The organism is Streptomyces sp. B6B3 (genome assembly GCF_039871525.1).
In the GTDB taxonomy this organism is placed as follows: Bacteria; Actinomycetota; Actinomycetes; order Streptomycetales; family Streptomycetaceae; genus Streptomyces.
Genome location: NZ_JBDPLU010000011.1, coordinates 224,079 through 265,364, shown reverse-complemented (window position 1 = coordinate 265,364; position 41,286 = coordinate 224,079). Strand labels below are relative to the sequence as shown.

Sequence of the window (41,286 nt, the reverse complement as noted above, 5' to 3'; positions counted from 1 at the left end):
TTGGGTTTGTGCCGGTGGTCATGGCGGGAGGGAAACGCCCGGTTACATTCCGAACCCGGAAGCTAAGCCTCCCAGCGCCGATGGTACTGCATGGGGGACCGTGTGGGAGAGTAGGTCACCGCCGGACAATTCGTTGCAGAGAAATGGGCCCTGACGAGGAGTGATCCTCGTCAGGGCCCATTTCGCATGAGCTAACGTGGCCCCCATGAGCGGTACGTCATGGTTGATGTGGGACGACGCGATGACCGGATACGACTTCGGCGCCGGTCATCCGATGGATCCGGTGCGGCTCCGGCTCACCCGCGAGCTGGTCGCCGCGTTCGGGCTCGACCGGCGGATCGAGGTGACCGCCGCGGAACCGGCCGACACCGCAACCCTGCTGCGCGTCCACCACCCCGACTACGTCGAGGCCGTGCGCCAGGCCTCCCAACAGCCCGCCGGCGCCGACCAGGCGCGCGGCCTCGGGACCCCCGACACCCCCGCCTTCGCCGGCATGCACGAGGTGTCCGCGCTCATCGCCGGACAGTCCGTCGCCGCCGCCGCGGCCATCTGGCGCGGCACCATCCGGCACGGCGTCAACTTCGCCGGCGGCCTCCACCACGCCATGCCGGGCGCCGCATCCGGCTTCTGCGTCTACAACGACGCCTCGCTCGCCATCGCCACCCTGCTGGAACTCGGCGCGGAACGCGTCGCCTACCTCGACCTCGACGTGCACCACGGCGACGGCGTCCAGGCCGCGTTCTGGGACGACCCCCGGGTCCTCACCATCTCCCTCCACGAACACCCCCGCACCCTCTTCCCCGGCACCGGATGGCCCGAGGAGACCGGCGGCCCCGGCGCCGCCACCGGCCGCGCCGTCAACGTCGCGCTCCCCGCCGGCACCGGAGACGCAGCCTGGCTTCGAGCCCTGCACTCCGTCGTCCCCGACCTGCTCGCCGACTTCCGTCCCCAGGTCCTGGTCACCCAACACGGCGCCGACACCCACTTCGAGGACCCCCTCGCCCACCTCGCGCTCAGCGTGGACGCCCAGCGCGCCGCCGCCGTCAGCTGCCACGACTGGGCACACCAACACGCCGACGGCCGCTGGTTGGCGCTCGGCGGAGGCGGATACGCCGTCGTCGAGGTCGTCCCCCGCACCTGGACCCACCTCGTCGCCATCGCCGCCCACGCCCCCATCGCACCCGCGACACCCGTACCAGAGGAGTTCGGCGGGTCCGTCTACGCGCTGACCCGCCGACCCGCCCCGGCCCGCATGACAGACGGGAGCACGCCAGAATGGCAGGATTGGGTCGCTGGCTACGATCCGGCAGACGCCGTCGACCAGGCCATCCTGGCCACCCGACGGGCCGTCTACCCTGCCCACGGGCTGTTTCCCTGAGCCCCAGGGCCCCCCGGGCCACCCGTGCCCCCCTGCCCTCCTACGTCACCTGCTCCGCCCCCGACATGGCGCCGCTCCGCCCCGGCTCCCCCCACGGTGGTGCCGATCTATCGACATAACGACCCGATTTCCTCTACGCATCCGCGGCGCCCAGGAACCAGAACGAGACACCTGCGCGCGGCCCGCCCGAGCCGTTTCACCGTTCGCTTACGGACGTTCACCTTGTCTGCGGGCCGGGTCACTTGACGCCCCGTCGGGCTCGTGTGCCGGTTCGCCTGCGGTGACGCGGAATGCTCGCTTCGGGGCCGCGGTACAGCTTTGCGACCCAGGTCAAATGGGTATGCAGACGGAGCGCATACCAATGCGGGTGACTCCCGCGGTGTCCGTCGAGCCGCCGGCGAGGAAGTTCCGGAGGCGGGACCCGCCCGCCGCGGCCGTGCGGACGCTCGGTGAGCGAGAGGGCACGTGGCGCAAACGCGGTATGTGCTCAAACGGGGATCTCTGTCACGCTAAATGGCCGGTTGTAGTAAAAGACCGGTTGAGGCACCTCTTCCCCACTCGCATCACCCGCCCCTAATCTGGGGAGGAGCGCACATGCGAGAGGGAGTCACCGGAGGGGAAGCCGGTGTCCGACATGTGCGGAAGGTCAGGTGTGGCATGGCAGCTGGTGAAAGGCTTCTGAGCGAGGCCAAGTTCCTGACCGTGGCGGAGGTCGCCGCGGTGATGCGAGTGTCCAAGATGACCGTGTACCGCTTGGTGCACGCAGGCCATCTGCCCGCGATCCGGGTCGGAAGGTCGTTCCGGGTTCCGGAACAGGCGGTCCACGAGTACCTCCGAGAGTCCTTCGTGGGAGTGGAGAGCGCGTAGCCGGCCCGGCGTTGGATCGAAGCCCTCGGGGACCCCTCGATTAACCGGTATCACTCGGTGAACGGTAGGCTGACCGCATGTAGGTCGTGTGGGCTCGGACGCCCCGCACCGAGTGATCGAAGTGAGCGAGGGTAGTCGTGGGCTCTGTCATCAAGAAGCGGCGTAAGCGGATGGCGAAGAAGAAGCACCGCAAGCTGCTGAAGCGCACGCGCGTCCAGCGCCGTAACAAGAAGTGAGCGAGCGGCGTTGAGCGGCCCTCCCGTCCGCACGACGGGAGGGCCGACGCAACGGACAGTCGTGGGCAAGATCGTCCTCGTCACCGGTGCCGCCCGTCAACTCAACGGGCGGTTCGCCCGGCACCTCCGGCGGGACCCGGGGGTGGACCGGGTCATCGCCGTGGACAGCGCTGAGCCGATCCATCCGCTCGGTGACGCCGAGTTCGTGCGTGCCGACGTGCGTCGGCCGGCCATCGCCACCGTCCTCGCCGAGCATGCGGTGGACACCGTGGTGCACCTCGACATCCAGGACGCTCCCGCGTCCGCGGCGGGCGGCGGGCGGGCGGCGGTCAAGGAAGTCAACGTGCTCGGCACGCTGCAACTCCTGGGCGCCTGCCAGCGGATTCCCTCGTTGCGCCGGATCATCGTGAAGTCCAGCACCCGCATCTACGGGGGTGGCGGCGCCGATCCGGCGGTCTTCGACGAGGACGCGCCGCCGGCCCTGCCCGCGGGCGGAGGCTTCGCGCGGGACGTCGCCGAGATCGAGGAGTACGTGCGCGGCTTCGCCCGGCGCCGTCCGGACGTGGCGGTCACCGTGCTGCGCTTCGCCGACGTCCTCGGGCCGCTCGGCGAGTCCCAGCTCGCGGGCTACTTCCGGCTGCCGGTGCTGCCCACCCTCCTCGGCTACGACCCGCGGCTGCAGTTCGTGCACGAGGACGACGTGCTCGACGTGCTGTCCCGGGCCGTCGTCGACCCCGACCGGCCGGGCGGGCTGACCGCCGGGACCTTCAACGTGGCGGGCGACGGCGTGCTGATGCTGTCCCAGGCCGCGCGGCGGATCGGCCGGGTCACCCTGCCGCTCCTGCCGCCGCTGGCGCCCTGGGTCGGCTCCGGGCTGCGCGCGTTCGGCGTGGCCGGGATATCCGCCGAGCAGTTCCGCTCACTGGTGCGCGGCCGGGTGGTGCGGACCGACCGGTTGCGCGAGGCGATGGGCGGCCCGCTCGAGTACACCACGGCGGAGGCGTTCGCCGACTTCGCCGCCACCCACGGCCCTCCGGTGCGGCCGCAGGCCGCCGTCGCGCGGGCCGTCGAGCGGATCGAGGAGGTGCTGCGCGATGGGTGACGCGAAGGTCATCCCGTTCGACCCGCACGGCAACGGCCACGGCGGGCGTAGGGCACCGGGCTCGGGCGCGGTGCCCGGGCAGCGCGGCGGCGCGAGCGGCGGACCGGCGGGCGAGCCCACCGACCCCGAGGGACCGCGGGCCGAGTCGGCCGAGCAGACGGAGCAGGCCGAGCAGACGGGATCCGGCGGGTTCGACCAGGCGCTGGCGCGCGCGGCCGACTTCGTGCGACGCCGGCTGACCGGCGAGTACGAGGTGGACGACTTCGGATACGACCCGGAGCTCACCGACGAGGTGTTGCTGGCGCTGCTGCGCCCGATATACGAGCGGTACTTCCGGGTCGAGGTCCGCGGTCTGGAGCACGTGCCCGACAGCGGCGGCGCGCTGATCGTCGCGAACCATTCGGGCACGCTGCCCTGGGACGGGCTGATGCTCCAGGTCGCCGTCCGCGACCAGCACCCCGCCGACCGGCACCTGCGGCTGCTCGCGGCCGACCTGGTGTTCCGGCTCCCGGTGATCAGCGAGCTCGCCAGGAAGGCGGGCCACACCCTGGCCTGCGGCGAGGACGCCCTGGAGCTGCTGAAGCGCGGGGAGCTGGTCGGGGTCATGCCGGAGGGCTTCAAGGGCATCGGCAAGCCCTTCTCCGAGCGGTACAAGCTGCAGCGCTTCGGCCGCGGCGGCTTCGTGGCGACGGCGCTGCGGGCCCGGGTGCCGATCGTGCCGTGCTCGATCGTGGGCGCCGAGGAGATCCACCCCATGATCGGCAACTCCAGGACGTTGGCCCGCCTCTTGGGGCTGCCGTACTTCCCGCTGACGCCCACCTTCCCCTGGCTGGGTGCGCTGGGCGCGGTGCCGCTGCCGACGAAGTGGACCATCCAGTTCGGCGAGCCGATCGACACCGGGGACCAGCCGCCGGAGGCGGCCGAGGATCCGATGCTGATGTTCCAGCTCACCGACCAGGTGCGCGAGACGATCCAGCACACGCTCTACGAGCTGCTGGTGTCCCGACGCTCGGTGTTCTTCTAGGACGCTTCAGCCAGCGGCCCGGCCCAGGTCTGGACCGGGCCGGGCCGGGAACTCACTGTCCTTCGCCCTGGACGTCGAGGCCGAGGCCGGGGAGCAGGTCCTCGACCAGCGGAGGGATGGTCACCTCGGGTTCGGTGAGCCCGCCGGAGGAGGGGCTCGTCTCCTCCGCGCTGGGGCTGCTCCCCGCCTCGCCCGTGCCCGACTCGGGATCGAGCAGCCCCGAGCCCTCCAGCAGGCCCTCGCTCTCTCCCGTCGGCTCCGGGCTCGCGGTGCTGCCGCTCGACCCGGTGCTGGCCGGCGCCGAACTGGGCTCGGCGGACGGCGTCGGCGTCGCCCCAGCGTCCCGGCTGGCCGACTCCTCGTGCGAAGGAGCCTCGTCCGACGTGCTGGCGGTGGTCTCCGGCTCCGTCGGCAGCAGCGGCTGGATCGGCGCGATCTCCTCGTCTATGGCGTCGAAGACCCCGCTGACATCGGCGCTGATATCCCGCAGCTCCGGTGGCAGCTGCTGGCGCAACTGTGCCCAGGTGCCCCGATGGTCCTCGGTGAAGTCGGAGAGCGACCGCATCGGGTCGAGCGAGCCCTCCGCCTCGTATGCCTGGGAGAGCAGTCGGTGGGCCTCGGCGGCGTCGTCCCGCATGCTCGTCAGGGCGTGGCGCACCTCGTCGAGCTGCTCCTGGTCGAGCGTGCCGGCCCGGCCGCGCTCCATCAGGCGCAGCGCCTCGTGCAACCGGGTGGCGGCATGGTCCAGATACACCCGGCCGCGGTCCACGTCCCCGCTGGCGAAGTCCAGCTGGAGATCCTCCATGCCGCGCTTCAGGCCGTAGAGCGTGTCGCCCGGCAGCGCGTCGGAGCTGGCGGCGGCCACCCCGCCGAGCGCGCCGGCGGCGACGCCCATGGTCAGCCCGCCCGCCGCGAGGCCCTTGGTCAGCCGGGTCCTGGGCCGCAGCCGGGCCAGCACGCCGACCGGCGCCGCGCGGTGCGCGCCGCGGCCGGAACCGCGGCGCCGCTGCTCCGGCACCACGTCGGTGGCGGGGCAGGGAGCGGTCTCGACCTCGGCGAGCAGTCTGGCCCGCTGCGCCGCTCTGGTCTCGGCGCTCAGCGACGGCCTGGGCAGGGCCGTCAGCTGGTGCACCACGGCCAGCAGGGCGTCCTGCTCGGGTGCGTCTCCTGGCCCCTCGCGCCGGGCCCCCGAGGCGTCGCCCGCCTCCTCGTCGCCGAGCCGTGACTCATCGAGCGGTGACTCGTCGAGGACCTGGGCGAAGGCGTTGGCCCGCCGGTTGGCCGGAACAGATCCGATCACGGGCGGCACCTCCTCTCGTCAGCACGATCGACTCCCTACAACGACGGATGGTTTCGAGACCCCACTCAAACTCACCCGGACGGGTGAGTTGTGCGCGGCGGGGCTCGGTCGTGGAGAGCCTGCGAACCGGACAACGAGCGGGCGGGCACTCGGGTTACGGCTGGCAGATAATGTGACTGATTGCCGTCGAGCCCTCACGGGATGTTCCCAACCGGGCTCGTGCGCATGGCTACGGCACCGGTCCCGTCATCGCGCGTCGTCGGGCAGCAGGCGCGCCAGGGTGCGCACCGCCCGGTACTGGAGGGTCTTGATGGCGCCCTCGTTCTTCCCCATGACCCGCGCGGTCTCGGCGACCGAGAGGCCCTGCAGGAAGCGCAGGGTGACGCACTCCTGCTGCTGTGGGTTCAGCTTGCGCACCGCCTCCAGCAGGGCCGAGTTCGCCAGCGACTCGAGCACCGACTCCTCGGGGCTGCGCTCCACCTCGTTGGCGTCGAGCATCTCGCCGGTGGTGACCTCCAGGCGGAAGCGGCTCGACTTGAAGTGGTCGGCCACCAGGTTCCTGGCGATGGTGACCAGCCAGGCGCCGAAGTCCCGGCCCTGCCAGGTGAAGGTGCCGATGCGGCGCAGGGCACGGAGGAACGTCTCGCTGGTGAGGTCCTCGGCGGTGGCCCGTCCGCCGACGCGGTAGTAGATGTAGCGGTAGACCGTGTCCGAGTAGTGGTCGTAGAGGCAGCCGAAGGCCTCCGTCTCACCACTCTGCGCCCGCTCGACGAGGTCCATCATCCGGCGGCTGTCGCTTCCGGCGGCGGACCGTGGGGTGGAGGCGCCGGCGGCGCCCCCGGTCCCCTGAGGGCCTGGGTGATGCCCCCAGGACGCGGTGCGTCTGCCCACGGCGGCAGTGCTGTCGGCCAGCGCGTAGGCGGGGCCTGGCGGAACGGGTGTGGCGAGGGTAGGCGTGGCGTACGCGGTGGGGACGAGGGCGCGCAACCGGTCGACGACCGTGGTGCGCAGCGTAGCCAGGCCCGAGGCGTCAACCCCGACGTGTGGGTACACGGGACTCCCAGAGGCAGAGCTTCCAGCACGTGCAGTGCGGGTCCGCCTCCCGTCACCTGGATGGGGACGCGTGGGGACCGGTTCGCGTCTGAGGAGAATAACGCTTCGTACTGGCGGTGCTACGCCTAGTTGCGGAAATCGCCGATTCGGTTTGTTTCGTTACGGGTTGTGTCCGACGCGCCAGACTTACGCCACCGTCAAACTGATCGCCCAATGATCAGATTTGCTCATCTGAAGTGGGAATTTGATCGACCGGTCGATCGATGGAAGGCAACCCGGCGCCGGCGTGTTGCGGCGCGCCCACGGTGGGGTAAGAGAGGTGAATCGCCCGCCCGACCGGCCCTCGCTGGGCGTGTCGGGCCTTGCGAACGCGGCCCGGCGGATGCTCAGCGGCGGCGGCGCTGCAGCGCGAGCGCGGCCGCGGCTCCGCCCACCAGGGCCCCGGCGCCGGCCGCCGCCGGCACGCCGACCCGGGCGGCCTTGCGCCCGGTGCGGTAGTCCCGCAGCCGCCAGCCCTGCCGCCGCGCGTGGGCGCGGAGCCGGCTGTCGGGATTGATCGCGTACGGGTACCCGACGAGCGAGAGCATCGGGATGTCGTTGGCCGAATCGCTGTAGGCGGCGCACCGGGACAGGTCGAGGTCCTCGGACTCGGCCAGCGCCCGGACGGCCACCGCCTTCGCCTCCCCGTGCAGGATCTCGCCGACCAGCCGGCCGGTGTAGACGCCTTCCACGGACTCCGTGACCGTGCCGAGGGCGCCGGTCAGGCCCAGCCGCCTGGCGATGATGGTGGCGGTCTCCACGGGCGCGGCGGTCACCAGCCAGACCCGCTGGCCGGCGTCCAGATGGGCCTGGGCCAGCGCACGGGTGCCGGACCAGATCCGGTCCGCCAGGTACTCGTCGTAGATCTCCTCGCCCATGATGGTCAGCTCGGCGACCCGGTGCCCGCGGATGATGGACAGCGCGCTGTCCTGCACGTCCCGCATGTGCCCCGCGTGCTCGGCGCCGGCCAGCCGGAAGTACGCCTGCTGCCAGGCGAACCTCAGCAACTCCCGCTTGCGGAAGAACTTCCGCTTGTACAGGCCGCGCCCGAAGTGGAAGAGCGCCGCCCCCTGCATCACGGTGTTGTCCAGGTCGAAGAACGCCGCCGCGCGGGCGTCGCCGACGGTGGGGAACTCCGGTTCCGCGGCGCGCAGTGCCGCCTCGGCCGACGCCTGTCCGGCCAGCTCGCTCCGGTCTCTGGCGACGCGCCGGCGCAGCGACATCCGGGCCAGGCGGGAGGGCGTCTCTTCTGCACGCGCGGCGGAACTCGTCGCGCCGTTCTGCTCGGGGACACCGGGGCTGTCCATGGTGTGAGGATAACCAGCCCGTCGCCAAGCACCGGTTGCGCGGGAATGTCACAGGGATGGCCGTGCGCGGCACAATGGGCGCCATGAGTCTCCTCGCGCGCCGCTCCCGCCCCAGGAACCCGGCCGAGCGGCTGGTCACGCTCGTCGGTCGTCCCGGCTGCCACCTGTGCGACGACGCCAGAGCGGTCGTCGCCGAGGTGTGCGGGGAACTGGGCACGCCCTGGGAGGAGAAGGACATCACCCAGGACGCCGAGTTGCACCGACGGTACTGGGAGCAGATACCGGTCGTGTTGGTGGACGGGGCGCAGCACGACTTCTGGCGCGTGGACCCGGGACGGTTGCGCCGGGCATTGGGAGCTTGACCCGGTTTGGACTAGGATTCGAGGTCGTTTTTCCGCGCGGGTATATATACGTGAGGAGCGTTGCCGGGTGCAGCCGCTGGCGTATGTGGCACCGGTCACTTTGGCCGGACAAAGCGGACACCATCTTTGTGCACGCGTTCACAAAGGCATAGCCTGGGCCCGACGGAGTGGTCCCGGTGCACGCTTCAGGCCCCTCGGGCCTGCGAGGTGCCCCCAGACGCCGAACCTGGCGCCCGACCGCTCTCCGTATGGCCCGACCGGCAGGAGCACTGTGGCAACTGGCCGAAACCACCGACCGGCGACCCGTAGCCGAGGGATTCCCGAGGCGACGGTCGCTCGGCTCCCGCTGTATCTGCGCGCCCTCACCGCGCTTTCCGAGCGCTCGGTCCCCACGGTGTCCTCCGAGGAACTGGCCAGCGCGGCCGGGGTCAACTCGGCGAAGCTGCGGAAGGATTTCTCCTACCTCGGCAGCTACGGCACACGCGGTGTCGGCTACGACGTCGAATACCTCGTCTACCAGATCTCCCGGGAGTTGGGTCTCACCCAGGACTGGCCGGTGGTCATCGTCGGAATCGGTAACCTCGGCGCGGCGTTGGCCAACTACGGCGGCTTCGCCTCGCGCGGCTTCCGGGTCGCGGCGCTGATCGACGCCGACCCGACGATGACCGGCAAGCAGGTCGCCGGCATCGCCGTGCAGCACGTCGACGACCTGGAGGCGATCATCGAGACGGGCGGGGTTTCCATCGGCGTCATCACCACCCCGGGCGGGGCGGCCCAGCAGGTGTGCGACCGGCTGGTGGCCGCCGGGATCACCTCCATCCTGAACTTCGCGCCGACCGTGCTGTCCGTCCCCGAGGGGGTGGACGTGCGCAAGGTCGACCTCTCCATCGAGCTGCAGATCCTCGCCTTCCACGAACAGCGCAAGGCCGCCGAGGACCTCTCCCGCGGCGTGCGTCGCGGCGCACGCGGCGCGGCCCGTGGTACGGGCGCCCCGCGTGCGGAGCGCGCGCCCCGGGCCACCCGCGCCACGGCGGTGTCCCGGGTGGCGGAGCCGGGCGTCGAGCCCGCCCCGCCGGCGTCGGCGACCACGGCCACCACCGGCACCGGCACGTCGACCAAGGCGGCCGTGAAACGCGGCGGCGGGCGCGGCGAGCACGAGGGACCCGACGGGGAGATTCCGGCGGTGATGCCGGCATGACCCTGCTGGTAGTCGGCGTCAGCCACCGCAGCGCCCCGGTCAGTCTGCTGGAGCGCGCGGCGCTCGCCCCGGACACCCGGGTGGCGCTGCTGCGCGATCTGGTGGGCCGCGAGTCCGTGCTGTCGGCGGCCGTACTGTCCACCTGCAACCGCATCGAGATCTACGCCGACGTGGACGGCTTCCACGCCGGCCTGGCGGAGCTGTCCGCGCTGCTGTCCCGGCACAGCACGGTGCGCCGCGAGGAGCTCGCCCCCTACCTGTACGCGCACTGCGAGGACCGGGCGGTGCAGCACCTGTTCTCGGTGGCCTGCGGCCTGGACTCGATGGTGGTCGGCGAGGGGCAGATCCTCGGTCAGATCAAGGGCGCGCTGGCGGTCGCCCAGGACGAGCGGACCGCGGGACCGCTGCTGAACGAGCTGTTCCAGCGGGCGCTGCGGGTCGGTAAGCGGGCGCACAGCGAGACGGACATCGACCGGGCGGGGCAGTCGCTGGTCACCTTCGGCCTGCGGCAGCTGGTCGGCGAGACCGCCGGCACCGCGGACGTGCTGCGGTCGTGGCTGAAGGGCCGGCGCGCGCTGGTGATCGGTGCCGGCTCGATGTCCGCGCTGGCCGCCACCACCCTGGCCAGGGCGGGCGTGGCCGAACTGGTGATCGCGAACCGGACGCTGGAGCGTGCCGAGCGGCTCGCCACCAGCCTGGACTCCGACACCGGGCCACGGGCCCGCGCCGTCCCCATCAACGCCATCTCCATCGCCGCCGAGCTCGCGCTCGCCGATCTCGTCATCTCCTGCACCGGCGCCTCGGGCCTGGTGCTGACCGCCGACGCGGTCGCCCACGCGACGCGCCTGCCGCGCGGCGCGAACCGCCTGCCGGCGACCGGCGCGAACCGCCTGCCGGCGACCGGCGCGGACCGCCTGCCGGCGCCGGAGCCCGGCGCCGCCGCGTTCGCCGAGACGCCCGCCGCCCCGGCGAGCGAGATCGCATCCGCGGGTCCGACGGGCCTCGTGCCGCGGGCCGGGCGCGTCGGTACCGCCGGCGCGTCGGTGCCGACGGACCGCGAGGGCCTGGCCGCGGGGCCCGGTCAGGCCGACGCGAACCGGTCGCACGCGTCCGCCGCCCGGCAAGCGGGGCCGCTGGCGATCCTGGACCTGGCGATGCCCAGGGACGTGGACGCCGAGGTGCACCGGCTGCCGGGAGTGCGGCTGGTGGACATCGAGTCGCTCGCCGAGGCGTCGGCGGACGCGCCCATGGCGGCCGACGTGGACGCCGTCCGGCAGATCGTCGCCGACGAGGTGGCCGCGTTCGAGGCGGAGCGGCAGGCCGCGCAGATCACCCCCACCGTGGTGGCGCTGCGCTCCATGGCCGCCGACGTGGTGGCCAGCGAGCTGGCCAGGCTGCACGGCCGGCTGCCGGGTCTGGACGACCGGCAGCGCGCCGAGATCACCCGCACCGTGCGGCGGGTCGTCGACAAGTTGCTGCACGCGCCGACCGTGCGGGTCAAGGAGCTCGCCGGCGAGCCCGGCGGCGCCGACTACGCGGCCGCGCTGCGGGAGCTGTTCGCGCTGGACGCGCAGCGCGGCGCGCGCGAGCTGCGCGAGCACACCGCGGGCGTCACCGGCGCCCCGCAGGAACAGGAGCGCTCATGAACGCCCCCCGGCCCCTGCGGCTCGGCACCCGGCGCAGCCAGCTCGCCCTGGCGCAGTCGGGCGGCGTCGCCGAGCGGGTCAGAAAGCTGACGGGCCAGCCCGTCGAACTGGTGGAGATCACCACCTACGGCGACGTGTCCCGCGAGTCGCTGGCCAGCATCGGCGGCACCGGGGTCTTCGTCTCCGCGCTGCGCGACGCGCTGCTGCGCGACGAGATCGACTTCGCGGTGCACTCGCTCAAGGACCTGCCGACCGCGCAGCCCACCGAGCTGGCGTTGGCCGCCGTGCCCCCGCGCGCCGACCCGCGGGACGCGCTGGTCGCCCGCGACGGGCTGACGTTCGAGGGGCTGGCCGTGGCCGGCCGCGGCCGGGCCCGTGTCGGCACCGGTTCGCCGCGCCGGATGGCGCAGCTCAACGCCTGGGCCAGGGCGCTGGGGTGCCAGATCGACGCGGTCCCGATCCGGGGCAACGTCGACACCCGCATCGGGTACGTGCGCTCCGGCGAACTGGACGCGGTGGTGCTGGCCACCGCGGGCCTGCACCGCATCGGCCGGGAGGCGGAGATCACCGAACGCCTGCCGCCCGACCTCGTCCTGCCCGCCCCCGGCCAGGGGGCGTTGGCGGTGGAGTGCGCCGCGGTACACGCGGACCTCGCCGCCCGGCTCGCCGAGCTCGACGATCCGCACACCCGGGTCGCCGTGACCGCCGAGCGAACCCTGCTCAACGCCCTGGAGGCCGGGTGCAGCGCTCCTGTCGGAGCGTTCGCCGACCTGCTGGACGTCGGGCAGGGTGTCACCGAAATGCGCCTGCGGGGCGTCGTCGGCACCACCGACGGCTCCACGCTGGTGCAGCTGTCCACCACCGGCACCGTACCGGCGTCCGTCGACGAGGCGGTGGCCCAAGCCGAACGGCTGGGTCGCGAACTCGCCGACGAGATGCTCGCCAAGGGCGCGGCCGGTCTGATGGGGGAGCGAGCACAGTGAGCCCCACCACCGCACGAACGACGCGCGCGCCGCGCGCCCAGCCATCTCCCTCCCCCGCCGTCCACGGTCACGTCACCTTCCTCGGGGCCGGGCCCGGCGATCCGGGACTGCTGACCCTGCGCGCCGTCGAGGCCCTGTCCCGCGCCGAGGTGCTGGTCGCGGACCACGACGCGTACGAGGTCGTGCGCGCGCATCTGCAACCGGGCGCCGAGACCCCGTTGCAGGGCCGGGTCCAGGCGGACCAGGACGCCGGCACCGACACTGAGGCCGTCGCGGAGACCGGCGGCCAGCCGGGGCACGCCGAGGCGGCCACCGGGGAGGCCGACCCCACGACGGACACCGACACCCCCACCGATACCCCCACCGATACCGACACGCGGACCACCGCCCCCCAGCTCACCGACGTCACCGGTACCGCAGCCAGCGACGCAGCAGATCTTGTCATGCGGGCCGCGCGCAGCGGCAAGCGGGTCGTGCGTGCGGTCGCCGGCGACCCGGGCATGGACACCGACGCCACCGCCGACATGCTGGCCCTGGCCGCCGAGGGCATCACCTTCGAGGTGGTGCCCGGCATCGCCACGGCGCTCGGCGTCGCCGCGTACGCCGGGGTGCCGCTGCGCGACCCGGAGGGCGGCGACGTCCGGTTCGTCGACGCCGGCACCGCGGACGACCGGTGTTGGACCGAGGTCGGCGCCAGCGACGCCACCGTGGTGGTCAGCGCCACCCTGGAGACGGTCGCGCTCGCCGCGACCCGGCTGATCGGGGCCGGCCGCAAGCCGGACACCCCGCTGTCGGTCACGGTGGCCGGCACCACCACCCGGCAGCGCACCTGGACCGCGACGCTCGGCACCGTCGAGCGGACCCTGAAGGCCGCGAAGGTGCTGCCGCCGGCCGAGGGCGGCCGGCCGGTGATAGCGGTCGTCGGCGAGCGCAGCGCGCCGGCGCAGCGGGAGCGGCTCGCGTGGTTCGAGTCCAAGCCGCTGTTCGGCTGGAAGGTGCTGGTGCCGCGCACCAAGGAGCAGGCCGCGTCGCTCTCCGAGCAGCTGCGGTCCTACGGCGCGGTGCCCAGCGAGGTGCCGACCATCGCGGTCGAGCCGCCGCGCACCCCGCAGCAGATGGACCGGGCGGTCAAGGGCCTGGTCACCGGCAGGTACGAGTGGGTCGCCTTCACCTCGGTGAACGCGGTCCGGGCGATCCGCGAGAAGTTCGAGGAGTACGGCCTGGACGCCCGCGCGTTCGCCGGCATCAAGGTGGCCGCGGTGGGCGAGCAGACCGCGGGCGCGCTGTTGGACTTCGGCGTCCGCCCCGACCTGGTGCCGAGCGGCGAGCAGTCGGCCGCCGGGCTGCTGGAGGACTGGCCGCCGTACGATCCGGTCTTCGACCCGATCGACCGGGTGTTCCTGCCGCGCGCCGACATCGCCACCGAGACGCTGGTGGCCGGGCTCGTCGAGCTGGGCTGGGAGGTGGACGACGTGACCGCGTACCGCACGGTGCGCGCGTCGCCGCCGCCGGCCTCGACCCGGGAGGCGATCAAGGGCGGCGGTTTCGACGCGGTGCTCTTCACGTCCTCCTCCACCGTGCGGAACCTCGTCGGCATCGCCGGCAAGCCGCACCAGGTGACCGTGATCGCCTGTATCGGTCCGGCCACGGCGAAGACCGCCGAGGAGCACGGGCTGCGGGTGGACGTGCTGGCCCCCGAGCCGTCCGTGCACCGGCTGGCCGAGGCGCTGGCCGAGTACGGGGCGCGGCGCCGGGACTCGGCCCTGGAGGCTGGTGAGGCGCTCAAGCGGCCGAGCGAGAAGCGATCCCAGCGCAGGAGGGCGCGCACGTCGTGAACGACGCCAACGCCGGGTTCCCCGGTGCTTTTCCGACCGTCCGGCCGCGCCGGTTGCGCACGACTCCGGCGATGCGCCGGATGGTCGCCGAGCACCGGCTGCACCCGGCGGACCTGATCCTGCCCGCGTTCGTGCGCGAGGGCATCGACCAGCCGGTGCCCATCGGGTCGATGCCCGGCGTGGTGCAGCACAGCAGGGACTCGTTGCGGAAGGCGGCGGCCGAGGCGGCGGCGGCCGGGGTCGCCGGCATCATGCTCTTCGGGGTGCCGGAGGAGGCGAAGAAGGACGCGGTCGGCTCCCCTGGCACCGATCCGGACGGCATCCTCCAGCAGGCGCTGCGGGACGTCCGCGCCGAGGTGGGCGACGACCTCGTGGTGATGTCCGACCTGTGCCTGGACGAGGTCGTCGACCACGGGCACTGCGGCGTGCTGGACGCGGCGGGCCGGGTGGACAACGACGCGACGCTGGCCCGTTACGCCGAGATGGCCGTGGTGCAGGCCGAGGCCGGCGCCCACGTGCTCGGCCCGAGCGGGATGATGGACGGCCAGGTCGGGTACGTGCGCCGGGCGCTGGACGCGGCCGGGCACCGGGACGTGGCGCTGCTCGCCTACACCGCCAAGTACGCCTCGGCGTTCTACGGCCCGTTCCGCGAGGCGGTCAACTCCTCGCTCAAGGGCGACCGGAAGACGTACCAGCAGGACCCGGCCAACGGGCGGGAGGCGCTGCGCGAGCTGGAGCTCGACCTCGCCGAGGGCGCCGACATGGTGATGGTCAAGCCGGGACTGCCGTACCTGGACGTGCTGTGCCGGGTCGCCGACGCGGTCACCGTGCCGGTGGCGGCGTACCAGATCTCCGGCGAGTACGCGATGGTCGAGGCCGCCGCGGAGCGCGGCTGGCTGGACCGGGACCGGACGATCGACGAGACGCTGACGGCGTTCAAGAGGGCCGGCGCCGACATGATCCTGACCTACTGGGCGACCGAGGTCGCGCAGCGGTACGGCAGAGCCTGAGAGCAGGGGGAGACACAGATGAGTTCGCCTGTCGCCGTCGTGACGGGAGCCAGTAGCGGCATCGGGGCGGCCACCGCGCGGTGGCTCGCCGGCGCCGGCTACCGGGTGCTGCTGGCCGCCCGCCGGGCCGACCGGATCGAGGCGCTGGCCGAGGAGCTGACACGGGCCGGCCAGGAGGCCGAGGCGCACGTCCTGGACGTCACCGACCGGGCCGCCGTGGACGCCTTCGCCGCCGGCCTCGACCGCTGCGACGCGCTCGTCAACAACGCCGGCGGCGCGCTCGGCCTGGAGACCGTCGCGGACGCCGATCCGGCCAACTGGCGGACGATGTACGAGGTCAACGTCGTGGGCGTGCTGAACGTGACGCAGGCGCTGCTGCCGGCCCTGGTCGACTCGGGCGCCGGCACCGTGGTCGTCGTCTCGTCCACCGCCGGGCACGCCACCTACGAGGGCGGCGGCGGGTACGTCGCGGCCAAGCACGGCGCGCACGTGCTCGCGGAGACGCTGCGCCTGGAACTGCTGGGCCAGCCCGTGCGGGTCATCGAGATCGCGCCCGGCATGGTGCACACCGAGGAGTTCTCGCTGACCCGCTTCGGGGGCGACGCGGAGCGCGCGGCCAAGGTGTACGAGGGCGTTCCCGATCCGCTGACCGCCGACGACGTGGCGGAGACCATCACCTGGGCGATCACCCGCCCGCCGCACGTCAACGTGGACCTGCTGGTGGTGCGTCCGCGCGCCCAGGCGTCCAACACCAGGGTGTACCGCACCAGCTGAGGGCGGCCTGCCGGCGGTCTGCCGGCGGTCTGACGCCGGACGAACGAGGGCCCGCCCCGGGCCGCGGAGTGCCGCGGTCCGGGGCGGGCGCGTTGTGTCGTTCGGCCGTTCGGCCGTTCGGTCGTGCCGTCCTGGTCGGTCAGCCGACGTGCAGCAGCGAACCGGTCGTCGAGCCTCCGGGGTTGCTGACCGTGTTCGGCAGCGCCGCGGCCTGGAGGGCGGCGAGCACCTCCGACGGGGTCGCCGTCGGGTCGGTGGCCAGGTAGAGGGCGCCGGCCCCCGCCACGTGCGGGGCCGCCATGGACGTTCCCGAGATCGTGTTGCTGGCGGTGTCGCTGGTGTTCCACGCCGAGGCGATGCTGCTGCCCGGGGCGTAGAGGTCCACCAGCGAGCCGATGTTGGTGAAGCTGGACCGGGAGTCGGTGCTGGTGCTGGACGCCACGGTGATCGCCTCGGGGACCCGGGCGGGGGAGTAGCGGCTGGCGTTGGCGCCGTAGTTGTTGCCGGCCGCGACGGCGTAGGCGACGCCGGAGGCGATGGACTCGCTGACCGCCGCGTCGAGCACGCTGTCCGCGCCGCCGCCCAGGCTCATGTTGGCGATCGCGGGCCCGTCGGCGTTCGCGGTCACCCAGTCGATGCCGGCCACCACGGTCTCGGTGGTGCCGTAGCCCGTGTCGTCCAGCACCTTCACCGAGACGATGTCGGCGCTCTTGGCGACGCCGTAGGTGGCGCCCGCGGCCGTGCCGGCCACGTGCGTGCCGTGGCCGTAGCCGTCGCTGCCGTCGCCGCCGAAGGCGTCGAACCCGAACGAGGCCCGGCCCTCGAAGTCGACGTGGCCGTAGCGGATCCCGGTGTCCAGGACGTAGATCGTGACGCCCTCGCCGGCCTGGTCGGGGTAGGTGTAGGAGTCGTCGAGCGGCAGGCTCGGCTGGTCGATGCGGTCGAGGCCCCAGGAGGGCGGGTCGTTCTGGGTCTCGGCCACGCGCACCACCTGGTTCTGCACCACCTCGCGGACGGCGGGGTCGGCGGCCAGGGCCAGTGCTTCCTCCTCACTGGCCTCGACGGCGTAGCCGTTGAGCGCGTGGTGGTAGGTGCTGGTGATCTCCGCGTCGTAGGACTCGGCCAGGGTCTCGGCCCGGGCGGACCCGGCGCGGAGCGCGGAGTCCTCGAGGATCACGAGGTAGCTGTCGTCGACCGTGCCGGGCGCGCCGGCGTTGGCTATCAGGTCGGTGACGTCGTGGTGGTCGGTCCCGCCGGCTTCGGCGGTCGCGGGCAGGAAGAGGCTGATGCCGAGGGTCAGTGCCGCGGCGGTGGCCGCGGCCCTGGCCCGCGTGGAACGCATCGCTGCCATGGAGGGGTCCTCCTCATGGGTGGTGCACCGATGTGGGGTCGCGCAGTTCCTTGAGGTGGTGCCTGAGGTGGTGCCTGAAGACACAGAGCAGAGATGATCCGGACATGACATTCCGGCCGGCGCACGTGCCGACCGGTGCCCGACGGATGACGAACCGTCGATGCGTCATCATTCGCTCACCTGAGCGGCTCGGCAAGGGCACGTGGGGAAGGAGATCGGCCCGTCACGAGAACGTCATGTGCCCTTCGTGCAGGCACAGCTGCACGAAAGTAAGCGAAACAGACCGATGCCCGCCGGCGGTTGACCACCGGCGGGCACTCGTGGCGTCAGAGCCGCTCGGGCGTGTGGATGCCGAGCAGCGACATGCCGAGGCGCAGCGTCCGGGCCGTCAGCTCGCACAGGAAGAGGCGGTTCGCCACCGTGGCCGGGTCCTCGGCGGCCAGCACCGGGCAGTTCTCGTAGAACGCGGAGTACTGCGTGGCCAGGGTGTAGAGGTACCCGGCGAGCTTGTGCGGCTCGTACGTCTCGGCGACCGCGTCCAGCGTCTCGGCGAAGGAGTCCAGGTGCAGGCCCAGCGCCCGCTCCGCCGGGGCCAGCGGCAGCTCCGGATGCGCCGACGCCCGCGCCGTGTCCCCGGCCCGCCGCAGGATGGACTGGATCCGGGCGTACGCGTACTGCAGGTAGACGCTGGTGTCGCCGCTGAGCGAGACCATCCGGTCCAGGTCGAAGACGTAGTCCCGGGAGCGGGAGGTGGACAGGTCGGCGTACTTCACCGCGCCGATGCCGACCTGCTCGGCCCGCTCGGCGACCTCCGCCGCGCTCAGCCGGTCGTCCCGGTCCTTCTCCCGCACCACCTCGGCGGCCCGCTCCACCGCCTCGTCCAGCAGACTGGCGAGCCGCACCACCTCGCCCGACCGGGTCTTGAACGGCCGGCCGTCCTTGCCGAGCACGGTGCCGAACGGCAGGTGGTGCGCCACCCCTTCGGGCAACCAGCCGGCCCGCCCGGCCGTCTCGAACACCATCCTGAAGTGCAGCGCCTGCCGCGCGTCCACCACGTACAGCATGGTCTCCGCGCCCAGGGTGCCGACCCGCTGCCGGACCGCGGCCAGGTCGGTCGCCGCGTATCCGAAGCCGCCGTCGGCCTTCCGCACGATCAGCGGTACCTGCTCGCCGTCCGCGCCGCGCACGTCGTCGAAGAACACGCACAGCGCGCCCGCCGAGCGGACCGCGACCCCGGAGGACTCCAGCTCCTCGGCGAGCGTGGCCAGGTCGTCGTTGTACGCGCTCTCGCCGACCAGGTCGTCGTCGGTCAGCAGCACGTCCATCCGCCGGTAGATCGCGTTGAAGTAGATCTTCGACTCGTCGACGATCCGCTGCCACAGCGCCAGGGTCTCGGGGTCGCCGCTCTGCAGCTCCACCACCCGCGCCCTGGCCCGCTCCTTGAACTCCGGGTCGGCGTCGAAGACCTGCCGGGAGGCCCGGTAGAGGTGGTTCAGCCGGGACATCGCGGCGTCGCCGCCCTCGCCGCCCTCGTGGTCCAGCTCGTGCGGGTGCTCCAGCAGGTACTGGATGAGCATGCCGAACTGGGTGCCCCAGTCGCCCACGTGGTTCCGCCGGATGACGTGCTCGCCCCGGAACCCCAGGATGCGGGCCAGCGCGTCGCCGATCACCGTGGACCGCAGGTGGCCGACGTGCATCTCCTTGGCGACGTTCGGCTGCGAGTACTCGACGATCATGGTCCTCGGGTGCTCCACCAGCGGCACGCCGAGCCGCTCGTCCGCGGCCCGCGCGGCCAGCGTGCTGATGATGGCCCGGTCGGTCAGCGTGATGTTGAGGAAGCCGGGGCCCGAGACCTCGATCTCCTCGATCACGTCGCCGTTGTTCACCCGCTCCACCACCTGGCCGGCGAGCTCCCGCGGATTGCCCTTGAGCCGCTTGGCCAGCGCCAGCATCCCGTTGGCCTGGAGGTCGGCCCGGTCGCTGGGTCGCAGCAGCGGGTCCGCGTCGGCGGCCTCGGGCCGGGCGGCGGCCAGGGCGTCGGCGAGGCGCTGGTGGACTGCGGTGGTCAGCGAGGAAACCGGGCTCATGCGGGCAGTATCCCACGCGACTCTGACGGCCCCGCAGGGCTTTTCCGCCCGCCCGAGGCCCGCGGTCCGTCGGCAGGCCGGTGTCGGACCCCGCGGCTAACGTGTGCCACATGTCGGATCCCGGGCCGCTGCGCGACGGTCACCCCGAGGAGGCCGGTCTCGACCCGGCCGAGGTGGCGCGGCTGCTGCCCACCGCGTCCGCGTTCCTGCCGGGCGGCACGCAGCCCTGCGCGTACGCCGGCTTCGTGCTGCTCGTCGCGCGGCACGGCGTCGTCGTCGAGTACGCCGCCGGCGGCGACGCCGTGCGCTGGGGCGAGCGCGACGGGTCGGTGGTGGAGCTGCCGCCGGCGGACCGCGTGCCCGTGACGCCCGACACCGTCTTCGACCTGGCCTCGCTCACCAAGCCCTACACGGCCCTGGTGCTGACGCGGCTGGCCGAGCTCGGTCAGCTGGACCTCGACGCGCCCGTCCGCCGCTATCTCGGCGGCTTCCCCGACCACCCGGGATTCACGGTGCGTTCGCTGCTGACCCACTCCAGCGGCCTGCCGGCGGACCTCGACCTCGCCCCGTTCCCCGACGACGCGGGGCGGCTCGCGGCGATAGCCGGCCAGCCGCTCGCCTCGCCCGGCAGCTACGAGTACTCCGATCTCGGCATGATCGTGGCCGGCGCGGTCGCGGAGCGGGCCACCGGCGCCCGGCTGCACGAGCTGCTCGCCGCGCTCGTCACCGGGCCGCTGGGTCTCACCGACACCGGATTCCGCCCGCCGCCCGAGCTGCGGCCCCGGATCGCGGCCACCGAGCACCAGCCGTGGACCGGCCGCGGCGTCGTGCACGGCACGGTGCACGACGAGAAGGCGCACTATCTGGGCGGCGTCTCCGGTCACGCCGGCCTCTTCGGCACCGCCAGGGAGGTCGCCGTGCTGGGTCAACTGATGCTGAACGGCGGCGCGTACGGGGGCGTGCGGGTGCTCGGCGAGGAGTGGACGCGCGCGATGCTCACCGACCACGGCGCCGGCCGCGGCCTCGGCTGGCAGCTGAACGAGCGGGACCAGATGGGCGCGCTCGCCTCGTCGACCGCGTTCGGGCACGGCGGCTTCACCGGCACCCGGCTGCTGGCCGACACCCGCACCGGCGTGCTGCTGGTGCTGCTGGCCAACCGGGTGCACCCCAGCCGGGACCGAGCCGCCGCCGGCCCGGAGCGGCACGCGGCGACCCGCGCGGTCGCCGGGGTGCTGGCCCGGGCGCTGCGCCCACCGGCCGGCCGAGCGGTGCCCGTCGGGTGCGAGAATGACTGTCAGGGGGCGCCCCGACGCGTCCCCGGCCAGCCGAGCACTCGTACAGGCTCTCGCACAGAAGGCACCGAAACAGTGGCTCAGACCACCCAGGAGACCGACTGGGTCTCCCGACTCGCGGACGAGGTCATCGCCGAGGCGGAGCGCCGCGCGCCGGGCAAACGAGTGGTCTGCGCCTCGGGCCTCAGCCCCTCCGGGCCGATCCACCTGGGGAACCTGCGGGAGATCATGGTTCCGCATCTGGTCGCGGACGAGATCAGGCGGCGCGGCATCGACTGCGTGCACCTGCTCTCCTGGGACGACTACGACCGGTTCCGCAAGGTCCCGGCGGGCGTGGACCCGTCGTGGAGCGAGCACATCGGCAAGCCGCTGACCTCGGTGCCCGCGCCGCCCGGCAGCCCGTACGCGACCTGGGCCGAGCATTTCAAGGCGCCGATGATCGCGGCGATGGACGAGATGGGCATCGAGGTCCACGCCATCAGCCAGACCGAGCAGTACACGTCGGGCGCCTACCGCGAGCAGGTGCTGTTCGCGATGCGCGAGCGGCGCCGGATCGACGCGGTGCTGGGTCGCTACCGCACCAAGCAGGACCAGGCCGGGGCGGCGGCGGAGGAGGGCGCGGAGGACGCCGACGCGCGCACCGCGCTGGAGGGTTCCGGCGCCGCCGCCGAGGACGACGGCAGCGGCACCGACGACTCCGGGTACTACCCGTACAAGCCGTACTGCGCGGTCTGCGAACGCGACCTCACCACCGTCACCGCGTACGACGACGAGACCACCGAGCTGACGTACACCTGCGCCTGCGGCCACGGCGAGACGGTGAAGCTCTCCGAGTTCGACCGCGGCAAGCTGGTCTGGAAGGTGGACTGGCCGATGCGCTGGGCCTACGAGGGCGTGGTCTTCGAGCCCTCGGGCGTCGACCACCACTCGCCGGGCTCGTCCTGGGTGGTGGGCGGCCAGCTGGTGTCGGAGATCTTCGGCGGCAAGCAGCCCATCGGCCCGATGTACGCCTTCGTCGGCATCAGCGGCATGGCGAAGATGTCCAGTTCCAAGGGCGGGGTGCCGATCGCCGTCGACGCGCTGGAGCTGATGGAGGCGCCGCTGCTGCGGTGGCTGTACGCCCGGCGCCGGCCGAACCAGTCGTTCAAGATCGCCTTCGACGTCGAGATCCAGCGCACCTACGACGAATGGGACGCGCTGGTGCGGAAGGTGGCGGGCGGCACGGCGCAGCCGGCCGACGCCGCCGCCCACGCCCGCGCCGTGCGCACCGCGAGCGGTTCGCTGCCGACGACGCCGCGCCCGTTGCCGTACCGGATGCTGGCCTCGGTGCTGGACATCACCACCGGCGACGAGGAGCAGACGCTGCGGATCCTGCGCGAGGTGGACCCGGCCGACCCGATCACCTCGCTGGACGAGACGCGCCCGCGCCTCGACCGGGCGGCGCGCTGGGTGGAGACCCAGATGCCGGCCGAGCAGCGCACCCGGGTCCGGCGGGAGCCGGACGAGGAGCTGCTGGCCGGGCTGGACGACACGCAGCGGGCGTCGCTGCGGCTGCTGGTCGAGCGGCTGGGCGAGCACTGGTCGCTGGACGGGCTGACGACGCTGGTGTACGGCGTGCCCAAGCTCCAGGCCGGGCTGCCGATGGAGGCGAAGCCGACGCCGGAGCTGAAGGTGACGCAGCGCGGTTTCTTCGCGCTGCTCTACCGGCTGCTCGTCGGCCGGGACACCGGACCGCGGCTGCCCACCCTCCTCCTCGCCGTCGGCGAGGACCGGGCGCGGCACCTGCTGACGCCGCCTCAGTAGCCGGTGACGCCCATCTCGGCCTGGTAGCGCTCGCGGAGGCTGCGTTGGTGGGCGCGGAGGTGCGCCTCGTTCAGCAGCGCGCCGTCGGCGTCCGTCACGCCGAAGCGCTCGTGCAGGACCCGGGCCAGCTGCCGGGCGTTGGGGAAGCCGCCGTGTTCCTGCACGTACTGGAGGTAGGCGGCGTAGTACACGTCGAGATCGACGGCGTCCTCCTCCGGCAGCATGACCGGCACCGGTTCGGGCTCCGGCTGGGGCAGCGGCTCGGGTTCGGGGAAGGGTTCGGGCTCGGCCGCGTGGCGGTACCCGTTGGTCGGCGCGTAGCCGTTGGTTGGCGCCTGCCCGAGCGGGCGGCGCCGGTCTCCCGACCCGAACGGGACGGTGACCGGCTCCCGCGGTTCGGGTGCGGGGTCGGGCAGCGGCTGGAGCTCGGGCTGGTGCGGCACCGGATCCGGCGCCGGCGGCGGGGCCTCGACCACCGGTTCCGGCGCCGGTTCCCTCACCGGTTGGGCCACCGGTTCCACGAACGCTTCGGCTACGGGTTCGGCGAGCCGTCGTCCGGCCGCCGGTTCTGACACCGGTTCGGGCTCCGGGTACGGCTCGGCCGCGGCGTGCGGATGCGGTACGGCCTCCGGCGTTGGCTCGGTCCGGAAGGCCCCCGCGGCGTCCCGGTCGGCATGCGGCGCCGTCGCCTCCGCTGCCACCTCGGCCCGCGCCGGCAACCGGCCGTCGCGGCGCTCCCCCGGCGGCAGACCCGGGCGCGGGGCCGCGCCGGGTATTCGGAACGGCCGGCGTTCGTCGACCAGCGCCCGGCCCTCCGTCACGGGCACGCCGTAGCGGGCCAGCCGGAGCGGCATCCGGGCGTCGAGCGGCGCCTTCCGCCGCCAGCCGCGCCCGTACTCGGCGCGCAGATGCGCCTGGTAGACGAGGCGGTCCCGCTCCATGGTGATGACCTCTTCGTAGGACCGCAGCTCCCACAGCTTCATCCGCCGCCACAGCCGGAACGTCGGGATGGGGGAGAGGAACCACCGCCAGAACCGCACGCCCTCCATGTGCTTGTCGGCCGTGATGTCCGCCACCCGGCCGACGGCGTGCCGGGCGGCCTCCACGGTGATCACGAAGAGCACCGGGATCACCGCGTGCATGCTGACGGCCAGCGGGTCGCCCCACGCGGAGGCGCCGTTGAACGCGATGGTGGCCGCGGTCAGCAGCCACGCCGTCTGCCGCAGCAGCGGGAACGGGATGCGCAGCCACGTCAGCAGCAGGTCCAGGGCGAGCAGCACGACGATGCCCGCGTCGATGCCGATCGGGAAGTACGGCGAGAAGGCGCCGAACCCCTTGTCCTCAGCCAGGTCCCGGACGGCGGCGTAGGAGCCGACGAAGCCGATGCTGGCGATGACCACGGCACCGGTCAGCACGATGCCGACCAGAAGGCGGTGGGTGCGAGTCAGCTTGATCGAGGCCACGCGCACAGCCTGGCACACGCTTCAAGGTCATGTACGCGCCCAGCCTGGCGAGTTCGGTCAGGGACGGAGAACGACTCGTGAGGCGTCAGGCGTCCCCGGAGCCCCCCTGGCCACCCGCCTGGTCCTTGTTCTCCTGGTCCTGGCCCGGTTCACCGCCCTGTTCGCCGTCCTGTTCGCCGCCCTGCCCGTCGTCCTGCCCGTCGTCCTGGGCCGCGCCCTCCGAGGCCTCCACGGCGGCGACCGCGGCGGACAGCGCCGTCTCGGCGTTCTCCCTGACCCGGTCGGCGCTCGGCATGTCGGCGCCCTCGAAGCCGGCGCCCGAGTAGTCGACGGTCACCACGATGTTGCCGACCCGGGAGACGGCGCGCTGCTGCCGGTACCGCTGGTCGTCGCCGTCCGACTCCTTGACCACCTCGAAGCCGATCGACGTGGCCTCGTCGCCGAGGTCCGCGAGCTGCGCCTCGGCCACCTCCGTGTTGGCGTCGTCGGCGCCGATCTCCCCCACGACGTCCGCAAGGTAGCCGGCGGCCCGCTCGTCGCCGCTGCCGATGGCCGGGTCCGAGTCGAACCGCCGCAGCGAGACGGTCAGCGAGCGGAACTGGTAGTCGTCGAGGCCGCTCCACAGACAGGCCCCCGAGGCGCTGGTGTCGTTGGAGCTCAGCGTCTCGCCGCTCTTCGGCTCGGCCTTCGGCACCACCTCCTCGATGGTGTCGCCGCCGACCGTCGAGCACGGGTCGGGGAGGGTGCTGAAGCGCACCGGTTCGGGCGTCGGCGCGGCGGACTCCGCCTGCTGGTCGTCCGCGTTGTCGTCCTCGGGCGGCGAGCCGGTGCACCCGGCCACCAGCAGCACGGGCAGGGCGGCCCAGGCCAGTGAGCGGGCGACGACACGCGGGGCGGTGCGCACGGTTCGGGACATGTGGTGGTCGCTCCAGTCGGCTCAGGGCACGGAGGTGGCGCGACGGCGTCGGGCCGCCGGGAGGAACGCTACGCCCGGGAGGCGCCGCGCCAGCGGCACGGCACGCTCCACCGGTCGGTCGACCGGTCAGTCGTCGAAGCCGCCCGCGAGCTGCCGGGCCACCGCCTGTGCCCCGTCCTGGAGCAACGCGCTGTCCGGCGTCTCGCCCACCACCGTGTTCGAGACGGTGTAGTTCACCGTGACGATAACGTTCGAGCTGCGGAACGCCACCTGCACCTCGCGGCGCTCACCGTCGTCGTCGCTGGTCAGCTGGTCGTCGACGTACGCGACGTGACCGATGTCATCCAACGGGCGGGGCGCCAGCTCGCCTCCCGGGGTGGTCGGGTGGCCGCTCGTCGCGTCGCTGAAGGTCGTCGTGCCGATGCCCGAGTCGTCGTTCGTGCCGGCACCGTCCAGCGAGATCCCGGCCTCGGCGGCCAGCGTCTCGAAGTCCAGCGCGGCCTGGTCGTCGTCGCTGATCTCCGGGTCGTAGGAGACCACCCGCTCGAAGTCCACGGCGAGGTCCCGCAGCACCGTGGTCTCGGGGGCGCGCCATTCGCAGCCGGCCCGACGCCCGGTGTCGTACGTCTCCATCGGCTCGCCCTCGTACGTCTCCTGGTCGCCGCCGGGCAGCAGTTCGCGCAGCGTCTCCACGTCCACGGTGTCGCACGGCTCGGGCAGCGCCGAGTACCGACCCGGCTCGGCCGAGTCGGCGCCGCCGCCCGGCTGGGTGGAGCCGCTCGCGTCGTCGGTGCCGTCCAGGCCGGAGGAGCAGCCGGCGACCAGCGCGCCGGCGGCGGCCGCCGCCAGCGCGGTCCGAACCGCCCCACAGATCACGGATGCGCTGCTGCGCTGCACCGGTAGGCCTCCCCTTGCGCCTGGTGGTCTGAAGACTGATGCTCGCGCACATGTCTACCGCACGGAGGCTACGTCGGGCCAAGTAAGCGACGGGTAAGCGGTGTCGGGAGGCGCGTTGTCGCGGCGGCGACACGGCGCCGCCACGATGTCGGCACGACATCACCACGCCGTCGGCACACGGGGGTTCCCCCGACGGTCATACCGGCGCGGAGCTACGGCCAGACCAGGCAGTAGGGCTGGTGGCCCGCCTCGTGCAGTCGGCGGGAGAAGTCCTGCCACTCGTTGAGCAGCTTGTACACCCCGAACGCGTCGCTGGGACCGCTCCGGTCCGGCACGGTCGACCAGATGAACGCCGCCGCGCCCATGGTCTCCTCGCCGATGCCGCGCAGCGGGTCCACCACCGTGGTCGGCAACTTGACGACCGCGTAGTCCGGATGCAGCACGACCAGCTCCAACGGGGGCACCCGGTGCAGGGGTATCCCCTCGATGCCGGTCAACACCATCGCCGCCATCGTCTCGGGCTTGATGCGGGTGAACATGCCGCCCTGGCCCAACTCGTCCCCGCCCAGCTCCTCGGGCCGCATGGACAGCGGCACCCGGGCCGCGGTGGCGCCGTCGGGCGCGCCGAAGTACTTGTAGGTCACCGTCATGCGGCCGCCGCGAACCCGGAAGTCACCGTCGCCGCCCTCCGCGCGACGACGGTGGCGACCTCGGCGCGCACGCGCGCGCGGTACGGGGTCCGGCTCGAGGTCCCCGGTACCCTCGCCCAATCCGCCACCGCGCTGCATGTCACCACCCGACTACGCGCGGCCCCGGCCGCGCACCAGATTCAACCCGATCATCGTTTCAGAGACCTCCCCCGCCAGGCGACCGTGAAACGCCCGGACACCGAGACGTGTGAGGCTCTCTGCCACCATGGGTCGCGTGACCGAATCCTACGAAGCACCAGTTTCGCAGACCCTGTTCGCACGCGCCGCAGCGGTAACGCCGGGTGGCGTGAACTCACCGGTGCGCGCGTTCGGCGCCGTGGGCGGTACGCCCCGTTTCATGGCGTCCGGATCCGGTCCGTATCTCACCGACGCCGACGGCCGCACGTACGTGGACCTGGTGTGCTCCTGGGGCCCGATGATCCTCGGCCACGCGCACCCCGCCGTGCTGGACGCCGTGCGGGCCGCCGTGGCCCGGGGCACCTCCTTCGGCACGCCCACCGAGGGCGAGGTGGCGCTGGCCGAGGAGATCGTCGCGCGGATCCCGCCCGTCGACCGGGTGCGCCTGGTGACCTCCGGCACCGAGGCCACCATGTCCGCCATCCGCCTGGCCCGCGGGTACACCGGTCGGGCGAAGATCATCAAGTTCGCCGGCTGCTACCACGGCCATGTGGACGCGCTGCTGGCCGCCGCCGGCTCCGGCGTCGCCACCTTGGGGCTGCCCGACACGCCCGGCGTCACCGGCGCGCAGGCCGGGGACACGCTGGTGCTGCCGTACAACGATCTGGACGCGGTGCGTGCCGCGTTCGCCGCGCACCCCGGCGAGATCGCCTGTGTCATCACCGAGGCGGTCGCCGGCAACATGGGCGTGGTGGCCCCCCGCCCCGGTTTCAACGAGGGGCTCGCCGAGCTGTGCCGGCGGGACGGCGCGCTGTTCGTCTCCGACGAGGTGATGACCGGCTTCCGGGTCAGCCGGCAGGGCTGGTACGGCGTCGAGGGCGTGGCCCCCGATCTGATGACCTTCGGCAAGGTGATGGGCGGCGGCTTCCCCGCCGCCGCGTTCGGCGGGCGCGCCGAGATCATGGAGCACCTCGCCCCGGCCGGGCCCGTCTACCAGGCCGGCACGCTCTCCGGGAACCCGGTCGCCACCGCCGCGGGACTGGCGCAGCTGCGGCTGCTCGACGACGCGGCCTACGCCCGGCTCGACGCCACCGCGGACGAGCTCGTGGGCCTGGTCGACCAGGCCCTGACGAAGGAGGGCGTGGCGTTCGTCACGGGTCGGGCGGGCAACATGTTCTCCGTCTTCTTCACCGACCCCGACGCCGGGGTGACCGAGATCGCCGACTACGACGACGCCCGGGCCCAGCAGACCTTCCGCTACCGCGCCTTCTTCCACACCATGCTCAGGCAGGGCGTGTACCTGCCGCCGTCCGCCTTCGAGGTGTGGTTCGTCTCCACGGCGCACGACGCGGAGGCCGTCGAACGGATCGCCGCCGCCCTGCCGGCCGCCGCCCGGGCCGCCGCCGAGGCGACGCCGCCGGCGGAATAGGAACGAACCGGCACGTAACAGGAAAGAACAGAAGGAAGCTGAAAGATATGTCGATATGTCCAGCAGTGCTCTGACGGTCGTCCACGTCATGCGGCACGGGGAGGTGGAGAACCCCACCGGGGTCCTCTACGGCCGGCTGCCCGGATACCACCTCTCGGAGCTCGGGCGGAAGATGGCCGACCGGGTCGCCGAGCACCTCGCCGGGCGCGACGTCACCCACGTCGTCGCCTCCCCGCTGGAGCGCGCCCAGGAGACCGCCGAGCCCATCGCCACGGCGCACAGCCTGCCCGTGGCGACCGATCCGCGGCTGATCGAGGCGGCGAACGTCTTCCAGGGCAAACCGTTCGGCGTCGGCGACGGCGCCCTGCGGCACCCGGGAAACTGGCGCCACCTGCGCAACCCGTTCCGCCCCTCCTGGGGCGAGCCCTATCTCGACCAGGTGGCGCGGATGCGCGCCGCGCTGGACACCGCCCGGGAGGCCGCGACCGGGCACGAGGCGGTCTGCGTCAGCCACCAGCTGCCCATCTGGATACTGCGCAGCCATGTCGAGCGACGCCGGCTGTGGCACGACCCGCGCCGCCGCCAGTGCAACCTCGCCTCGCTGACCAGCTTCACCTTCCGCGGCGCCGAGCTCGTCTCCGTGGGCTATTCGGAGCCGGCCCGCGACCTGGTCCCTGGAAACGCCGGATTCGGCGCCTGAGCAGCGCGTTCCCGGTCCCGCGCGGGGGAGCGGGGGGCCGGGCAAGATCGCTGCCGGACGCATGGGAAACTTTTCACATGATCCAGAATCGGGCAAAGCTCGCGACCCTCGCCGTCCTCGCCACGGCCGGCGTGCTGGGATCACTCACGGCCTGCTCGGGCGGCGACGAGGCGGGCCCCTCCGGTGGCGACAGCAACATCGTGCAGGGCACCGGCGAGGTCACCCAGGTCCCCGCCGCCGACCGGGACGCGGCCCCCGACATCTCGGGGGAGACCCTCGACGGCGAGCAGCTGAGTCTCGAGGACTACCGGGGCGACATCGTGGTCCTCAACTTCTGGGGCTCCTGGTGCGCCCCGTGCCGCGCGGAGGCCCCGGGCCTGGTCACCGTCGCCGAGGACACCGCCGACCAGGGCGTCAGCTTCGTCGGCGTCAACACCAGGGACCTGGAGCAGGCCAACGCCCTGGCCTTCGAGCGCACCTTCGACGTCCAGTTCCCGAGTCTCTTCGACCCCGGCGGCCGGCTGCTGCTGGAGTTCCCCAGCGGCACGCTCAACCCGCAGGCCATCCCCTCCACCCTGATCATCGACCGCGAGGGCCGGATCGCCGCCCGCGCCCTGAAACCGCTCGCCGAGGAGGAACTGCGCGCCGCGCTGGAACCCGTCCTCGCCGAGACCGCCACCACCGAGAAGTGACCCGCCGATGTCGTTCGAGGCACTGGCCGCCGTTCCCGAGGCCAACCAGACGGTCCTGAGCGGCGCCCTGTTGCTGGCCCTGCCGGTGGCGGTCTTCGGCGGCCTGATCTCGTTCTTCTCGCCCTGCGTACTGCCGCTGGTGCCCGGCTACCTCTCGTACGTCACCGGCGTCGGCGGCGCGGACCTGGGGGACGCGCGGCGCGGCCGGATGCTGCTGGGCGCCTCGCTCTTCGTGCTCGGCTTCAGCGCGGTCTTCGTCTCGTTCGGCGCCTTCTTCGGCGGCTTCGGCTCCCGGCTGCTGGAGCACCAGGAGACCCTGGCGCGGGTCTTCGGCGTGCTCACCATCCTGCTCGGCCTCCTCTTCACCGGGCTCTTCACCGGCGTGCTGGGCCGCTTCACGCAGCGCGAGGTCCGCCTCCACATCCGGCCGTCGGTGGGGCTGGCCGGGGCGCCGATGCTCGGCGTGATCTTCGGCATCGGCTGGACGCCGTGCATCGGCCCGACGCTCGCCGCCGTCAACTTCCTCGCCTTCAACGAGGCCACCGCGGGGCGCGGCGCGATGCTGATGGTGGCCTACTGCCTCGGCCTGGGCCTACCGTTCATCGTCGCGGCGGTCGCCTTCCGGCGGACGCTCGGCGCGTTCGGCTGGGTCAAGCGCCACTACGTGTGGGTGATGCGGCTCGGCGGCGCGATGCTGGTGGTCACGGGACTGCTGCTGGTCACCGGCATCTGGAACGACATGGTCTACGACCTCACCGTCTGGTCGTCCGAGTTCGACCCCTGGATGTGAGAGCAGTGACAGCGACCCCCGACAAGGCGCCCCGGCGCCGCCGGCGCAAGGCCGACGACGGCGAGCCCGAAGCCGGCGCGAAGCCGGCGTCCGCAGGCGGCCGCGACGCGGCCGGGGCGGGCGATGCGGGCGCGCGTCCCGAGTCCGCCGCCGAGCCCGCCGGGGGTCGCGACGCGGCGGGCACCGGCGCGTCGTCGGCGTCGTCCGACGCCGACGACGCGCACGCGGAGGCCGACCGTGGAGCCGGGCCGGCGAGCGGCCGGTCCCGCGAGGCGCGGGCCGCGAAACCGGCGTCGGCTGGCGGGACGACCGCCGCCGAGGGGCGCGACGCGGACCGTCCCGGCGGAGCGGATGCGGGCGCCGAGGGCGATGCCGACGGCGACGTGGACGACGTGGCCGAGGCCTCCGCGGGCCTGAGCACCGCGCCGGTGGAGGACACCGACGTGGCCGCGGGCGGCCGGCGGACGGCCGACGGCGCGGGTGCCGCAGGGTCCGGCTCGTTCGGCGGTGTGCGCGCCCCCGGCGGCGCCGGGGCCGTCGCCTGGTTCGGGCGGGAAGCCCTCGGCTGGGCCCGGTGGTTCTGGCGCCAGCTGACCTCCATGCGGGTCGCGCTGATACTGCTCTTCCTGCTCGCCCTCGCCGCCATCCCCGGCTCGCTCGTCCCCCAGGACGGCGTGGACGCCCTCGCCGCGGCGAACTTCCGGCGGGAGAACGGCGCGCTCGCCGACGTCTACGAGACGCTGCAGCTCTTCAACGTCTACTCGTCGGTCTGGTTCTCCGCGATCTACCTGCTGCTCTTCGTCTCCCTCGTGGGCTGCATCGTGCCCCGCAGCTGGCAGTTCGTCGGCCAGTTGCGCGGCCGCCCGCCGCGCGCCCCGCGCCGGCTGAACCGGATGCCGGCCTACACCACCTGGCGCACCGACGCCGAGCCCGCCGAGGTCCTGGACGCCGCCCGCCGGCTGCTGCGCAGGCGCCGCTTCCGCACCGACGGCGGCGGCTCGGAAGGCTACGTCGCCGCGGAGAAGGGTTACCTGCGCGAGGCCGGCAACCTCGTCTTCCACCTCGCCCTCATCGTGCTGCTGGTCGCCTTCGCCTACGGCCAGCTCTACACCTCCGAGGGCGGCAAGCTCGTGGCCCGCGGCGACAGCTTCTCCAACTCCCTGCCGCAGTACGACGACTTCTCCTCCGGCACCCTCTTCGACGTCGACGACCTGGAGCGTTTCGGCTTCACCCTCGACGACTTCCACTACGACTACTCCCGCGAGGGCCCCAACCTCGGCACCGCCACCGAGTTCCGCGCCGACGTCAGCTACTGGACCGGCGACGACCCGGACACCGAACGGCAGGCGTCGATCGAGGTCAACGACCCGCTGGAGGTCGGCGACGCCAAGGTCTACCTGCTCGGCCACGGCTACGCCCCGGTCGTCACCGTCACCGACGGCCAGGGCCAGGTCGCCTACCACGGCCCGGTGCCGTTCCTACCGCAGGACAACGCGTTCACCTCCACCGGCGTCATCAAGGTCCCCGACTACCTCGACGAGAACGGCGAGCCCGACCAGCTCGGCTTCCAGGGCCTCTTCAACCCCACCTACGCCATCGACGCGCAGCGCGGCCCGCACTCCACGTTCCCCGAGCCCGACCTGCCGGTGCTCACCCTCACCGGCTACCACGGCGATCTCGGCATCGACTCCGGACTGCCGCAGAACGTCTACCAGCTCGACACCGACAACATGGAGCAGCTGAGGGAGGAGAACGGCGACATCTTCCGCTTCGACCTGCTGCCGGGCGAGTCGATCGACCTGCCGGACGGCAAGGGCACGCTGACCTTCGAGCGGCTCGACGAGTGGGCGACGTTCCAGGTCTCCACCAAGGCGGGCAACGACTGGGCGCTCGCCGGCGCGCTGGCCGCCGTCGCCGGGCTCGCCGCCTCGCTGCTGCTGCAGCGCCGCCGGATCTGGGTCCGGGTGCGGGACGCCGGGGACGGCTCGGGTGGCGCCGTCGTGGAGATGGCCTCCCTCGGCCGCAGCGAGTCCGCGCGGATCCCCGAGGAACTGGCCGACCTCGCCGCCGCCCTGCGCCCCGCCGCGCCCGTGGCTGCCGACCCCGACGCGGATCCAGACGGCGACCCCGACGCCGACGTCGACCGCGACGCCGACAACGACGACCGCGATTCCCTCCCCGAGTCCGATCCGGATCGCGACCCCGACCCCGATCCCGACGCCGACCGCGACGCCGGCGAATCCGCTGACCCCGCCAGCCCCTCTGATCCCGCCCAATCTGCCTCTGCGCAAGGAGCACGGACATGACGCTCGCCGCGAACGAGGGTCTCGCCGACACCAGCAACCTGCTGATCTACTCGGCGATGGCCGTATACACCCTGGCGTTCCTCGCCTATATCACCGAATGGGTCTTCGGCAGTCGCAGCAAGGTCGCCAGGACCGCCGCCGCCCTCTCCGAGGACGAGAAGGGTGCGGCCGCCGGCGACGTTCCGGCCCAGCGTGGCGTCGCCGTCACCGTGCGCAAGGGCGGCTCCTCGGCCGTGCTGGAGCGGCCCACCGTGGTCACCCGCTCCGCCACCCCGGGACGGGACGACGTGCCCGACGGCCCCGGCGCGGCCGGCGGCGACGAACAGGGCGACGCGTACGGCCGTATCGCCATCTCCCTGACGGTGCTCGCGTTCGGCCTGCACCTCGCCGGCGTGTTGGCCCGCGCGGTCGCCGTGGAGCGCGCCCCCTGGGCGAACATGTACGAGTTCTCCACCGCGTTCTCGCTGGTGGTGGTCGGCGCGTTCCTCGGCTTCCTGCTCGCCGGCAAGAACGTCCGCTGGCTGGGCCTGCCGCTGGTCACCACCGTGCTGCTCGACCTGGGCCTGGCGGTCACCGTGCTGTACAACGACAGCACCCAGCTGGTGCCCGCGCTCGACTCGTACTGGCTGTGGATCCACGTCTCGCTGGCCATCGTCTGCGGCGGGCTGTTCTACCTCGGCGCCGTCGCCACCGTGCTGTTCCTGCTCCGCGACCGCTACGAGGCCAGGCTCGCCGCCGTCGGCGACGGCGAGGACGGCCGCCGGCCCGGCGCGTTCGCCACCTCGGTGCTGGAGCGGCTGCCGGCCTCAGCCACGCTCGACAAGTTCGCCTACCGCATCAACGCGGCGGTCTTTCCCTTCTGGACCTTCACCATCGTGGCCGGCGCGATCTGGGCGGAGACCGCCTGGGGCCGCTACTGGGGCTGGGACCCCAAGGAGGTCTGGTCGTTCATCACCTGGACCGCCTACGCCTGCTACCTGCACGCCCGGTCCACCGCGGGCTGGCGCGGCCGGAAGGCGGCCTACCTGGCGATCGCCGCGTTCCTGTGCTTCCTGTTCAACTACTACGGGGTCAACCTCTTCGTCACCAGCAAGCACTCGTACTCGGGCACCTGAGCCCGCCCGCGCCGGCGCGGCCGAACCCGGTCGCGCCGTCCGCGTCGGGCGGCCGTCGGGCGGCCCGCGTCAGGACTTGCCGCCGGGCGGCGGCGCGTCCGAGGGACCCACGCCGTCGTCGCCGTCGTGGCCGTCCCCCCGGTCGTTGCGGTCCCGGGACTCCTGCTGCCGCAGGTCCTCCTCGCGGCGCCGCAGGTCGTCCTCCCAGTCCTTCAGCAGCTCCTGCTCCCCGTCCGCCCCGTCCGCGGGGTCGTCCTTGCCGTCCCGGTCGTCGGACGCGGGGCGGCGCTCCTCGCCGAGCGAACGCAGGAACTCCGGGTTGTCGTCCGGTGCCACCCAGCCACCGCCCCGGGCGGCGCGCCGCGCGGCGCGGTCCCGGCCCGCGAAGAGCCAGGCCAGCGGCCCCACCACGGTCGCCAGCACGATCAACAGGATCCACACCAGCTTGGGCAGGTGCTTGATCTCGTCATCCTTGGAGCTGATGCAGTCCACCAACGCGTACACGGCGAGCGCCAGCGGCACCAGGAGCAATAGCACCCTGAGCATGGTAGTCCCCCAGGACGAATCGGGCCGGGGCGTGCGTGAGGCCCCCTGACAAGCCCAGCGTAATGCGTCCGGAATACTGTGACCCATGGCATTCGACGACCTACGCGCCCTGCTGAAGTCGCTGGAGCGCGACGGCGACCTCAGACGTGTGAAGGCCGAGGTCGATCCGCACCTGGAGGTCGGCGAGATCACCGACCGGGTCAACAAGGCCGGCGGCCCCGCACTGATCTTCGAGAACGTGAAGGGCTCCGACCTGCCCCTGGCGATGAACGTCTACGGCACCGACCGCAGGCTGCTGAAGGCGCTCGGCATCGACTCCTACGCCGAGATCGGCGACAAGATCGCGGGCCTGCTCAAGCCCGAACTGCCGCACGGCTTCGTCGGCGTCCGCGAGGCGTTCGGCAAGCTCGCCGCCATGACCCACGTGCCGCCGAAGAAGGTGCGCAGCGCCCCCGTGCAGCAGGTGGTGCACAAGGGCGACGAGGTGAATCTCGACACACTCCCCGCCCTCTTCACCTGGCCCGAGGACGGCGGCTCGTTCTTCAACCTCGGGCTGACCCACACGAAGGATCCGGAGACCGGGGTGCGCAACCTCGGCCTCTACCGCCTGCAGCGGCACGACCGGCGCACCATCGGGATGCACTGGCAGATCCACAAGGACAGCAGGAACCACTACCAGACGGCCGCCCGGCGCGGCGAGCGGCTGCCCGTCGCCATCGCCTTCGGCTGCCCGCCCGCCGTGACGTACGCCGCCACCGCGCCGCTGCCCGGCGACATCGACGAGTACCTGTTGGCCGGCTTCGTGCAGGGCAAGCGGGTCGAGATGGTCGACTGCCTCACCGTGCCGCTCCAGGTGCCGGCGCACGCCGAGGTGGTGCTGGAGGGCTGGCTCACGCCCGGCGAGACGCTGCCGGAGGGCCCGTTCGGCGACCACACCGGCTTCTACACGCCGCAGGAGCCGTTCCCCGCCCTGACCATCGACTGCGTCACCACGCGGAAGAAGCCGCTGCTCCAGTCGATCGTGGTCGGCCGGCCGCCGACCGAGGACGGTCCGCTCGGCCGCGCCACGGAACGTTTCTTCCTGCCGCTGCTGAAGGTGATCGTCCCCGACATCGTCGACTACCACCTGCCCGAGGCGGGCGGCTTCCACAACTGCGCCATCGTCTCGATCGACAAGAAGTACCCCAAACACGCCCAGAAGGTGATGTCGGCGGTGTGGGGGGCCCACATGATGTCGCTCACCAAGCTGGTGATCGTGGTAGACGCCGACTGCGACGTGCACGATCTGCACGAGGTGGCCTGGCGGGCGCTCGGCAACGTGGACTACGCGCGCGACCTGCTGCTCACCGAGGGGCCCGTGGACCATCTGGACCACGCGTCGTACCAGCAGTTCTGGGGCGGCAAGGCAGGCATCGACGCGACCGCCAAATGGCCGGAGGAGGGCTACACCAGGGACGGCGGCTGGCCGCGGATGATCGTCTCGGATTCCGAGGTGGCGGAACGAGTCACCCGCCGCTGGAAGGAGTACGGCCTGTGACCGCCGAGGCGTCGCCGGCGTCCGGCGTGCCGGCGGCCCCGGAGCGCGGGCCCGTCCGGTCCTTCCTGCGCCTGGTGATGATCGAGCATTCGGTCTTCGCCCTGCCGTTCGCGTATATCGCCGCGCTGACCGCGATGTTCCTCGCCGGCGAGGCCGCCGACCCGGCGGACGAGACGGTGCGCTGGGCCGACCTGCTGCTGGTCACCCTCGCCATGGTCGGCCTGCGCACCTTCGCCATGGCGGCGAACCGGGTCATCGACCGGGAGATCGACGCCCGCAACCCGCGCACCGCGGGGCGCGAGCTCGTCACGGGCGCCGTCTCGGTGCGCGCCGCGTGGACCGGGGCGCTGGTGGCGCTCGCCGTCTTCCTCGGCTCGGCCGCGCTGCTCAACCCGCTCTGCCTGGCACTGGCCCCGGTCGCCGTCGTGCCCATGGTGGTCTACCCCTACGGCAAGCGGTTCACCGACTTCCCGCACGCCATCCTGGGCCTGGCCCAGGCCATGGGCCCGATCGGCGGCTGGCTCGCGGTGACCGGCGCCTGGTCCTGGGACGCGGTGCTGCTGGGCCTCGCGGTGGGCCTGTGGATCGGCGGCTTCGACCTGATCTACGCCTGCCAGGACGTGGCCGCCGACCGCGCGCACGGGGTCCGCTCGGTCCCGGCCCGGTTCGGCATCGCCGGCGCGCTGTACGGCGCGCGCGCCTGCCACGCGCTGACGCTCGGGCTGCTGGTCGCCTACGCGGTGGCGACGGACGGCGGTCCGCTCCTGTGGGTCGGGCTGCTGGTGGTGGCCGGCGCCTTCGTCTACGAGCACTCCCTCGTCCGTCCCGGGGACCTCTCCCGCGTGAACCGCGCCTTCTTCACGGTCAACGGATTCGTCGGCATCAGCCTCTTCGCGTTCGCCCTCCTCGACCTGGCGGCCCGCGGCCTGGCTCCCTGACGGGGCCGGAACGTCCGAGCAGGCCCTCGCGCGTCCTGCTCTGGCCCGGAGTCCGGTCCCGGGCCATGGGGTTGACCGCGGCCTGACGTCGGACCGGTGCCCGGGAGACTGATGACCGGCGCTTGGGCGCCTCCGGGACCCCGGCCCTGGACCCCGGCCCGGGGCCCCGGCCCGGGGCCCAGGGTCAGGGGCGAATGACCGGGCCGCGGGCCCCGGCCGGCAAGGCCTACGCCTCCTCGGCGAAGTGGTCGAACTCGTTGTTCTGCACGCCGAGCACGAAGGCGTGCCACTTCGCCTGCGTCGTGGTGACGATCTTCTCCGGCTCGTCCGTCTGCCGGATGTGGATCAGGTCGCCCTCGCCCGCGGCCACCTCGAAGCAGTGCTCGTCACTGCCGTCCTCCACCTCGGCCCGGATCCACTCCAGCCGCGCCGCCTGCTCGGGCGTGATCTGCGACATGCCCTGCTGCCCTCCTGCGTCGATGCCCCACGCCACCCCGATTCGGACTCACCGTACCCCCATCGCGCGGGGGTGCCAGCGGATGCGCCGGCGTGAAGGAAGCACGCGCGCTGCGCGCGCCGGGGTGAGCAGGCGTCTCGTCACGGCGACGTTGATGTACCAGCGTTGACAACGTGTCAACAGGGCGTTGCTTCGACACAGGTCGATTCTCTACGATCCGGACACTCTCCTCCGATCGAGTCAGGTGGCCCGCCCAGCATGACCTCACCCTCCCGCGACGAGCAGCTCGAAGACCTGCCCGTCGAACCGCTCCTCACCCGTGAGTACGAGACGAGAAGGGTGGAGATGCACGACCGGCTGCGGCGGCAGTACGGCAGCGTCGCCCCCGTCGGCCTGCTCGGCCAGCCGGTGTGGCTGGTGCTCGACTATCCCCAGGCGCTGTCCGTGATGACGGACGCGGCGCTGTGGAAGAAGAGCATGACCCACTGGCGGGCGTACACCGAGGGCCGGGTGCCGAAGGACTGGCCGCCGTTGCCCGCGCTGGAGTGCGACATGCTCGTCTTCTTCGACGACGAGCGGCACGCGGCGGCGCGCGCCTCGTTGGAGGCGGCCCTCGCCCCGTTCCAGGACCTCAGCCACCCGACGGCCCGCCGGTTGGAGGAGCTGACCCGGGAGTACGCGGACGACCTGATCACCTTCCTCGCCGGCGGCGCCGGCGGCAACCGGGAGGGCATGGCCGACCTCTGCGGTCAGTTCGCCCGCCCGCTGCCGATGATGGTGGTCAACCAGCTGCTCGGCTTCCCGGTCGCCAAGGGCGACGAGGTCATCATGGACGTCTGGCGGGTGCTGGACGCCGGCCCCGAGGCTCCCGCGGCGATCGAGCGGCTGATGACCGACCTGCGCGAACTGGCCGAGGAGAAGCGGGCCCGCCCCGGTGACGACATGCCGTCGTACCTGCTGGCCCACAACCCGGAGATCAGCACCGAGGAGCTGGCCTGGGAGCTCTACCTGGTGATGGGCACCACGGCGGACGAGGTCAGCTCGCTGATCGCCAGCAGCCTGGTCGAGACGCTCCGCCGCCCCCGGGACGTGCCGCCGGGCATGCGCCGGGCCTTCCACCAGGAGATCATCAACAACGTCGTGGTGGCCAACCCGCCGATGCACAACCTCACTTTCCGCTTCCCGGTCGCGGACACCGAACTCGGCGACTTCCGGATATCCGCCGGCGACCCGGTGATGGTCTCGCCGGCCGCGGTGCACAACTGCCCGCACTTCGGGGCCGGCGCCACCCGGCCACCGTTCTTCAGCTCCCGCGACCACATCAGCTTCGGCGTCGGCCCGCACCGTTGTCCGGCGAAGGAACTGGCGATGATGATCGTCGGCACCGGCCTCGAACGGATCACCGCGCGTTTCGAGGAGTTCCGGCTGACCATGCCGGAGGACCAACTGCCCTGGCGGTCCTCGCCCTTCTTCGGCGGGCTGCGGATCCTGCCGGTGCAGTACCGGCTGGCGGTGGAGCAGCCGTCGGCGGTCGCCGACCCGCGGCCGCCGGAACGCGCCGACGGCGGCGCCCCGGCTTCGGTACCGGCGGCGGGCGTCGAGGTTCCGGCGCCGTCGCCCGGCGTGCCCGCCGGCGCCGAGGGCGACGCGGAAACGGGCCGGGAGCCCGCCGGCGCACGTGGCCCCCGAGGCCGGCAGTCCTCGTTGTGGCGATTGATGGCAGCACTTCGTCGCAAAGCCCGCCGAGGATAGCCACAGACGTTCGGAAACGGTCAAGACCCGATGGGGAGCAGTCGGGGCGAAAGCCGTTGTTTGGGAGGGGTAGTGACGGTGGGAAGACTTTCCGTGTCGGATTGTCAGGGGCATGCCCTTCATAATCTTCACGCTTCGGGCCTGCTCCCCGGCCGACCCAGGCCGTGCCTCACGGTCCACCCATCGGTGGATCCACGACTCCTACCAGGAGGAAGTACGTGAGAACGAAGCGCATCAATCGCCGTGGCCTCGTCGCCGCGGTGTCCGGACTGCTGGCCGTGACCGCGTTCCTCACGCCCGGCGCCGCTCAGGCCGTCTCCGCCGAGTCCGACCAGACGTTCAGCGCGACAGAGCTCAGGGCGGCGGGCGACGCCGTACTCGACGCCTCCGAGGGCGGTGTGGCCTGGTCGGTGGACGCGGACCGCAACACTGTCACCGTCCTCGTCGACGACACCGTCTCCGACGCCGAGATCGACGGGATCCGCGACCGCGCCGGTCGGCTCGCGGACGCCCTCGTCTTCGAGCACACCCCCGGCACGTTCCAGAAGTACGTCCAGGGCGGCGACGCCATCTACGCGGACCTCGGCTGGCGCTGCTCGGCCGGCTTCAACGTGCGTTCCGGCAGCACCTTCTACTTCATCACCGCGGGCCACTGCACGGAGGACCCGTACGGGCCCACCCCGCCCTACCCGCTGTGGAGCGACGGCGCCTCGCAGATCGGCTTCACCGCCGCCTCCTCGTTCCCGGTCAACGACTACGGGCTCGTCCAGTACGACCCGAACCCCGGGAGCGTGCCCAGCACCGTCAACCTCTACAACGGCAGCTCGCAGACCATCACCGGCTTCGCCAACGCCACCAACGGCCAGTCGGCCTGCCGGTCCGGCAGCACGACGGGCCTTCGGTGCGGCAGCGTCACCGGCCTCGGCTACACGGTCGACTACGGTGGCGGCGACGTCGTCTACGACATGATCCGCACCAACATCTGCGCCGAGCCGGGCGACAGTGGCGGCCCGCTGTTCAGCGGCGCCACCGGCCTCGGCCTCACCTCGGGCGGCAGCGGCAACTGCACCTCGGGCGGCACCACGTTCTTCCAGCCGATCGTCGAGGCGGCCAACGCCTACGGCGTCACCCTGCCCTAGGCACCGCGCCGTCGTCCGACCCGTACCAGACGCGCCGCCCCCCCCCGGGGGCGGCGGCGCTCCTCTCGCGTCGGCCAGGTCCGCGTCGGTCAGGCCCGTGTCGGTCAGGTCCACGCCGCGCGCATGGCCGCCGTCAGCTCCGCCACCAGCGCCGGATGCTCCGCCGCCACGTCCGTCGTCTCCCCCGGATCCGCGGCCAGGTCGTACAGCTCCACCTGCCAGTCTCCGTCCGGTGCCGACCGGTCCCGACCCGGCGCGTAACGCACCGCCTTCCAGTCCCCGCGGCGCACCGCCTCGGCCAGCCGGTCGAGGCGCCCACCCTCCTCCGCGTTGGCGCGGCGCGTCGACCCCGGGTCGTTGCGGTACCAGTACAGCGCCTCCCGGTGCTCCGGGGCCGGGCCGCCCGAACCGTCCAGCAGCCCCGCCGCGGACAGCCCGTCCACCCCCGACGGCACCGGCAGGCCCGCCAGTTCGGCCAGCGTCGGCAGCACGTCGATCAGCGGCGTCACCCGGTCGCTGACCTCGCCCGCCGCGACCGTGCCCGGCCGCCAGGCGAGCAGCGGCACCCGGACGCCGCCCTCGTACAGGTTCCGCTTGTAGCCGCGCAGCGGCCCGTTCGCGTCGAACACGTCCGGATCCGTCCCGCCCTCCTCGTGCGGACCGTTGTCGCTGGTCACCAGCACCAGCGTGTCCCGTTCGATGCCGCGCCGCCGCAGCTCGTCCAGCACCGAGCCGACCAGCCGGTCCAGCCGGGTCACCTGCGCCGCGTGCCCGCGGTCCGCCGCGCTCCAGGGCCGGTCCGCGTACTCGACCGCCGCCGCGTCCGTGGCCGGGATGTCGCTGGGCGCGTGCGGCGTGTTGGGCGACAGGTACAGCAGGAACGGGCGCTGCGCCCTGGCCCGCTCCCTGATGTATCCGAGGGCCCGCCGCTCGAAAACGTCGATCGCGTACGTGCCCGGGTCAAGATCCTGGCGCTCGCCGTTGTGCCACAGGTAGTCGGGGAAGTAGTCGTGCGCGTGCCGGTGCTCGATATAGCCGAAGAACTCGTCGAAGCCGCGCGCGTTCGGATGACTCGGCTGCTCGGCGTCCTCGGGCCCGAACCCCCACTTCCCGACGCACGCGGTCCCGTAGCCCT

The 41,286-nt window shown here is 72.7% G+C and carries 34 protein-coding genes, 1 rRNA gene and 2 pseudogenes (1 of these 37 cut by a window edge); 25 read left to right on the top strand and 12 right to left on the bottom strand.

From position 1 onward, the window contains the following. The first annotated feature begins 10 nt into the window (after positions 1-10). The 6 genes from rrf (at position 11) to ABGB06_RS23400 (ending at position 4,607) form a co-directional block, all read left to right on the top strand. A 5S ribosomal RNA gene (rrf, locus tag ABGB06_RS23425) occupies positions 11-127 on the top strand. A 78-nt stretch (positions 128-205) separates the two neighbouring features. Next, complete coding sequence (locus tag ABGB06_RS23420; protein WP_347592511.1) at positions 206-1,378, top strand: acetoin utilization protein AcuC; 1,173 nt, start codon at positions 206-208, stop codon at positions 1,376-1,378. Positions 1,379-2,035: 657 nt separating this feature from the next. After that, positions 2,036-2,245, top strand: coding sequence for a helix-turn-helix domain-containing protein (locus ABGB06_RS23415; protein WP_019431885.1), 210 nt, complete (start codon positions 2,036-2,038; stop codon positions 2,243-2,245). Positions 2,246-2,382: 137 nt separating this feature from the next. Continuing rightward, the gene (locus ABGB06_RS23410) at positions 2,383-2,481 is read left to right on the top strand and encodes an AURKAIP1/COX24 domain-containing protein (RefSeq protein ID WP_003948845.1); all 99 of its coding nucleotides are present in this window, start codon (positions 2,383-2,385) and stop codon (positions 2,479-2,481) included. Positions 2,482-2,542: 61 nt separating this feature from the next. Then, positions 2,543-3,583 carry an NAD-dependent epimerase/dehydratase family protein gene (locus ABGB06_RS23405; protein ID WP_347592509.1) on the top strand — a complete coding sequence of 347 codons (1,041 nt, stop codon included), beginning with the start codon at positions 2,543-2,545 and terminating at the stop codon, positions 3,581-3,583. Then, positions 3,576-4,607 (top strand): lysophospholipid acyltransferase family protein, encoded by a 1,032-nt coding sequence (locus ABGB06_RS23400; RefSeq protein ID WP_347592507.1) that lies wholly within the window; start codon positions 3,576-3,578, stop codon positions 4,605-4,607. Before ABGB06_RS23405 ends, ABGB06_RS23400 begins: the two co-directional genes overlap by 8 nt. Before the next feature lie 52 nt (positions 4,608-4,659). Here ABGB06_RS23400 and ABGB06_RS23395 read toward each other — a convergent pair whose 3' ends face one another. The 3 genes from ABGB06_RS23395 to ABGB06_RS23385 form a co-directional block, all read right to left on the bottom strand. Further along, the gene (locus ABGB06_RS23395; protein WP_347592505.1) at positions 4,660-5,907 is read right to left on the bottom strand and encodes a DUF5667 domain-containing protein; all 1,248 of its coding nucleotides are present in this window, start codon (positions 5,905-5,907) and stop codon (positions 4,660-4,662) included. Positions 5,908-6,153: 246 nt separating this feature from the next. Continuing rightward, on the bottom strand, positions 6,154-6,960 hold the full coding sequence (locus ABGB06_RS23390) for an ECF subfamily RNA polymerase sigma factor, BldN family (RefSeq protein WP_347592503.1): 807 nt from the start codon (positions 6,958-6,960) through the stop codon (positions 6,154-6,156). A gap of 386 nt (positions 6,961-7,346) precedes the next feature. Then, complete coding sequence (locus tag ABGB06_RS23385) at positions 7,347-8,222, bottom strand: HAD-IB family hydrolase (protein WP_347592545.1); 876 nt, start codon at positions 8,220-8,222, stop codon at positions 7,347-7,349. Between the two features lie 158 nt (positions 8,223-8,380). Between ABGB06_RS23385 and ABGB06_RS23380 the strand changes: the two genes are divergently transcribed. From ABGB06_RS23380 to ABGB06_RS23350, 7 genes are all read left to right on the top strand, one after another. After that, positions 8,381-8,668 (top strand): glutaredoxin family protein, encoded by a 288-nt coding sequence (locus ABGB06_RS23380; RefSeq protein ID WP_347592543.1) that lies wholly within the window; start codon positions 8,381-8,383, stop codon positions 8,666-8,668. A gap of 271 nt (positions 8,669-8,939) precedes the next feature. Then, positions 8,940-9,866, top strand: a complete 927-nt coding sequence (locus ABGB06_RS23375; protein WP_347592501.1) for a redox-sensing transcriptional repressor Rex — start codon at positions 8,940-8,942, stop codon at positions 9,864-9,866. Next, positions 9,863-11,512, top strand: coding sequence for a glutamyl-tRNA reductase (locus ABGB06_RS23370; RefSeq protein WP_347592499.1), 1,650 nt, complete (start codon positions 9,863-9,865; stop codon positions 11,510-11,512). Before ABGB06_RS23375 ends, ABGB06_RS23370 begins: the two co-directional genes overlap by 4 nt. Next, entirely contained in the window at positions 11,509-12,495 is a 987-nt protein-coding gene (gene hemC / locus ABGB06_RS23365) for a hydroxymethylbilane synthase (RefSeq protein WP_347592497.1), read from the top strand. The genes ABGB06_RS23370 and hemC overlap by 4 nt, the downstream gene beginning before the upstream one ends. Next, positions 12,492-14,330 (top strand): uroporphyrinogen-III synthase, encoded by a 1,839-nt coding sequence (locus ABGB06_RS23360; protein ID WP_347592495.1) that lies wholly within the window; start codon positions 12,492-12,494, stop codon positions 14,328-14,330. Before hemC ends, ABGB06_RS23360 begins: the two co-directional genes overlap by 4 nt. Continuing rightward, positions 14,327-15,340, top strand: a complete 1,014-nt coding sequence (hemB, locus tag ABGB06_RS23355) for a porphobilinogen synthase (protein WP_347592493.1) — start codon at positions 14,327-14,329, stop codon at positions 15,338-15,340. The genes ABGB06_RS23360 and hemB overlap by 4 nt, the downstream gene beginning before the upstream one ends. An 18-nt stretch (positions 15,341-15,358) precedes the next feature. After that, the gene (locus ABGB06_RS23350; protein ID WP_347592491.1) at positions 15,359-16,114 is read left to right on the top strand and encodes an SDR family oxidoreductase; all 756 of its coding nucleotides are present in this window, start codon (positions 15,359-15,361) and stop codon (positions 16,112-16,114) included. A gap of 142 nt (positions 16,115-16,256) precedes the next feature. Here ABGB06_RS23350 and ABGB06_RS23345 read toward each other — a convergent pair. Together ABGB06_RS23345 and argS are read right to left on the bottom strand one after the other, a co-directional pair. Continuing rightward, positions 16,257-17,465: pseudogene (locus ABGB06_RS23345) on the bottom strand (S8 family peptidase); the annotation flags it as partial. A 326-nt stretch (positions 17,466-17,791) separates the two neighbouring features. Next, complete coding sequence (argS, locus tag ABGB06_RS23340; RefSeq protein WP_347592489.1) at positions 17,792-19,552, bottom strand: arginine--tRNA ligase; 1,761 nt, start codon at positions 19,550-19,552, stop codon at positions 17,792-17,794. Positions 19,553-19,662: 110 nt separating this feature from the next. Between argS and ABGB06_RS23335 the strand changes: the two are divergent. Both ABGB06_RS23335 and lysS read left to right on the top strand, forming a co-directional pair. Next, positions 19,663-20,697 (top strand): annotated as a pseudogene (locus tag ABGB06_RS23335) (serine hydrolase); the annotation flags it as partial. 222 nt (positions 20,698-20,919) lie between these two features. After that, positions 20,920-22,647: a lysine--tRNA ligase gene (gene lysS / locus ABGB06_RS23330; protein ID WP_347592541.1), complete on the top strand. Its 1,728-nt coding sequence runs from the start codon at positions 20,920-20,922 to the stop codon at positions 22,645-22,647. Here lysS and ABGB06_RS23325 read toward each other — a convergent pair. From ABGB06_RS23325 to ABGB06_RS23310, 4 genes are all read right to left on the bottom strand, one after another. Continuing rightward, positions 22,641-24,110 carry a DUF2637 domain-containing protein gene (locus tag ABGB06_RS23325; protein ID WP_347592487.1) on the bottom strand — a complete coding sequence of 490 codons (1,470 nt, stop codon included), beginning with the start codon at positions 24,108-24,110 and terminating at the stop codon, positions 22,641-22,643. The two genes, lysS and ABGB06_RS23325, sit on opposite strands and share 7 nt — an antisense overlap. Positions 24,111-24,195: 85 nt before the next feature. Beyond that, complete coding sequence (locus ABGB06_RS23320; RefSeq protein ID WP_347592485.1) at positions 24,196-25,026, bottom strand: DUF3558 domain-containing protein; 831 nt, start codon at positions 25,024-25,026, stop codon at positions 24,196-24,198. A gap of 126 nt (positions 25,027-25,152) precedes the next feature. Continuing rightward, positions 25,153-25,923, bottom strand: a complete 771-nt coding sequence (locus tag ABGB06_RS23315; protein WP_347592484.1) for a DUF3558 domain-containing protein — start codon at positions 25,921-25,923, stop codon at positions 25,153-25,155. Positions 25,924-26,135: 212 nt separating this feature from the next. Next, positions 26,136-26,711, bottom strand: a complete 576-nt coding sequence (locus ABGB06_RS23310; RefSeq protein WP_347592482.1) for a hypothetical protein — start codon at positions 26,709-26,711, stop codon at positions 26,136-26,138. 136 nt (positions 26,712-26,847) lie between these two features. Between ABGB06_RS23310 and hemL the strand changes: the two genes are divergently transcribed. The 6 genes from hemL to ccsB all read left to right on the top strand — a co-directional run bounded on the left by hemL (position 26,848) and on the right by ccsB (position 33,782). After that, entirely contained in the window at positions 26,848-28,179 is a 1,332-nt protein-coding gene (hemL, locus tag ABGB06_RS23305) for a glutamate-1-semialdehyde 2,1-aminomutase (RefSeq protein ID WP_347592480.1), read from the top strand. A 55-nt stretch (positions 28,180-28,234) separates the two neighbouring features. Continuing rightward, positions 28,235-28,879, top strand: a complete 645-nt coding sequence (locus ABGB06_RS23300) for a histidine phosphatase family protein (RefSeq protein WP_347592478.1) — start codon at positions 28,235-28,237, stop codon at positions 28,877-28,879. A 77-nt stretch (positions 28,880-28,956) separates the two neighbouring features. Further along, positions 28,957-29,571 carry a TlpA disulfide reductase family protein gene (locus ABGB06_RS23295; RefSeq protein ID WP_347592476.1) on the top strand — a complete coding sequence of 205 codons (615 nt, stop codon included), beginning with the start codon at positions 28,957-28,959 and terminating at the stop codon, positions 29,569-29,571. 7 nt (positions 29,572-29,578) lie between these two features. Beyond that, complete coding sequence (locus ABGB06_RS23290) at positions 29,579-30,361, top strand: cytochrome c biogenesis protein CcdA (RefSeq protein ID WP_347592474.1); 783 nt, start codon at positions 29,579-29,581, stop codon at positions 30,359-30,361. A gap of 443 nt (positions 30,362-30,804) precedes the next feature. Beyond that, entirely contained in the window at positions 30,805-32,667 is a 1,863-nt protein-coding gene (locus ABGB06_RS23285) for a cytochrome c biogenesis protein ResB (protein ID WP_347592539.1), read from the top strand. Next, positions 32,664-33,782 (top strand): c-type cytochrome biogenesis protein CcsB, encoded by a 1,119-nt coding sequence (gene ccsB, locus ABGB06_RS23280; RefSeq protein ID WP_347592472.1) that lies wholly within the window; start codon positions 32,664-32,666, stop codon positions 33,780-33,782. The genes ABGB06_RS23285 and ccsB overlap by 4 nt, the downstream gene beginning before the upstream one ends. 69 nt (positions 33,783-33,851) lie before the next feature. On the opposite strand, the gene ABGB06_RS23275 is transcribed toward ccsB, so the two are convergent. Next, positions 33,852-34,328: a PLD nuclease N-terminal domain-containing protein gene (locus tag ABGB06_RS23275; protein WP_347592470.1), complete on the bottom strand. Its 477-nt coding sequence runs from the start codon at positions 34,326-34,328 to the stop codon at positions 33,852-33,854. An 85-nt stretch (positions 34,329-34,413) separates the two neighbouring features. On the opposite strand from ABGB06_RS23275, the gene ABGB06_RS23270 reads away from it, so the two are divergent. Together ABGB06_RS23270 and mqnP are read left to right on the top strand one after the other, a co-directional pair. Next, the gene (locus tag ABGB06_RS23270; RefSeq protein WP_347592468.1) at positions 34,414-35,865 is read left to right on the top strand and encodes a menaquinone biosynthesis decarboxylase; all 1,452 of its coding nucleotides are present in this window, start codon (positions 34,414-34,416) and stop codon (positions 35,863-35,865) included. Then, the gene (gene mqnP / locus ABGB06_RS23265; protein ID WP_347592466.1) at positions 35,862-36,803 is read left to right on the top strand and encodes a menaquinone biosynthesis prenyltransferase MqnP; all 942 of its coding nucleotides are present in this window, start codon (positions 35,862-35,864) and stop codon (positions 36,801-36,803) included. Before ABGB06_RS23270 ends, mqnP begins: the two co-directional genes overlap by 4 nt. 226 nt (positions 36,804-37,029) lie before the next feature. On the opposite strand, the gene ABGB06_RS23260 is transcribed toward mqnP, so the two are convergent. Then, a complete protein-coding gene (locus ABGB06_RS23260) occupies positions 37,030-37,260 on the bottom strand; it encodes a DUF397 domain-containing protein (protein ID WP_347592464.1) in 231 nt (76 codons plus the stop codon). A 258-nt stretch (positions 37,261-37,518) separates the two neighbouring features. On the opposite strand from ABGB06_RS23260, the gene ABGB06_RS23255 reads away from it, so the two are divergent. Further along, positions 37,519-39,012: a cytochrome gene (locus tag ABGB06_RS23255; RefSeq protein WP_347592463.1), complete on the top strand. Its 1,494-nt coding sequence runs from the start codon at positions 37,519-37,521 to the stop codon at positions 39,010-39,012. Between the two features lie 278 nt (positions 39,013-39,290). Continuing rightward, a complete protein-coding gene (locus ABGB06_RS23250; protein WP_347592537.1) occupies positions 39,291-40,151 on the top strand; it encodes a S1 family peptidase in 861 nt (286 codons plus the stop codon). Positions 40,152-40,255: 104 nt separating this feature from the next. Here the strand turns inward: ABGB06_RS23250 and ABGB06_RS23245 are convergent, their stop codons facing one another. Then, positions 40,256-41,286, bottom strand: partial view of an arylsulfatase gene (locus tag ABGB06_RS23245; protein ID WP_347592461.1) — the 3' portion only. Its footprint extends 433 nt past the window's final position; 1,031 of the gene's 1,464 nt are visible here — the last part of the coding sequence; its start codon lies beyond the right edge, outside the window; it ends in the stop codon at positions 40,256-40,258.

Coding starts and splice junctions, on each gene's coding strand:
- ABGB06_RS23420 (WP_347592511.1), top strand. CDS start 206: ATGAGCGGTACGTCATGGTTGATGTGGGACGACGCGATGACCGGATAC.
- ABGB06_RS23415 (WP_019431885.1), top strand. CDS start 2,036: ATGGCAGCTGGTGAAAGGCTTCTGAGCGAGGCCAAGTTCCTGACCGTG.
- ABGB06_RS23400 (WP_347592507.1), top strand. CDS start 3,576: ATGGGTGACGCGAAGGTCATCCCGTTCGACCCGCACGGCAACGGCCAC.
- ABGB06_RS23385 (WP_347592545.1), bottom strand. CDS start 8,222: ATGTCGCTGCGCCGGCGCGTCGCCAGAGACCGGAGCGAGCTGGCCGGA.
- ABGB06_RS23380 (WP_347592543.1), top strand. CDS start 8,381: ATGGGCGCCATGAGTCTCCTCGCGCGCCGCTCCCGCCCCAGGAACCCG.
- ABGB06_RS23370 (WP_347592499.1), top strand. CDS start 9,863: ATGACCCTGCTGGTAGTCGGCGTCAGCCACCGCAGCGCCCCGGTCAGT.
- hemC (WP_347592497.1), top strand. CDS start 11,509: ATGAACGCCCCCCGGCCCCTGCGGCTCGGCACCCGGCGCAGCCAGCTC.
- ABGB06_RS23350 (WP_347592491.1), top strand. CDS start 15,359: ATGAGTTCGCCTGTCGCCGTCGTGACGGGAGCCAGTAGCGGCATCGGG.
- argS (WP_347592489.1), bottom strand. CDS start 19,552: ATGAGCCCGGTTTCCTCGCTGACCACCGCAGTCCACCAGCGCCTCGCC.
- ABGB06_RS23320 (WP_347592485.1), bottom strand. CDS start 25,026: ATGTCCCGAACCGTGCGCACCGCCCCGCGTGTCGTCGCCCGCTCACTG.
- ABGB06_RS23310 (WP_347592482.1), bottom strand. CDS start 26,711: ATGCAGCGCGGTGGCGGATTGGGCGAGGGTACCGGGGACCTCGAGCCG.
- ABGB06_RS23300 (WP_347592478.1), top strand. CDS start 28,235: ATGTCCAGCAGTGCTCTGACGGTCGTCCACGTCATGCGGCACGGGGAG.
- ABGB06_RS23295 (WP_347592476.1), top strand. CDS start 28,957: ATGATCCAGAATCGGGCAAAGCTCGCGACCCTCGCCGTCCTCGCCACG.
- ABGB06_RS23290 (WP_347592474.1), top strand. CDS start 29,579: ATGTCGTTCGAGGCACTGGCCGCCGTTCCCGAGGCCAACCAGACGGTC.
- ccsB (WP_347592472.1), top strand. CDS start 32,664: ATGACGCTCGCCGCGAACGAGGGTCTCGCCGACACCAGCAACCTGCTG.
- ABGB06_RS23275 (WP_347592470.1), bottom strand. CDS start 34,328: ATGCTCAGGGTGCTATTGCTCCTGGTGCCGCTGGCGCTCGCCGTGTAC.
- ABGB06_RS23270 (WP_347592468.1), top strand. CDS start 34,414: ATGGCATTCGACGACCTACGCGCCCTGCTGAAGTCGCTGGAGCGCGAC.
- ABGB06_RS23260 (WP_347592464.1), bottom strand. CDS start 37,260: ATGTCGCAGATCACGCCCGAGCAGGCGGCGCGGCTGGAGTGGATCCGG.
- ABGB06_RS23255 (WP_347592463.1), top strand. CDS start 37,519: ATGACCTCACCCTCCCGCGACGAGCAGCTCGAAGACCTGCCCGTCGAA.